The organism is Roseibium litorale, from assembly GCF_014842915.1.
Lineage (GTDB): Bacteria > Pseudomonadota > Alphaproteobacteria > Rhizobiales > Stappiaceae > Roseibium > Roseibium litorale.
In genome coordinates this window covers 229,914-284,986 of record NZ_JACYXI010000002.1, presented here as the reverse complement: position 1 = coordinate 284,986, position 55,073 = coordinate 229,914, and the positions used below count along the sequence as shown (strand labels likewise).

Sequence of the window (55,073 nt, the reverse complement as noted above, 5' to 3'; positions counted from 1 at the left end):
TGAACTGGAGCAGGAAGTCGGCTCGGACATCTTCCACGGCGCCATGCTGCAGAAGAAAAGCGCCATGATGCATATGGGCCGCTTTGTGGTGGGGCTTGCGGAAGCTGCGGCCCGCCGGGGCGCGGAAATTCACGAGACCACCCCGGTGACGGCCCGCCGCCAGACGGCCTCCGGCCATGAGCTGGAAACACCAAAGGGTGTTGTTCTGGCAGACAAGGTTGTGCTTGCGACCGGCGCTTATACGCCCAAAACCTTCGGCTATTTCCGCCGCCGGATCGTGCCTGTTGGCAGTTTCGTGATTGCGACCCGGCCTTTGAGTGCCGAGGAGGCTGCGTCCGTTATGCCAGGCAACCGGACCTGTGTCACATCCTTGAATGTCGGCAACTACTTCCGCCTGGCGCCGGACAACCGGCTGATTTTTGGAGGCCGGGCGCGCTTTTCCGCCATTTCTGACCAGACGTCGGATCAAAAGAGCGGCAGCATCCTGAAGGCTGCCATGACCGGGATCTTCCCGCAGCTCTCTGGCGTCGAGGTCGATTATTGCTGGGGCGGGCTTGTGGATCTGACGCGGGACCGGTTTCCCAGAGCGGGCGAGGCGGATGGCGTTCATTTTGCCATGGGCTATTCCGGTCATGGTGCCCAGATCGCCACACATATGGGCGAATTCCTGGCCGGTAAGATCCTCGGCAAACCCACTGAAACGCCTTGGGCAAACCTGCCCTGGCCCGCTATCCCCGGCCACATCGGCCAGCCCTGGTTCCTGCCGTTCGTCGGGGCATATTACCGGGCGAAGGATCTGGTGAGCTGACGGGGAAATGGCTCCAGCTGGATTAATCTGGCGAAAAAGGGCAGGCTCGAAACCTGCCCTTTCAGACTGCTGACAAAGGTAAAAACCTATCGATGTCATCCCGGTTTGGCGTGTGAGCGCCAAGACCGGGATCCAGTATCCTGTGGCTCATGTTCTCGGGAAAAGGAAGCTATCTCAATTGGTTACTGGATCCCCGCCTTTGCGGGGATGACAGCCGTTTACTCCCATGATCATAGAGGTCTTCGGGGAGGTCTTAGGGTTTGGGAGGCTTTGTCAACAAGCACAAAGGGCAGGCTCAACACTTGGCCTTTGTCCTTGGCAACCTTTCAATTCGTCCTCCCGCCCCGGACTGCCGACAAATCCCGCCTCCGCGCTGTCCCGGTCGCAGCGGAGTGGAGGTCCGGGATCTCTCGTCTATTTTCTCTCTTAAAAACAATATGTTTTAGACAGGTCCCGGATCAAGGCCGGGGCAGCGCAGAGAAAACCCGCGAAGCTTCTGGTTTGTCATCAGCCTTGGGCGGAAGTTTTCTCCCGCCCGCATTTTCTCAGAGACCGGCCATGTGGAAGGCTTTGGTCTCCAGATACTCCTCGATGCCGTCGCGGGCGCCTTCACGGCCAAGGCCGGATTGCTTGACGCCGCCGAAGGGGGAGACGGCCATGGAGATGGCGCCGGTGTTGAGGCCGACCATGCCTGACTCCAGCGCATCGCCCACCCGCCAGGCGCGGGCCATGTCGCGGGTGTAGAAATAGGCGGCAAGGCCGAAGGGGGTGTCGTTGGCGATCTGCACCGCTTCTTCTTCCGTCTCGAAGCGGAAGAGCGGGGCGACGGGGCCGAAGGTTTCCTCGCTCGCCAGCTGCATGTCCGTGGTGCAACCGGTCAGCACCACCGGAGCGGCGAACTGGCTGCCTTCCGGCGTTGCGGCCCTGGCGGCGACCTTCGCGCCCTTGGCCACGGCGTCGGACACATGCCGCTCGATCTTGTCCACCGCAGCGCGGTTGATCATCGGGCCGATAGCGACGCCCGCCTCAAGGCCTGCACCCACCTTCATCGCAGCCACCCGCTCGCCGAGCTTTGATGCAAAGGCATCGTAGATGCCTGACTGGACGAGGATGCGGTTGGAGCAGACGCAGGTCTGGCCGCCGTTGCGGAACTTGGAGGCGATGGCGCCTTCCACGGCTGTATCGAGATCTGCATCGTCAAAAACGAGGAAGGGTGCATTGCCGCCAAGTTCAAGGCTGAGGCGCTTCACCGTCGGGGCGCACTGGGCCATCAGCAGGGAGCCGACGCGGGTGGAGCCGGTGAAGGACAGCTTGCGCACCACCGGGTTTGAGGTCAGCTCCGCGCCGATTTCTGTTGGCTGGCCGGTGATGATGTTGATGACACCAGCCGGAATGCCGGCCCGCTCTGCCAGAACGGCCAATGCCAGCGCCGAATAGGGCGTGAAGTCGGAGGGCTTGATCACCACGGTGCAGCCAGCGGCCAGTGCCGGGCCGACCTTGCGGGTGATCATGGCATTGGGGAAGTTCCACGGCGTGATGATGGCCGAAACGCCAACTGGCTCCTTCAGCGCGAGGATCTTCCGGTCATTCGAGGGAGAGGGGATGATGCCGCCCTCGATACGCCGGGCTTCCTCGGCGAACCACTTCACGAAGGAGGCGCCATAGGTGATTTCGCCGCGTGCTTCTGCGAGGGGCTTGCCCTGTTCCAGCGTCAGGATGAGTGCGAGGTCGTCCGCATGCTCTTCCATCAAGGTGAACCAGCGTTCCAGCTTTGCGGCGCGCTCGGCGTTGGGCACCTTGCGCCATGCGCGGAAGGCGGTGTCCGCTGCCTCGATGGCGCGGCGGGTGTCTTCGGCGGACATGTCCGGCACGGTGCCGACGGCCTTGCCGGTGGCCGGGTTGGTGACCTCGATGGTCTTGCCCGTGGAGGCGTCACACCAGACGCCGCCGATCACGCTCTGCTGGCGGAACAGGCCTGCATCCTTGAGGCCGGGCAGAAGGTCAGAGATTGCAATCGTCATGGCTTTATCCTCAATCCAGCGCCGCAATGACGGCCTGGGTGATTTCATCCGTCTTGTTCTGTCCCGGCACTGTGCCGATGCCGCGTGCGGTGGCCTGTTCCATGGCGGTCATGATGCGGGTGGCAGCTTCTGCCTCGCCCAGATGCTCCAGCATCATGGCGGCGGACCAGATGGCGGCCAGCGGGTTGGCGATGCCCAGATGCGCGATATCGGGCGCAGAGCCATGCACCGGCTCGAACATGGACGGGGCAGAACGGTCCGGGTTGATGTTGGCGGAGGCGGCGAAGCCGAGGCCGCCCTGAATGGCAGCGCCCAGATCGGTGAGAATGTCGCCGAAGAGGTTTGAGGCGACCACCACGTCGAGGCTTTCGGGCGCCATCACCATGCGGGCGGCGATGGCATCGATGTGGTAATGGCTGACGGCAACGTCCGGATATTCGGCGGCCAGTTCCTTCGTCACCTCATCCCAGAACACCATGGAATATTTCTGCGCGTTGGATTTGGTGACCGAGGCTAGGCGCTTGCTGCGCTTGCGGGCCTGCTCGAAGCCGAAGCGCAGGATGCGCTCGACCCCGGCGCGGGTGAAGATTGCCGTCTCCACCGCAACCTCATCCTTTGTGCCTTGGTGAACGCGTCCGCCTGCACCGGAGTATTCGCCTTCGGTGTTCTCGCGGATGCACAGGATGTCGAAGCCGCCCTTGCGCAGCGGGCCTTCGACGCCAGCCAGCACGCGGTGCGGGCGGATGTTGGCATATTGCACGAAGGCCTTGCGGATCGGCAGCAGCAGGCCATGCAGTGACACCGAATCCGGCACCTTCTGCGGCCAGCCGACGGCGCCCAGGTAGATGGCATCAAAGCCGCGCAGGGTCTCGATGCCGTCTTCCGGCATCATCCGGCCCGTCTGCAGATAATAGTCGCAGGACCAGGGGAAGGTGACTGTGTCCAGCTTGCCGGGCAGGGCCTTGGCGGCTACGGCGAGTGCAGCTTCCGTAACGGGAATGCCGATGCCGTCGCCGGGAATGACTGCAATGCGATAAGGGGCCATGTGTTCTCTCACAGGTCGATGAGCACGCTCTTGGAGCGGCGGTTGGCGTGATAGGCGTCGCGGCCAAGATCCTTGCCGATGCCGGAGGATTTATATCCTCCTGTCGGCAGAATGTGGTCGCGCGACCGGCCATAACGGTTGATCCAGATCGTGCCGGCAGCGATGGATTTGATGCTGCGCAGCGCCCTGGAAACGTCGCGGCTATAGACCCCGGCCGCAAGGCCATAGGTTGGGTGATCCGCCAGTGCGAAGGCCTCTTCGTCACTCTCGAAGGTTTGCAGTGTCAGCACAGGGCCGAAGACTTCCTCGCGCACGGCGATGTTGTCCTGTGAGACATTGGTGAGCAGCGTCGGCTCATAGAAATAGCCCGGATGATCCATCTCCCGCGCCCCGGCCAGCACTTCAGCGCCTTCGCTGATGGCGGCCTGCACAAGGCCGTGGACGCGGGCGCGCTGGCGGGCGGAAATGCAGGGGGAATAGGTTGTGGCCTCGTCCCAGCCGGGGCCGGGCTTTTGGCCGCTCATCAGCGTGGTTAGCCGCTCTGCCAGTTCACCCGCGATGCTGGCATGGGCAATCACTCTGCTTCCGGCAACGCACGCCTGTCCGCCATTGAAGAGGATGGACCGGGCGATGCAATCGGCGGCGAGTGCAATATCCGCATCGGCAAAGACGATCTGCGGGCTCTTGCCACCCAGTTCCAGTGTCATGGGCTTAATGCCCGTGCGTGCCACATTGGCCATGATCGCGGAGCCCGCGCCGGTGGAGCCGGTGAAGCTGACCTTGGCGATGTCCGGGTGGCCGGTGAGCGCATTGCCGGTGACCGGGCCATCGCCCAGCACGATGTTGACGAGACCGGCTGGAATGCCCGCCTCCACCGAAAGCTCCGCCATGCGGAGAGTGGAAAAGGGAGTCATCTCGGACGGTTTCAGAACTACGGCATTTCCTGCCGCCAGCGCAGGCCCCATTTTCCAGCCTGCCATCGAGATGGGGAAGTTCCAGGGCGTAATGGCGCCGACGACGCCATAGGGTTCCGTCACGATCATGCCGAAAGATCCGCTGTCGGTCGGCACAACATCGCCGCCTTCCTTGTCAGCCAGTTCAGCAAAGAAGCGGATTTGCTCCGCAGTCACTGCAATGTCCCCGGCAATAAGCTGATTGATGAGGCGGGTGGAGGGAACACATTCCAGCCGCGCCAGCTCTTCAGCGTTTTTGTCGATCAAATCGGCCCAGCGAAGCATGGCGTTGGTGCGTTCACGCGGGCGGCAGGTCGACCAGCCGCTGGACTTGAGCGCGTCTTTTGCGGCTATGACGGCCTGGTCCACAATCGCTTCACCGGCAACCGGGCACCCCGCGAATTCAGCGCCATCAGACGGGCGGTGCATGGCAAGCTCCGGCGCACCGGCAACAAATTCCCCACCAATGAAATGGCCGGACCGGAACTCCGGCTTCGCCGGATCGAAACTGAGGGTCATAGTCGAGGCTGCTCCCGTGATCATGCTCAGACCATAGAGGGAGCAGCGCGCAAGCTTGCGCCATTTGTCACCGGCTCACGGATGATTGCACTGTTGGGCAGCGTGGCTGCGCAATTCTCTGCGGCTCCGGAGAATACTGCTCTCTGAGTACATGCTCCCAGCCCTCTGATCCGGCAGGAAATCCCGTCCTGACGCGGAAGTTCGGCACAACCTTCGCCGGAAAGGCGGGATGATGACCGGAACCGGAGGCCGATTATGACTGCAGTTTCATCCGTTGAAGAGATCCTCACCACCCTCGTCGGTTTCGACTGCCTGCCTGGCAGGCCGAACGGTGAGATTGCCGGGTATGTCCAAGGCTATCTCGCAACACAGGGGGTAGACTGCGCTGTTCTGCCGGGACCTGAAGGCGGCCGGGTCAATCTCTTTGCGACAATCGGGCCCAAGGATGTGCCCGGCTATATTCTCTCCGGCCATATGGATGTGGTGCCGGTGGAGGGGCAGGTCTGGACCTCCGATCCCTTCCGCCTGACGGACCAGGCCGGGCGGCTGACCGGGCGCGGGGCCACGGACATGAAGGGCTTTCTCGCCTGCGTGCTGGCGGCGGTGCCCCTGTTCAAGGCCGCAAACCTGAAGCGTCCGGTGCATATCGCCTTTTCCTATGATGAGGAAATCGGCTGCCGGGGCGTGCCGCATCTGATTGCGAGGCTGCCGGAGCTGTGCGCCCTGCCGACGGGCTGCATCGTCGGCGAGCCCTCGGACATGCGGCCCGTGCTCTCCCACAAGGGTAAACAGGCGGTGGAAATCACCTTCACCGGCAAGGCCGCGCACAGCTCCCAGCCGGCGCTGGGGGAGAATGCGCTTTATCCGGCGGCGGAACTGCTGCTGTTCGTCCGCGATCTCTCGGCAAAAATGGAGGCGGAAGGGCCGTTTGATGCGCGCTTCTCGCCGCCGTCCTCAACGGTGGTGGCGGGGATTGTGTCCGGCGGCAGCGCCGTCAACATCATTCCGGATCTATGCCGTTTGGCCTTTGAGGTCCGATCTGTGCCCGGTGCCGCACCGCAGGATGTGAGTGCAAAGGTGCTGGCAAAGCTTGATGCTCTTCTGGCTGCGGCAAAGACGGAAGGGCGTGCGCTGTCGGCAAGCTGGCAGGAACTTGCCAGTTATCCTGCACTGGCCCCAACGCGGGAGGCAGGTTTCGTCGCGCTGATGGAGCGGCTGTCGGGCGGGGAGGCCATCCAGTCCGTGAGCTACGGCACGGAGGCGGGGCTGTTTCAGGCAGCGGGTGTGCCCTCAATCATCTGCGGCCCAGGCTCCATCTCCCGCGCTCACCGGCCCGATGAATATATCCTGCGCGAGGAACTGGCGGCCTGTATGGCCATGCTGGAACGGCTGGCGGGAGAACTGGCGGGGTAGGGGGCGTTGGAAGCCCTCCCACTCCGGTCCCGGATCTTCGCTTCGCTGCGCCCCGTATGATGATGGAGGGCTTTACGGCCAAGGTCCCGGCACAAGGCCGGGACGGCGCGGTGGTGAGTGTTTGCGTGTAGAGAACGGCTCAGTAGCAAACCACGTAGATCTTGCGCACGGTCTCGATGGTGTGCCAGGTGCCCACGAAGCCGGGCTTCATGACGAAGCTGTCGCCCGCCTTGTAGGTGTAGGTCTCGCCGCCGTCCTCGGTGATCTCTACCAGGCCTTCGAGGATATGGCAGAATTCGAAGGTTTCTCCCTTGATAGAGCGGGTCAGGCCAGGGGTTGCCTGCCAGATTCCGGATTTGATCTTGCCTTCCCGGGACTCGTCCATGGCCCAGGTGTCGAACTCCGGGCTGCCGGAAATGAGACGCTCTGGCGCGGGCAACGCGTGAACAGGTGTAAAATCCGGATTGTGGTCGAGGGTCTTGATGAGGCTCATGACAGATCTCCTTGATGATGCGCCATTTAAGACGCTGAGGATCCGTCTGTTCTGCTGTCCGCATGCGGCAGGAAAGCTGTTCGTGCCGAAGTCGTATGGTCCGCCGTCAGATCCTGCGGCGGGGCATCACTTGCGCGGCATCACGTCCCTGCCTGCGGCTTCATTCAGCCAAAGCGCGCATGTCAGGCGTTACGCAGAGCGCGGCGCCATCGACCAGCCTGGGCGGACGGCTCCACAGCAGGCTATGGACATGCCAGTCCCGGTCGTTGACGATCTCGAAAGACTGGCCTGGCAGGAGCGCCTCGAACGCGAGCAGAACGGCGGTGCGCCGCGACGCGCAAGGCATTCCACTCACATTCAGAACATGGGTGTAAGGTGCTGGTTCGCTTGCCATTCTTGCCGGAAAGACCTCCTGCGCTGAGGCCGGACAGGCTATCCAGATTGGCGGGAGGAATGCCAATCGAGCAGGCACCTGCCTTTGGACCCCGGAAAAAGGCTGTCATCACTGTGCAGTGGCTGCGTTCGGCAATCCTGACGCCGCAGTTCTCGGTGGTGACAGGGGCCTCACCGGTTCTGGTGTGATGGCGGACCCGGCCAGTTTCACTGGATCTACAAGGTTCCAGGACCCGAGGACTGGGTGATCGAGGTCATCTGCACTGACGAGAATACGCCCCCCATGGCGGAAGCCTCCCATCCGGATGGCTGCACCTGCGGCTCGAACGGCCTGCAAGGCTGCGGCTGAAATGCTAGCGGCGCCCGAAGACATGCGGGTGCCGTCAGCTTTTCCCGGGCAAGTCCTTAATTACTGCTTGAGCGGCCCCGTCGGTGGTGCATGCCGCAGCGCCGGGGGAAGAGGATGGTCGCCGAAGTTGATTCTTGAGCTTTTCACCACCGCGCCGGATTGGTCCAGGATCAGGGTAAGTCTCGCGTTGCGGTGAAAGAGGACATAGGCGAAAGAACCTGCATCCTCGTCCTGCCCCACATAAAGTTTGCCCGTCATCCCGCCGGACCGCATGAGCTGCCGGACCTCATCGGACGGGATACCGAAGCCGGCGGCGATGGCTTCAGCGTCGACCTCGGGAGCGTCAGGTAGCGTTTTGTCTGTCATGAGCGCTCTCCAGGGCTTTCTATCCTGTCTCAGGCCGCGGTTCCCAGGGCAGCCGCATTCAGCTCATCTATAGGACCTCCCGCAAGGGAACTCCATGTTCCTGGCAGGCTTCGCGAAGGTCACGAAGCCTGCCAGCGGGCATCCGTTACATAGCATCTTGCGATGAATAAAGAGCGGAATCGTTGCCTTTTAAGGCCACCCATCTCCCTCATCCTGAGAAGCCAAGCGGACGCCAGGCGTCGCGAAGGATGAGCCGCATGCAATCAGGTCATTTATACCAGATCCTGCAGATCATGTCCGGCCTGACCAGCTGATCCCGTTCGGTCCGCCCAGGAAGCCGTTGCAGAAGGCGGCACCTGGGGCCAGGGGAAGCGCGCGGGCGCTTAGCTCATCCGCATCAATGCGCCCGCAGACCAGATCATGGAAAAGGGCGATGATGTTGAAAAAGCCGGTGTGTTGGGGCGACAGTCGCAGGCTGGCGACACCGGCAGCCTCCAGGGCGGTCAGGTCATGGGACATGTTTGCACAAGGATCCGACAGGGTCTGCACACCATTGATAGCCAGAAACGTCTGATCGTCCAGAGTGTCCACCGCGAACCCGTCCGGGTCATTGGCGCAGACGAACTGGCACTGATCCTTGGCCCGGTCATGATAGCGGGCGTGATAGCACCGGCCGGAGATCGCAAGTGGCAGACGGCCCCAGCCCCAAACCTCCACCGGTGTTGTGCCTGCCTTGGCAGCAAGGCGGGAAACCGAGGCCAGAGGCAGCTCCGGCGGAAGGCAAAAGCTGCGTGCTCCACGCTGTTTCAGATAGGAGAGCGTTCCTTCGTTATAAACATTGACCAGAGGTCCAACGGAGAAGGGAGCGTGCTCGGGAATATGCGCTAGTGCGGTCAGGTCGTTGACCTCAACTTCCAGACCGGTGCCCGCAAGCTCCGCCGTCATCTTGCGCTCGCGCTTCAAGGTGACCAGAGCCAGACTTGTGACCGCAACGTGCTTGCCGCCAGTCTGAAGGCGCTCAATGGCTTCAGGCATACGCGTCTGGTAAAATGGCAGGCGTTTGGAGCAGACCAGTTCGCCAAGAACGACTTTGGTCACGCCCGGCGTTTCGGCCAGCCGGGCATAGAAGTCGCTCCAGTGACCAGCGTCCCAGAAGCCTTGAATAGGTCCGATTGTCAGCTCCATGGGCTTATCTCCAGATCTTGTTATAGGCGCCAGCGGTGGCGCTCTGGCCTTCCGTCAGCTGGGCAAGCATTCCGGCAGGTACCGGGCGGCCTTCCTCCAGCGCCTCGACGGCCGCCCGGAAATTGCGGACCACCTGCGCCACATAGGCCCGGGACCGCTGGCGCCCTTCGATCTTCAGCGCTGTAACGCCTGCCTTTGCTAGGGCGGGCAACAGCTCGGAGGCATCTAGGCTGGCCGGATCCTCGAACACATAGCCGGTGCGGCTGCCCACCTTGAAACAGCCCTTGCACAGGGTCGGGTAGGGCGCGGGTGTGCCCTTGGACGCCCGGTGGATCGTGTACCCGCCAAGCTTTGCGGCGAGTTCCTGACCTTCTTCGGTATAGGTGACGTGGCTCGCCGGAGAACAGACGCCGTTCATATTGGGTGAGCGGCCCGTGATGAAAGACGAGAGCGAACAGCGTCCCTCGGCCATGACGCAGAGACCACCGAAGACGAAGACCTCTGTTTCCGTGTCTATCTCCCGGTTGATTGCGGCGATCTCCTGAACGCTCAAGACCCGGGGCAGCACCACCCGCTTCACATCGAAGGTTTCCGCATAGAAGTTGATGATGTCGGGATTGGCCGCTGCCGCCTGAACGGACAGATGACGGCGCAGGCCCGGATGCTTTTCAGCCGCATAGGCGATCAGGCCGAGGTCGGCGAGGATGACCGCATGGGCGCCAGCGGTTTCTGCATCTGCTACCGCCCGGTGCCAAAGGGCTTCGTTTCCAGCCTCCGGAAAGGTGTTGATCGCAACCAGCACCTTCGAGCCCCTGGCTTTGGCATAGGCGACGCCTGCGGCCAGTTCCGCGCGCGAGAAATTGAGGCCCGGGAAATTGCGGGCGTTGGTGTCGTCGGCAAAGCCGCAATAGACCGAATGCGCACCGGCATCGACGGCCGCGCGCAGGGAGGCCGGGGTTCCGGCGGGGCAGACTAGTTCCATCATCTTATGGCTCCGGACCGGGTAAAGGGAACGCCGGTGAGGCTTTCGGCCAGGGAAATGATCCGGGCTGCCGGGTTTGAGAAAGGGCCGGTGAGGGCGGCGATTTCCGCGCCAAGATCCAGCTCCGCATCATCAATCGCATTGCGCAAGGCAAGGGCTGCTGATGTGTCGCCCTCCACCGTCAGATCCCGCGAGAAGAACAGCGCATCCCCGTCCCAGACCCCATGCACCAGACCGATGAGCGCTGCCAGTTTGCCCGTGATCCGGGCGTCGGCTTCAGGCGGGTTCGTGTGAACCGTGATCACCAGCGGATCCTTGCCTAGATCCAGACAGAAGGACATGGGCACATCGCTGGCGCTGAGCGCGAAGCGGCAATGGCGGTACGGCCCCAGTCTGGCGAGAAGCCCTGAGTGTTTGGCAAGGATGCTCCGCGCCATATGTGTGAGTAGATGCTCTGCGGGCGCAGCCGGGGCGAGGCGCAGGCCGAACGCGAGCACCGGTGGCATCTGCGGTATGGCCTTTTCCGCTGCCGTCAGAAAGGCAGGTGCTGTCATCAGGATCTCCGGGAAAGAAAACGGACGGGCAGCACCTTAAGAGGGCAAGTTGATTCCGTTGTTGATCCGCATCAACTTTGCGAGCGGCTTTACGGTTTCGGGATCATTGATCACCGGCGAAAAATCATGTGTTTGACGAGGGTGGTCTGATAGCTTGAACTGGATTTCTGTCCCGAAACCGGAAAGTCTCACGATCTCGCCAGAGGTCTTACCCTGCCAGAAAGCCTATCGTTCCAATGCGCTCCCACCACCCTTTTCCCGTTGCCGTCCTGTGTCTTGCTGTGGTGACGGCCGTTGCGTCTCTGGCAGTCTCCTACCTGGATGATGGCAATGCTCTGAGCACAGTACAGATTTCGGCCTTGAGACGTTTTGGCGGCACGACCTTCGAAGACCTTGCGAACCTTGAGATTTGGCGGCTGGTGAGTGCACAGCTCATACACGCCAAGAACGAGCACATGATGTACAACGCCGTGTGCCTTTTGCTTGTCGGGGGACTGCTGGAAAGCAGGATCGGCGCCTTGAGGGTGCTTGTGATCTGGCTGGTCGCTGGAGGCCTCGCCACATTGATAAGCCCCATCCTGATTCCAGCCCCCTGGAATGTTGGCACTGGCGCCTCGCAGGGCGTCTTTGCTCTGTCTGCGAGCGCTGCCGTTCTTGTGATGTCTGGCGAAATCAGTGGGAAATTCGGTTGGCCGTTTATTGCCTTCGCGCTCGTGCCCGCCCAGGCTCTGGACCTTCTGTCCGCCGGCTATCCCAAGCCCGGCCATGTCAGTGCCCTCTTTCTGGGGCTGATGTTCGGCCTGCTGTTCAAAAACAGATCCACGCTTCCGTCTGACACCGCGTAAGCCGGTGCTTTCCACACCCTGGACCCGCAGGGTATTTTCGCCCCTGCTGACCAACCTTAAGCCGTGAAATGATGGAGTTCGCGAATGAGTGATAGTGCTGCATGGGCTGAATTTGCGCTGGCTTTTGGCGTGTTTCTGGGCGCTCACAGAGTTCCGGTTCTGCCGTCTGTGCGCGAGAATCTCACCAAGGCTCTGGGCAAGACCGGGTTCACCGTCGCCTATTCAGTGCTGTCGCTTGTCCTTCTGGGCTGGCTGATCGAGGCCGCCGCCGAGGCACCCTATGTCTCCTTGTGGGAGCCGGCGGTGCCTCTGGTTCACACCACGTTTCTTCTGATGGGCTTTGCCTTCCTGCTCTTTGGTCTGGCCATTGCCAGGCCCAATCCCTTCTCCTTCGGCGGGCTCAATAACGAGGCCTTTGATCCGGCCCGGCCCGGCATCATCCGCTGGCTGAGGCATCCAATGCTCGCTGCTCTGGCGCTCTGGGCCTTCGGGCATCTGATCTCCAACGGAGATCTTGCTCATGTGATTCTGTTCGGCAGCCTTGGTGTTTTCGCGCTGCTGGGCATGAAGCTGATCGACCGGCGCAAGAAGCGTGTGATGGGCGCTGAGTGGGACCGATTGCTCAAGGACATCCGGGCGCAATCGTGGAATCGTGGCTTTGTGCCTTTTCCTGCCTTTGTGATCCGGCTGCTCTTCGGCCTCGGCGCAATGGGGGGCATGCTCCTTCTGCACCCGCTGCTTCTAGGCGTCGATCCGCTTGTCTATTTTGGTGGTTAGCCAGCGGACTCGCGATCGCTTGACCTCTTTGCGCAAATGCGTCCGATAGTTTTGCGTGCGCTCCCATTATAGACAGACCAGACCGGCTCTCTTTCAGCTGGTGGTGCTGCAGACACAAAAACGGGCAGCAGAAAGCCGCCCGTCTTTTGGTATCCGCCTGATGTCCGGATCAGATGTCGAACTTGACGCCCTGTGCCAGTGGCAGAGAGGCGGAGTAGTTGACCGTGGAGGTCTGGCGGCGCATGTAGCCCTTCCAGGCATCCGAGCCGCTTTCACGTCCGCCACCGGTTTCCTTTTCCCCGCCAAAGGCGCCGCCGATTTCCGCACCGGACGGGCCGATGTTAACATTGGCAATGCCGCAATCGGAACCGGAGGCTGACAGGAAGGTTTCCGCTTCCCGGATGTTCAGCGTGAAGATGCAGGAAGAAAGTCCCTGCGGTACATCGTTCTGCAGCTCGATCGCCTCGTCCAGAGTGTCATACTCCATGACATAGAGGATAGGCGCGAAGGTTTCGGTCTTCACGGTCGCCGTCTGACCCGGCATTTCGACAAGGGCCGGGGTCACGTAGGCGCCACCAGGAACCCTGCCGGTGACGACTTCGCCGCCATGAACCACGCCGCCTTCGGCCTTGGCTTTCGAAAGGGCCGTCTGCATGGCCTTGAGCGAGCCCTGATCCACGAGCGGGCCAACCAGCGTTCCGGACTTGCGCGGGTCACCGACCGACAGAGAGGCATAGGCCTTGGTGAGCTTGGCGACCAGCTCCGCCTTGACCGACTTGTGCGCGATCAGGCGGCGCAGGGTGGTGCAGCGCTGGCCGGCCGTGCCAACGGCGGAAAAGACGATAGCCCGGACGGCCATTTCGAGATCGGCGGAGGGGGCTACGATCATCGCGTTGTTGCCGCCAAGCTCCAGGATCGGACGGCCCCAGCGGGCAGCGACCTTCGGGCCAACGATCTGGCCCATGCGGGTGGAGCCGGTAGCCGACAGGATCGGCACATGCTTGCTTTCCACCAGCGCATTGCCGATCTCAGCGCCGCCGATTACCACCTGAGACAGGCCTTCCGGCGCGTCCGCGCCAAAGCGGGCAACCGCCTTGTCGAAGATTTTCTGACAGGCAAGGGCGGTCAGCGGGGTCTTTTCGGACGGCTTCCAGATCACGGGGTTGCCGCAGACCAGCGCGAGGGCTGCGTTCCAGGACCACACCGCAACCGGAAAGTTGAAGGCGGAAATGATGCCGCAAGGGCCCATCGGATGCCAGGTTTCAGACATCTTGTGACCCGGACGCTCGGAGGCAATGGTCAGGCCGTAAAGCTGACGGGACAGACCAACCGCGAAATCGCAAATGTCGATCATTTCCTGGACTTCGCCAAGACCTTCAGAGGTGATCTTGCCAGCTTCCAGCGTTACCAGCGCGCCGAGTTCATTCTTGGCAGCGCGCAGCTCCTCGCCCAAGAGACGGACGAGTTCACCACGGCGCGGCGCTGGTACGGTACGCCAGGCCTTGAAGGCGGCCTGCGAGCGGACGATCACGGCATCCATTTCGGCAGCTCTTGTCTCGGCAATGCGGGCGACTTCCGCGCCATCCACTGGCGAATGAACCGCAAGGGTGCCGCCGGAAAGTTCGCTGGCGGCAAAGCCATTGGCCTTGAGAACGTCCTGATGATCCATATTGAAATCTCCTCATGGGTCGGGCCGCCGGCAGCCGCAAAGCGGTCGGGGCTAATTTTCCGGGTCAGAGTATCCGGTTTTCACTTGAAGAAAATGCGAGGAATCGGATTAATTGCATGAGTAATAATCATGGATAGTTTCTCGTGTCCCTGCCTGCAAAATCCGGCGATCTGCCAAGCCTTGCGATTCTCAGATGTTTTGAGGCGGCTGCCCGCCATCAGAGCTTTACGGCTGCAGCTGAAGACCTGAGTCTCACTCAGGGCGCTGTCAGCCGCCATGTGCGTGAGCTGGAGGACCATGTGGGCGCTGCCCTGTTCCGGCGCGAAGGGCGGGGCGTGCGGCTGACGGAGGCAGGCAGGGTTCTGGCTGAGAATCTGGCGGGAGATTTGGAACGCTTGCGTCGAACGATCTCACATGCGGTGGCCGCCGGAGAGACAAGGCAGGCCCTCAGTATCGCGACCTTGCCGACTTTCGGGACGCGCTGGCTCGTACCAAGACTCAGAAGTCTCAGAGCCTTGTCTCCAGATGTTGAACTGGTTCTTTATAGCCGAGGGGAGCCGTTTGACCTTGCGGGGAGCGGCATCGATGCAGCCATTCACTTCGGCAGCGCGGACTGGCCGGGGGCGCAGCTGACACCGCTTTGCCCGGAGGGACTGGTCGCGGTTGCTGCGCCATCTCTGGCGGAGGAATATGGGCTGAAAGGGCCTGCAGACCTGCTCGCCATGCCGCTGCTGCATATTTCCTCGCGTCCCTATCTCTGGGACCAGTTCGGCCAGTCTCTGACTGATGCAGCGCGGCCGGCCCGAAGAGGAAGTTCCTTCGACCAGTTTTCGCTGGTCATCGCGGCCGCCATCGCCGGTCTCGGCGCTGCGATCATTCCGCGCTACCTCATCGAAGCGGAAATCACCTCTGGTGCCCTGATCGAAGTCGCACAAGTGCCGCCAGCCACCGGCAAGGCCTATTTCATCGCGACACCGTCCGGCGTGCGCAATCCATTGGCGGCGCAATTCATCAGCTGGATAAAGGGTCAGGTGTCTACACGGGCGAAGATGCCAGAGCGGCGGTAACCGCATGGCATTCGTTACGTCTCTGGACCTTCCGAATGCCGCAGCACTTTGCCTGAGACATTATACGTTCTGGCAGTGAGTGGGCCCCGGCTCTTCGGCTACGCCTGCGGCCGGGGTGACGTCTGAGAGTTGGGATCCGCGGTCACCCCGGGCGAGCAACGCGAGACCCGGGGTCCACTCATTCGCAGAGTCTTTCTGGCTTGGGCAGACGTGCCTTCTCAGACACTCCTGATCATGAGCATCTGCATGGGCTCCTTTTGAGCCCGGGCGCTTCCAAACAAGTACCGCCCGGAGCAAAGCCCGGGCGGTGAACATTCGTTGACGCTCAGACGTCGGCCAGCTTCCAGATGTCGTCTCTCGCTCCGGGCGCGGCGGCGATGACGGGAGCGCCCTTGGTGATGCCGACCCGGTCACCCGGGAAGGGCAGGCAGTGCCCGCCAGCTTCCTTGACGAGACAATAACCGGCCATGCAGTCCCAGGCATGCATATAGGGCTCGTAATAGCCGACGAGTTTGCCAGCGGCGACATAGGCCAGCATGAGGGCGCCGGAGCCGTTGCGGATCAGGTTGCCGCCATTGGCCATCAGGGCCGTCACGATGGCGCCCACCTTTTCCGGCGTGACATGGCTGTTGCTGCCAATGCCAGTCAGGCCGTTCTGCATGGTCCGGGACGGATCGAGCGTCAGGACCTTGCCGTTGAGCGTTGCGCCGAGGCCCTCGGCGGCTGCGTAAATCTCGTCAAGGCAGGGCACGATGATAACGCCGACCACCGGCTCGCCATCCCGGGCGACGGCGATGGACACACACCATGTCGGCATGCCATTGACGAAAGGCGCTGTGCCGTCGATGGGGTCAACGATCCAGGTATAGGGGGAAGCCCCTTCGGTCTGGCCATATTCCTCACCCAGAAAGCCATCTTCCGGGAAGGTTTCTGCGACCTTGGCGCGCAGCATTTCTTCCACACTGCGGTCTGCGATGGAAACAACATCCTGAAGGTTCTTCTTGGTCTCGATCACCAGCGTCTCGCGCCGGTTGAAGAAGTCGAGCGCCATGGCCCCGGCCTCATCCGCAAGTTTGCGGGCGAAAGCGAGGCGGTCTTGGATTGAGCCGGTTTGGGCAGCTTCGGTCATGTTCTTGTCGGATCCGTATGACGATGGGACGAAAATCAGGCTGCGATCAGCGCGATGCCTCTGGGGCGCAGGTTGATCGAAACCTCAGTCTGCGAGGGCAAAGGAGTTGTGACAGTGTGGTCTGTCACAAACAAGGTGCCTGCCGCGGTCTCGACTTCATACTCCACATGATCGCCAAGATAAGCGGAGGTCAGGACCTTGCCGGGAAGACCGGAGCCGTCCCTTTCGCTGACTCCGACCGCGCCCGGCCGGATGGCAAGCTTGGCGGCACCCGGCCGGGCGCCGGCGCTTGGAACCTTGTGCTGCAGTGCGCCGACCTGAACCACGGCCACGCCGCCTTCCACTGACACCACATCGCAAGGCACAACATTGGCCTCGCCCATGAAGTCGGCAATGAAGCTGCTGGCGGGAAACTCATAGAGATCCCGTGGCGCACCGGACTGGGCAATATGCCCGTCCTTCATCACAACAATCGTGTCGGAGACGGCCAGCGCCTCGTCCTGGTCGTGGGTCACGTAGACAGCGGTGAAGCCCAGGCGCTGCTGCAACTCCCGGATTTCCGTCCGCACCCGGCGGCGCAACCGCGCATCGAGATTGGAAAGCGGCTCATCCAGCAGGAGAACCTGAGGCTCCAGAACCAGCGCACGGGCAACAGCAACGCGCTGCTGCTGCCCGCCGGAGAGTTCCGCCGGAAGCCGGTGCCCCATGCCGGCAAGGCCGACCTGGGCAAGGCCATCTTCTGCCTTCTCCTTGGCTTCCTTGCCCTTGAAGCCGGAGGATTCCAGGCCATAGGCGACATTTTCCAGCGCGCTCATGTGGGGAAAGAGCGCATAGGACTGGAACACCATCGACACATCGCGGGAATGGGCCGGGAGCATGGTCACATCCTTGCCGCCGATCAAAATCCGCCCCGAGGTCGGATGCTCGAGGCCTGCCAGCATGCGCAGGGTCGTGGTCTTGCCACAGCCCGACGGGCCGAGCAGCGTGACGAGGGTTCCCGGCTCGATGGTGAGCGACAGGTCCGGAATGGCGGTGAAACTGCCGAAGTCCTTGCGCACATGCTCGAAGACAACGGAGCCTGGCTTGAAGGTGGTCATGCGGTTTTCTCCTGAACGGACGGGCCTTGCGCCACGGATTTGGACTGGGGGGCCGGGGCTGCGCCCGCAACGCGGTTCTCCCGGCGCAGGCGGCGTTCGCCGACAAGCATCTGGAACCCGGCAATAATTGTGATCATCACGAAGATCAGCATGGAGGAGTAGGCGATGGCGACACCGTATTCGCCGTTCTCGACGAGGCCGACAATGTAAGACGTTGCCATGTTGTACTCGGCGCTGACCAGGAAGATGACCGCGCTGATGGAAGTGATCGCCCGGACGAAGGAATAGACCAGAGCCGCGGTGATCGCGGGCCGGAGTAAAGGCAGGATCACCTTGCGCATGGTCCGGGCACTGTTGGCCCGGAGCGTCAGAGAGGCCTCGTCCAGGCTCTTGTCGAGCTGGCTCATGGCCGCGATGCCGCCACGCACGCCGACCGGCATGTTGCGGAACACAAAGCAGGCAATCAGGATCAGGGCCGAACCGGTCATTTCCAGCGGCGGCAGGTTGAAGGCCAGGATATAGCTGATGCCGATGACCGTGCCGGGAATGGCAAAGCTCATCATCAGGGCAAATTCAAAGGCATTCTGTCCCGCGAACTTCTGGCGCACGATGATATAGGCGGTGAGCAGACCGACCGCTGCCGTTAGCGGAGCGGAGATCAGAGCGATTTCCATGGTCGTCCAGAAGGAGTTCCAGGCAACACCCGTCCAGGCGATCGCGCCATCGGCAAAGCTGATGGAGAAGGCCTTGGCATAATGCTCGATCGTGAGGGAGTGATCGAGGCCCCAGGTCTTCACGAAGCCGCCGAAGATGATCATGCCATAGACAACAATGGTGAAGATCATCCAGGGCACGACAATGCCGTGAACACCCCGGTTGAGACCACGCGGCAGGGCAATATGAGCCCCGCTGTCGCCCTTGCCGGTTACGGTCGCGAAATTCTTGCCCTTGAGCCAGAAGCGCTGTGCCACGAAGGCGGTGAGGGTGAAGGTCAGCAGGATCATCGCCAGAACCGCTGCGCGGGATGGATCATTCTGGGAGCCGACGACGGCAAAGAAGATTTCGGTTGAGAGCACGCCGTGGCTGCCGCCAAGCACCAGTGGGTTGCCGAAGTCGGCCATGCTCTCAATGAAGCCGATCAGGAAGGCATTGGCGAGACCGGGCTTCATCAGGGGCAGGGACACTCTGAGAAAGGTCTTCCAGCGTCCTGCACGCAGGGTCTGCGAGGCCTCTTCCAGGGACGGGCTGACCCCTTCCACGACGCCGATCAGGACAAGGAAGGAAATAGGCGTGAAGGAGAGAACCTGCGCGATCCAGATGCCGGTCAGGCCATAGAGCCACCGGCCGGGCTCAATGCCGAAGAGCGCGGACAGGGCTTCGGTGATCACTCCGGAGCGTCCAAACAGCAGCGTCAGCGCGAGACCGATCACGAAGGGCGGGGTGATGATCGGCAGAACCGTCAGGAGCCGCAGGCCCTTCTTGAATGGAAACTGCGTGCGGGTCGCAACCAAGGCAAAGGCAAGGCCCATGATGGTTGAGCCCAGACCAGTCATGACGGCCAGCCAGAGGGTGCGCCATGCCACTCCGCAGCGGCCGTCGCCGGTCACGCAACCAAGGCTCCAGATGCCCGGGTCCTGCATGTTGCGGATCAGCCCGTCCGGGCGGAAGGAACCGTCGAAATCCTGCACGGAACCGGCGAACATGCTGCCGATCGGGTAGAAGACAAATACAGCGACCAGGAAGATCAGAAGCGAAATCGAACCAGTGATGAAGGCATCACCCTTCATGGCGCCGCGTTCGGCAAGGCCGAAGGCGAAGAGCAAGACGAAGACAATCGACAGCGTGACCGCCCCGGCACCCATGGAGGGCTGCCCCTGGGAGAGAGGTCCAAAGAGGGTTTCACTAATGGTCCATGCCCAGCCGGTGAAGCTGATGGCAAGGCCTTGCGCTGCCATGAAAAGCACCCCGGCACCGCCTGCGGCCGCCATCAGCAAGCCGCGGCGCGGGGCATTCGTCATGAGCCGCGCAGACGCAGCCGCCAAGAACAGGAGAAGCGCAATCGCAATCCAGGGCCGGTCATGACTCACAATCTGAAGGAAACCTGGAGCTGTGTCCGCGGTGAAGGGAAAATCCGGTATCCAGCCAAGGCCGAAAAAGCCCCGGTCGATCCGGTACCAGGGCACCAGCAAAAACGCTGCTGCCCCCAGGAGGATGAGAACATCCAGTCTTCGATTGCCATTTTGCATGGCTGTACCTGCCCGTTCTGTCTGCGGGAAAAAGGGGCCCGGTCCGGCGAGGCCGGAGGGGCGAGTGAGGGCATTTCTTCCCGCGCTGTCCCGGACGCAGCGTAGCGGAGATCCGGGACCTGACCTGCTGTGCTGTCTGCCTGGAGCGTGTACAACAGGCGAAACGGCCCCGGCTCAAGGCCGGGGCGGCGCGGGAGGATGCCTGCCTGTCAGCACCCGGAAGTCCCGGATGCTGACGAAGCGGGAAGAAATGCCTCAGTTGGCGATGGCGCCGACTTCGCGGTCCCAGCGCTCAAGCAGGGCCTTGCGCGTGTCCGGGTTGCCGTAGGTGGTGAAGTCGTAGTCGATCAGCTTGATGTTCTCGAAGCGCGGCGCTTCCTTCGGGATCTCGGCGCTCTTGTTGGACGGCAGCTGGAAGGACTTGGCATCCTTCATGCGGGACTGGACGTCCGGCTGCAGGGCCCAGTCGTACCAGACCTTGGCATTGTCCATGTTGCGGGCGCCCTTGATGATCGACATGGAGCCGATTTCATAGCCGGTGCCTTCGCACGGAGCTTCAACCTTCACCGGGAAGCCTTCGGCAACCTGAGACACTGCATCATGCATGAAAACGATGCCGAGACCGGTTTCACCGCGCGCCGCAGCCTTGACTGGAGCAGAGCCGGATTTGGTGTACTGGGATACGTTGTCGTTCAGCTTTTTCAGATAGTCGAAGGCTTCGTCTTCACCCATGATCTGCACCAGGGTCGCCAAGGCGGTATAGGCGGTGCCGGAAGAATTCGGGTTGGCGATCTGGATTTCGCCCTTCAACTCCGGCTTCAGGAGATCGGCCCAGCACTTCGGCTCGGACAGGTTCTTCTTTGCGGCAATGTCGGTGTTGTAGCCCCAGCCGAGCGCTCCGGCGTAGACGCCGACGGTGCGGAAGCCGGAGCTTTCGGCCTGGCGCTGAGCCCAGTCGTGCAGCTCACCAAGCTTTTCCGACCTGTATTCCGCTGTCAGACCTTCGGAAGCGGCCTGAAGATGGGGATCGCCGGTACCTGCCCACCAGATGTCGGTCTTGGGATTGCGGGATTCCGCGCGGATCTTGGCATAGGTTTCGCCGGATGACAGGCGCACCATGTTGACCTGAATGTCATGGGATTTTTCGAAGTCACCCTTCATCTGCTCACAGATCACAACGTCAGCAGAGCAGATCAAGTTCAGTTCGCCCGCAGCCAGAGCTGCGTTGGTGCCAAGCGCGGTTCCTGCTGCCAGGGTCAGCATGGCAAGTGTCTTTTTCGTCATGGTATTTCCTCCTCTTGAAGACCGCTGTCATCCAGATCATCCGGATGCGGCGTGTCCTTGGTTGTTCGGCGGTGCCGGAAGGCAAAGCTCCTCCGTCCGGCGCCGCGAAATGCAGCCCGATGGGCATGGTCTGTGGTGTGATGGAACGATCCGGGCCCGGTCAGTTGGTGAGGGCAACCTCCTTTTCAAACCGGTCCAGAATCCTGCGCCTCTGGTCTGGTGACCCGAAAGTCGCGAAATCGTAATCCACCATCCGGATCAATGAGATGTCCGGAGCCGCTGTCGGTAAAAGCGCTTTGGCGTTCGACGGCACCTGGTTCTGGCCTGAGGCCGCACCCGTTGCCTGTCCCTCAGCGCTCAAGGTAAAATCCACGAAGCTCTGCGCGAGTGCCTTGAGCTTGGTGCCGCGGACAATGCTGACCGCGCCGATCTCGTAGCCTGTCCCCTCGCACGGGGCGACGATCACCAGTGGCGCGCCGCTGCTTTTCTGGGTCACCGCGTCATGGATAAAGGAAATGCCGATCATCGTTTCACCGCGGGCGGCTGCCTTGACGGGCGCAGATCCCGAGGTCGTGAACTTTGCCACATTGGCGCTCAGGTCCCGAAAATAGGTGAAGGCCTCATCTTCGCCGAAGAGCTGGATCAGCGTAGCAAGTGCCGTATAGGCGGTGCCGGAGGTTTCCGGATTGGCGATCTGAACCAGCCCCCGGTAAGCAGGTGACGTCAGGTCGTTCCAGCAAGTGGGGGCAGGGAGGTTCTTGGCCTCAAGCACCTCTGAATTATAGGCAAAACCGAGAGCGCCAGCGTAAACACCTGATGCTTGGCCGTCCGACATGTCGTGAAAATTCCGGGCCCAGGGCAGAAGACCGGCTTCCGCGGGTGAGGTGTAAGGCTCCAGCAGGCCTTCTGCCGCAGCCTGAAGATGGGTGTCGCCAGTTCCGCCCCACCAGACGTCAACGGAGGGTGCGTCCCGGCCAGCACGGATCTCATCCAGAATCTCACCGGTGCTCTTGCGGGTCATGACAATGTCGAGGCCGCTGCTGCGTTCGAAAGCGGCTTCCATGGCCGCGCACCAGTCCACATCCACGCCGCACAGAACGTTCAACCGTTCTCCGGCATGTGATGGAACTGCGCTGCATGCCCAAAGAGCAAGCCCTGCGCTGATCGCAAGCTTCGCTTTCACCTTGATCCTCCCAGCCCCGGTTCCTCTTCCCCGAGCTGTTGCAAGCATGGGCAGGGGAAGGCCTCCGTGCAACAACAGAATGGTTACTGTTGTTGCACGGAAACCGTAAAATGGTTTCAGCTCTTGCAATTGTTACAATTGTTACAAACCCAAGGAAAATCAGGACTTTGAACTTCCCAGCGCGTGCTTCTATGATGCGTGCGGGAGGACTGAAGCGTGCTGAGTCAAAAGGTTCGAATCCTGATCGTTGAGGACGATCCGGACATGTCGGAGCTCATCTGCGATCTAATAGAAGCAGAAGGCTGGGATCCGGTCTGTGCCGGGTCGGCAGAGGAGGCCGCGGCCGTTCTCGCGCAGCAGGATGTCAGTCTCGTTCTGGTCGATCACAACCTGCCCGGCACATCGGGGCGCACCTTTGCCCAGAGGCTCCGGAGCGAACGGGACGTAGGCATCGTCATGGTGACGGCTGCAGGCAGTGCCGCGGACCGTGTCTTGGGCCTGGAAACGGCTGCCGATGACTATGTCGTCAAACCCTTCGAACCGATTGAACTGACAGCGCGCATCAAGGCCGTTCTGCGCCGGACCAATCCGTCCATCCGCACGGAGCAGCCCGTGCCTGAACCTGTTTCCGTCACCGGATGCGGTCATCTGATCCTGGGCGACTGGTCCGTGGACCTCGCCAACCGCCGGGCCACCTGCAACAGCGACCCAAGCCGCACGCTCACGTCCGCCGAATTCTCGCTGCTGGAAATCCTGGCTTCGACACCGGACAAACCGGTCAGCCGTGCGCAGATCCTGGAACAGCTCGGTGCAGAGACAGACCGTCATGTCGACCGCAATGTGGACGTTCTGGTGCTGCGGCTGCGGCGGAAGATCGAGCCCAATCCGGATCTGCCCCGGCACATCCGCACAAGGCGCGGCAAAGGCTATATCCTGCATCTCGACGGGGGCGGGCCTCAGGTTCCGTGATCAGCCGCCCGTTTCTAGCCTCCATAGCCTTCCGTCTGCCCTTTGCCATCGGGCTGATCTGCGCGCTGGTGATCTGTCTGTCCGCAATTGCCATCTATGGCCTTGCCAAGGCGCGGGACGAGATGACCGCCTACAGGCTGGATGCCTATTCCAGCCTTGCCAAGGCCTCTCTTGTCTCGCGGCAGGTGTCGGACCTTGTGTCCAGTGCACCGTTCCTGATCAACGCCACATCTCCCTATCGGGTGTCTGCCAAGAGCCGGGCCCTGGTGGAACAGGCGGATACGCTGCTGGCGGCCGTTCAACGCCAGCCCTCCGGCGGGTCCGTTTATGGCGCGGCGGAAGAGCGGATCATCTCCCTGCTGCAGGCCATCCGCGAGCAGACGCTGCTTCTGGCGGCCAATGCGGAAGCCGCCCAGCAGCACAAGGCAAAGGCAGCCACAGCTTTAGGCGAAATCGCTGTTGGCAGCGATATTTCCAACAAGGACCTGAGACGCCGCTTAAACTCCATCGTGCAACTCGTCTCCACCGCGGACAGCCTGTTTCAGCTCGGAGAACTGCGCCGGAGATATGTTCAGGAGACGATGCCGGTCGACACGATTGCCGGACCGCCGCCTTTGCCTGCGGATATGCTCGTTCCTTATGACAAGGTGTTCGACGCCCAGACCCAGTATCTTCTGGAAATGTATGCCATCCGCTCGTCGGTGGTGCGGCTGAACCAGGTGGCGAGAGACCTCTCGGAAGCCACCGAGACCCAGTCCGGGATCGTCACCCGCACGCTGGACTCAAACATCCAGTCCGCCTCCCAGAGCCTGAGCCGGTTTCTGACGGCCACAGCCCTTGTGGCGCTGCTGGTGATGATCGCGGCAATCCTTTCCATCCGCACCGTGATGCGCGTGTCCCGGGGGATCGTCGAGCTGGCGCAGGGCATGAACGGGCTGGCCAAGGGACGCAAGGATGTAGGGCCGCCCGACTATGAGGGCGACGAGAGCGAGCTGTTGCAGCTTCGCGATGCCTTTCGCGCCTTCCGGGAAAGTGTTGAGCGTGTCACCCGTTTGCGGCGGACCGCAGAAGCGGCGGCCCGCACCATCCGCTCCACCTTCCGCAGCATGAATGAAGGGATTGCGCTGTTCGATCCTGCCGGTCAGCCGATTACCATGAACCGGCGTGTGATCCAGCTGATGGGCCGGAACGGTTCTGCCCGCAAGATGGCCTTGCGCCGTTTTGTCGAGTCCATTCCGGAGATTGATCCGGATCTCTTGCCGGGAGAAGGTTCCCCTGGCACTCTGGCCGGCTCCGCCTCCGTCCGGCACCGGGACATCAGCGGCAGCGTCACGGAAATCTCCCTGTCGAGACAGGCAGATGGCGGCGTCATATTGCTTGCGCGGGACATTACCCAGGCCGACCGGCAGGAAGCCGAAGCTGCCAAGGCGCAGCGGCTGGATGGTTTCATGCGCATGACCCATCAGGTGAGCCATGAAGTGGGCAACATGATCGGCATCATCACCGGCAGCCTTGGGCTTCTGGAGCGGGACGACCGGTTTGACGGCAAGCAGCGACGCCACATCGCCCGCATCCGCAAGGCGGCCGACCGTGGCCGGGCGCTGGCAAGCAGCATGTTGTCGGTGGGCAGCCAGCAGCCGATTAATCCCAGGCCTCTGAATGTTGCGGCGTTCCTGCGCGGCATGACCGATGTTCTGGAAATTGCGGTCGGGCCAGACTGCGCGGTTCGTCTGGAGACTGTGCCAGACCTCCCGACGGTTCAGATCGACCCGGCCCTGTTCGAGCAATCGATCCTGAACCTCTGCCTGAATGCCTCTGCCGCTATGCCGGGCGGCGGAACGATCACCATTGCCGCGAGCCTCTCTGGCCGTTTTCTGGAGATCAGCGTGAAAGACAGTGGCACAGGCATGTCGCCGGAGGTCGTGGACAAGGCCTTCGAGCCCTATTTCACCACACGGTCCGAGACTGGCGGTGCTGGTCTCGGACTGGCCATGGTCTATGGGTTCATGCGGCAATCCGGTGGCGATGTCCGGATTGCCTCGGTGCCGGGAGAGGGCACGGTGGTAACGCTCAGCTTTCCACTCGCGGCAGGAAGACCTGAACGGGCTGTCACCGCACCGGACGCAGAAGCCGCAAGGCATTCAGCGTGACCAGCACCGTCGCCCCGGTATCCGCCAGAATGGCAGGCCAAAGCCCCGTGATCCCGGCGATGGTGGTCACCAGGAAAACAGCTTTCAACCCGAGCGCGATGGTGATGTTCTGGAAGATGTTGCGCATGGTCCGTTGCGACAGGCGGATCATGGCAGCCACATCGGACACCCGGCCATGAAGGACGGCGGCATCAGCGGTTTCCAGAGCCACATCCGTGCCGCCGCCCATGGCAATGCCAATGTCAGCGGCAGCAAGGGCAGGGGCGTCGTTGATACCGTCACCGACCTTGCCGACCACGAAGCCTTGCCCCTTCAGCTCTGTCACGATGCGCTGCTTGTCCTCTGGCAAAAGGTCCGCACGCATTTCGATGCCGAGCCTTTCGCTGACCGCCTTGGCCGTGCGGGCATTGTCGCCGGTCAGCATGAGAGTGCGGATACCGGCGGAGGTGAGCAGCTGGAGACCCTGGATTGAATCGTCCCGCGGCTCGTCGCGCATGGCGATGGCGCCCGCGGGCCTGCCGCCTGCAATGAGCACGGACACGGTCTGCCCCTGATCATGCAAAGCCGTGATCGCGTTCAACTGCTCAACCGGGAGATCAGCCAGTTCCCCGGCGGCCTTGACGGAGCCCAGGAAGATCTCTTCGCCATTGACCAGACCGCGAACGCCCTTGCCTCCGAGAGCCGAATTGGTCTCAGACGCAGGGATGGAAAGACCATCTGCCTTTGCTTTGGTCAGAATTGCCTCAGCCAGCGGATGGCTGGAGCCGGTTTCAAGCGCGGCTGCCAGGCTCAGGACCTCGGCCTCCGGCCTTTCAAAGGCCAGGACACGGGTCACCTGAGGCTTGCCTTCGGTCAGGGTGCCCGTCTTGTCGAAAGCAATGGCGGTGAGACGGCCGAGTTGCTCCAGAACCGCGCCGCCTTTCATCAGGAGACCGCGGCGCGCCCCGGCAGACAGGGAAGCCGCGATCGCCGCAGGGGTCGAGATCACCAAGGCGCAGGGACATCCGATCAGAAGGATGGCGAGACCCTTATAGACCCACTCATCCCACGCTCCACCGGCCAGAAGCGGCGGCAGGAAAGCCACAAGCGCTGCCATGGCCACCACACCCGGCGTGTAATAGCGGGAAAACCGGTCGATAAACCGTTCTGTCGGCGCTTTGGTTTCCTGGGCTTCCTCCACCAGCTTGACCACACGGGCAATCGTATTGTCTTGAGCGGCAGCCGTGACTTGAACCTTCAAGGCCCCATCGCCATTGACGGTTCCCGCCAGCACAGGCTCTCCGGTCTGTTTGTGAACCGGGACACTTTCCCCGGTCACAGGCGCTTCGTTCAAAGAGCTGCTTCCGGAGACGATTGTGCCATCCGCCGGAACCCGGTCGCCTGGCCGGACCAGGATGAGGGCGCCAACCTGAAGGCTGTCGGCAGGCACTTCCTCAATCCCCTTGCCCGTTTCCACAAAGGCCGTCCTGGGCACCAGGGCGCTAAGCGCCGTAATACCATCCCGGGCCTTTCTGGCGGCAACGCCTTCCAAAAGCTCGCCGATCAGGAACAGGAACACGACCATCGCCGCTTCTTCTGTTGCCTGGAGGACAACCGCGCCAGTGGCAGCAACGGTCATGAGCATTTCAATGGAAAAAGGCGTGCCCGCCTTGGCCGCCATGAAGGCACGCCGGGCGATCGGAACCAGACCAAACAGCATGGCCAGGGTGAAGGCATTGGGCTCCAGGGCAGGTACCGCCAAGGTGACACAATAAGCAAGGACCAGCGCGGCGCCAGTCAGAAGGGTCTGCTTTCCCTTCTTGCTCTTCCACCAGGCCCCCTCCACCGGTTCGTGGTGGTGCCCATGATTCTGACCATGATCGTCATCGTCATGATGTTCCTGTTTGCCGCTTTTGGAATCCCTGTGAGAATGAGGCTCATCATCACTTCCATGGGGATGACCGCAGCCGCAGGCTTCTGCGTGAGGGTGAGCCGCAGCCGGAGCAGACCTGCCGGAGGGGGAGGGCGCGGGAAGGGGGACCAGATCATAGCCCAGCCCCTCGATCTTGCGGCTGAGCCCCTGGAGATCTGCTTCGCGCGAATGCGTGAGTGTCAACGTGGCCGCTGCAACGGAGACTGCGGCGTCTTCAATACCGGGATACCGGCGGGCCGCCGTGCCGATCTTGGCGGCGCAGCTTGCGCAATCCATACCGGACACCCTGAAACGGGTCTGCATGGGACTGGTCATGGGGCAATCCTTTCCTGATTGACCCATGTGTAGGACCTCTAGCCACTATAGCTTCAAGAGGGAGGGAGCATTTTTTAAAGACTGGTTGTCACGGAAGCTTACGGGCGGCAGGATCTCGGCGTGCGACCATAAATTGCTGTAAGGGTTGATTGCAACGATAGAAGCCGTGATTTACAAATAGGCTGAAGGTGGATTTGGAGAGGAGCGGGAGCTTCTGTGAGGTTATCTCCTGCTCAATCCAGATAACGTTTGCCGGTTTTGAAGAAGGTGATTTCATGCGGACTCTCGAGCAATTGACCATTGATGATTTCAAGCCTGTAGAAGGCGAGGTCTTTTCCGTTTCCGCCGGAAACGAGGCGGTTGATCTGATGCTAGTGGAAGTCAAGGCCATGGGATCGGGCCTTCGGGAAGGCGGTGCCTTCTCCTTGCTCTGGCAAGGGCCGAGCGATCCGTTCCTGCCGCAATCGATTTATCGTTTTGGCCATGACGGCCTGGGGCAGCACGACTTCTTTGTCGTTCCAGTCGCCGAGAAGAACGTGGGTTTTCAGTACGAAGTGATTTTCACCTGAGAGGCAAGCAGGAGCGCCGATTCCTTTCAGGAAACTGGCTCCCATCTCAAAAGGTCGTAAACCCCTTTGTCCTCCACCGTCTCGAAGCCGAGGCGGCGGTAGAGTGACATGGCCGGGTTCATTTTCTCAACGTGAATTCCGACGGCTTTTCCGTCTTCACTGGCTTCCTCGATCAGGTCTCCCAGTAAGGCGCTTCCGATACCGCTGCCGCGCATGTCCGGCATGAGGGCAATATCAATAATGCGATGCTCGGATTGCCAGCGCTCAAGATACAGCCGGCCGATGGGCAAGCCGGACTGTTCGATGATGAGCCAAAGCGCATCTGGATAATGCTGCTGGTAATGCGCATGTTGCGCATTGAATTGCATGTCGATGAAAGCCTGCTTCTCCGGTTCGCTCCAGGGCACGCGGGCAAGCTCTGCCTCCCGCGTGCTTCTGTAGAGCCGCCGCAGGAACGGCATATCGTCCTGCGTCAGAGATCTGTAGGAAACCTGATGCCGGGCGGCCCGTTTCAAAAGGGGCCAATGCTTTGTCATGCGGCCGGACCTCTGTCTGCTTCACGCGCTCGACCCCTCACCGGATCAGGGGTTCGGCGTCACGTCACTCGTCAGCGCAAAGCCAGTCAGAGCCGCGCCAATTGGCTGCCAGGTTGCCGACCAGCGGTCTGAAACGAGCTGGGTGATGCAGAAAAGGGTGCTGCTTGCGCTCTGAAGCGCAAAGAGGCTGAGCTGACCGTCGGCATTCGGCCACAGACTCAACGTGCAGTTCCCGTCCATATGGGCAATGATAGCAGGTTGGGTCCAGCTGCCGCTGCCATCCATGATCTCATTGCAGCCGTAGATCGCGCTGCCAACCTGGGCTGCCAGATAGAGACCGGTGTTCCGGGCAGGTCCGAGGGTGAGGGTAGATACCGTATCGGGGAATGAGGAGAACAGAACCCAGTCGGTAAACTCAGATCCATCCACCTCGGTTTGGACGCGCTGATAGATCTTCGAGCCGATCCGGGCAAAGATATGCGCGATGGCGTTGCCGGAAATCGCTGCCGTAATTTGTTCGAAGCCTGTCAGGCCGCCGGAGATATTCTCCCATCCCGCCCAATGCTCAGGAAGCTGCGGATGATCACTGGTCTGCATGTTCAGGTACGGAACCTGCGACGCATTCAGACCAACCAGACAGATCCGTCCGTCGGCATTGTGAAAGGCGCTTAGGGACACAAGGGCCCCTGGCAACTGCTGCCAGTCCGACCAGGCCTGATCGGGCGGCACTCGCACCGGAACGGTCACTTCAATCGGAGTCTCGGTTCCAGGAGGCGTGGTCGTGATCGTTTCTTCGCGGACGGAATAAGAGTTCGCATACTTCCACCAGATCGTTTGATCGGCGCAGACAGCGAAGACATTGATCATTCCATCAATGCCGCGGATCATGGCGGTCGACTTGCAAGGTCCAGCAGCAGGCAGCCCGAGATCGAGCGGCACTTCAAACCGGTCCGTGCCTTCCGGTTCCTCCCGGATAAAGCTCAGGTGTCCGGTCGCATTGTCTTCTGCCAGAAGGGCGACATAGCCGTTCGTCGTCGTCCCAGCCCGGAGGGTAGCTGGCACGTAGGCGTCGCCCGTCAGGGGGGTGAAGCTGCCCGAATAGGGCCCGTTCTCGGAGGTCTGGTCAAAATAGCCGAGCGTTCCGGAGGTGTTTACCGCCGCGACAAAGATCCGGAAATAAGCTGCGGCGCCCGCGGCCTCCTGCGGCAGCCCGTCAGAAGTGATTTCATCAGTTTGCATATCGGTCGTCCTTGTTTCTGGACTTCGGCAGATCCCAAAAATGCGCACGTCTATCCAGGCGCAGAAACCTGCCGGACTAAATTAAGGGGCCGTCGGCCAGAAGCGCCGGCGGTCCAAAAACAGTTCGCTTCAAAAACCTAAAAGCCGAGAGCACTCTTGCGAATCCCCGTAACTCAAGCCCTTCCGTCAGGAGCGGGAAGGGTAGAGGCCCACGAGCGCGATGATGAAATTCAGCACCAGATATGGCTGCTCGTTTTCATGCGACTGCCCCCCGCCGGTGGCAGACAAGGTTTCGTAGGACATATAGGTTGACGAGGTGTCCGAGGAGCTGTACGCGGCAACCGGAAAGGTGGCCGCCAGCGACGTGGTGTTTTCCGGATTTTCCTGTGTTCCCCGGGTGCCGGAGGCGCGCAGACTATGCGTATGAGACGGCATCTGAGCTTCTGTCAGCGTGACGACTTCCGTGCCGAGGCGCTGGCCGAGACGCCGTCCGGTCAACCCTGGCCCCTGGCCAGGGTGCATGGGCGCTCGGCCTTCCATGTTGGGCAACGCCGTCGTCGAGCGGCCATCGCCGCCATAGGTGGTCCCGATCAGGGAAAAAAGTGCGGTGTTATTTGAGATCGGCAGCAGTTGCCCGTCGCAAAAAGCCCAGCCTCTGGGCGCAAAGTTTCCGGCAAAGATCCGGATTTCCGCAATAAACGGTTCAGACATTGCCTTCTCCTAGTGCCTGCTGGGGTAAATTCCGACCAATGCCATGATGAAACTCACGCAAATGCTCGGCATCATATTGGTATGGCTGCGGCTGCCGCCGATGTTCTCGATACTTGCCGTATTCAGGGACGTCGTCTGGGTGTCCTTATTGTAGAGGTTGTAGCCGGAAACTCTTGCGAGAACGCGGTCCGCCGGGCTGTCCTCTTCAGCCAGCGCCGTGCTGGCAGAGAAATCGTGACTGTGGCTGGGAAGCTGGTTGACTGTCAGGGTTACCGTTTCAGAGCCCGACTTGCTGCCCAGGCGCCTGGGGCTCAGGCCGGGTCCTGTTCCTTGATGAATGGGAATTCGACCGCGCATATCTGGTAGGCCGAAAGTCGTCCGGCCATCGCCGCCATAGACCGTTCCAAGCAGAGAAAACAAGGCATCGTTTTGCGACACAGCAAGCAACTGGCCGTCGCAAAAAGCCCAGCCGCGCGGCGCAAAATTGCCGGCGAACATACGAATCTCGCCCACAAAGGGTTCAGACATGAAAATTCCTCCCTGAATTGAGGGCCTAATTGCGGGATGGGAAAAGCCCCTGAAGAGCAATGCAGAAGCTCACGGCGATGTATGGCTGCATGTTGTCATGGGGCTGACTGCCGCCGGTGTTCGCGATCGTTCCGCTTTTCAAAACGACTGCATTCATGCTGGTGTAATCCGCATAGGTTGAAAACCCGACAATCGATGGCGCGCTGAGATAATGGTTCTCGGGGTTGCGCTGGTTGCCCGTTGACAACTGCGCTATCGCATAGTGCATGTGATAAGGCATTTCCGCCACGGTCAAGGTGACCGTTTCGGCCCCGCTCTTTTGACCGAGCGTTTGCCCTTCCCCCCGATGTACGGGCGTTCGACCGCGAAGGTCAGGCAAGGCGAAGGTGGTTCTTCCATCTCCACCATAGGTGGTTCCCAACAGGGAATACAGTGATTGGTTCTGGTTGATGGGAAGGATCTGGCCGTCGGTGAAACTCCAGCCGCGTGGCGGGAAGTCAAACCCGACCATCCGGATTTCTGCAAGAAAGGGTTCGGACATGTCGTCTCCCAAAATTAAAAAATACGACTCGCGGGCTGGTCAATTTCCTCCCTTATCAGTCAGCTTTGCGCCTTCTGATGCCCTAGAGTAATCGCAACCGTATAGAGACATTATCAAAAGCGCAACCAAAATGGATCTGACAAGTTGCAGCCTGGGCACCTACGTGAACCGGCGCAAATGGCTTTAGATGATTCATAAATTGCGTGAATGATTTATCTCAACTTAATATTGAAAAACTTCAACAAAACAATATCTTATCATCGGTGAAATGCCATTGGAGGACAGCGGACTTCAACGTGAGAAAAAAGAGCGATAGTTTATATTCTCTATTAAAAACAGAAACTTATGCGAAATACACAATGACTTCCTGTTCAAGCAGGTCTCCCGTTCGTTCTGAGTTGCAAAAACTCAACACTACCCGCACCTAATAAGTGCATCTCCTGAAGCGGGACACTTTTTCGATTGCAATCGTTTCCTCATGTGTCACAACAATGGCATTGGCATGACGCAGTTGCCATACGTTTTCCGCCTCTTGACGAGTGGATTTCAATTTGGGGCTTTAATGGAGGCTGACGCCACTTCCGTAGAGTTATAACGATGGAACTCAGAAGTTTCGGGAGAGGAAAGTCGCGCTCAATAATGTCTTTGGTTGTCGGCAGCACCGCTTTCGATGGGTTTGGAAAAGCGAATTCGGGAGCGCTTTCAGGTGCGGTTTATTTCTAAATTTTTTTCAGCGTCTTTTTTCTTGGTTGCATTGGGGTTTGCACACGAAGCCAGTGCAGCCACCTATAGCTGTAGCCCGTCCTCATTTGGTACGGGCGATTTTCTTTCAATGAAACTAGGCGGCTCGCCTTCTTGCGATCAAGTTTACACGGGGTCGGAAGAAATAGTCGTTATTTCAGAAGTATATAATTCCACTAATATTAAGTACAACATAACACTTGGATCTGGTGTTACAGTAAGCTTTTCAGGAAACGGTAGCGAAGTTACGCCTACAGACTACAGTTGCCCGACGGCATCAAGTTGCAGTGTAACCGTCAGCGGGACCGCCAATTCGCAAACCTACAGTTTTACCATTACCCGACCGGCAGGCAGCACGAACAGTACCATTGCGAGTGTTGAATATGGGGCGGCCAATGCGGCGCCGGTTGCGGATGCGGGCACGGATCAGGCCGTGACCTCGGGCACGCAGGTGACGCTCGACGGCTCGGGCAGTTCCGACAGCGATGGCACCATTGTGAGCTATGCCTGGACGCGCACCGGCGGGACGGGAACCGCAGGTAATGCAGTGTTGAGCAGTGCCTCCGCCGCCAGCCCGACCTTCACCGACAGCTCTCTGACGTCGAATGATACGGCCGTGACCCATATCTTCAGTCTGGTCGTCACCGATGATGACGGGGCCGCCTCGACCGCCGACACGGTCACGATCACAATCAATCCGCCCGCCAATGCGGCGCCGGTTGCGGATGCGGGCACGGATCAGGCCGTGACCTCGGGCACGCAGGTGACGCTCGACGGCTCGGGCAGTTCCGACAGCGATGGCACCATTGCGAGCTATGCCTGGACGCGCACCGGCGGGACGGGAACCGCAGGTAATGCAGTGTTGAGCAGTGCCTCCGCCGCCAGCCCGACCTTCACCGACAGCTCTCTGACGTCGAATGATACGGCCGTGACCCATATCTTCAGTCTGGTCGTCACCGATGATGACGGGGCCGCCTCGACCGCCGACACGGTCACGATCACAATCAATCCGCCCGCCAGTCTGGCTCCTGAAATTGCGGTCTCTGCTTCAATTGGCGGCGCTGTCACGGATGGCGGAACCAATGCCCAGGGGACACAAACCGCGGGCACTGCCGTAACTGTCACATACACAGTGACCAATTCGGGCACCGGCGCTTTGACGCTGGGGACCGCCAGCGTCACCGGAACGCCGTCGAATGTGTCTGTCGGCACGATTGGGGCCCCTGCATCAACGACGGTTGCGGCCGGTGGCGGGACGACGACATTCACGGTCCAGTATACGCCAACAATCGCGGGCGCTTTCTCCTTTGACCTGTCCTTTACCAACAACGATAGCGACGAGAACCCGTTCAACTTCACGGTCTCGGGAACCGCGTCGGGTGCACCGGAGATCGAGGTCTCCTCGTCGGAAGGCGGAGCCGTCTCCGATGGCGGGACCAACGCGCTCTCTGGAACGAAGACCGCAAGCACGCCTGCCACGGTCACCTATACGATCACCAACTCGGGTCTTGGCGATCTGACCATCACGACACCGACGGTCGCGTCGAACATCAGCGGCCAGTCCAATGTGACGGTCAACAGCCTCACGCTTGGTGCGGCCACCGTTGCCGCCAATGGCGGAACGACCACCTTGACCGTGGCCTACACCCCAACAATCGCAGGCGCCTTCTCCTTTGACCTGAGCCTCACCAATACGGACAGTGATGAAAGCCCGTTCGATATCACGGTTTCAGGGACAGCCTCGGGCACACCGGAGATCGAGGTCTCGTCTTCGGATGGCGGTGCTGTTGCTGACGGCGGAACAAACACGCTGACGGGAACAAAGTCGGCGGGTGCGGTTTCAACCCTGACTTACACCATCACGAATACGGGAACAGATTCGCTGGTGCTGACGGCCCCAACCGTCGCGTCGAACATCAGCGGCCAGTCCAATGTCACGGTCAACAGCCTCACGCTGGATACGTCCACCGTTGCAGCAAGTGGCGGCACCGCAACGCTGACCGTCAGCTATACCCCAACGGTGTCCGGCAGTTTTTCCTTCGATCTGAGTCTCACCAACAATGACAGCGACGAAAACCCGTTTAACGTGACCGTTTCCGGCACCGCCGGTGCGCTTCCCGAGATCGGACTGTCCGGCTCGGAAGGGGGAGCTGTTGCAAGTGGCGGGACAACGGTGCTCTCCACAGCCAGAACCGCGGGAACGGCTTCCACCGTCACCTATACGGTCAGCAACACAGGCCTTGCGCCCTTGACGCTTACATCCCCGAGCGTTGCGGCCAATGTCAGCGCCCAGAGCAACGTGGCCGTGACCGGCCTGATGCTCGGTGCGGCCACTGTTACAGCGGGCGGCTCGACCACTCTGACGGTGACCTTCACACCGGAGCTGTAACGCGCAAGAGATAGTGGCGGATAGGGAAAAGCCGGGATTAGGTGGGATTGGCTAGTTTTTGGCGGAAACGCGCCGTTTTTTGAGCGGTTTGTCGGGGTGCGCCATGAAGGTGCGCGCGCAAGGTTTTTGGCGTGACCGCAGCGGATGGGCTGCCAAACGAAATTGCGCAAATCGGAAAAGCGCAATGGAATCAGTGAGAGCGGAAACTGGAACTATAAACTGAAACGACTTTTATCGACGGAGTTTACAGTTCCTCAGAGCGTATGGTTTCTGCGGTGTTTTTGAGTTCCCCCGATTGACAGTGAGTTCCGAACTGTAAACTTTTCAACTTTCTTTCCGCCGTTTCCAAAGCGTGAACTTTTCTTGACATGCAACATATTCGAATCGAGGCTGTCCTGGTTTCAGGTGCTATGCGTTTTAGCGGGTCAGAAAAATCTAGCTTTTTTGTGCCTCGAAAATTGATTGGTTGTTGCTTCGCTAACAAGCTAAACCGAGAAAAACTAAAATTCTATGGAAGAGAGATTGGAGTAGTTTATCAGATACTCAACTTAAGTTTTGTTAAATTCTTAATATAAGGCATGTATTGAATGCAAAGAAAACCAGATATTCCGAATATATACTTCCTAAATAAATCTTCCGACGATGAGGTTGTAGAGGCTAGGGTATTAAGTAGCATTGTTCTTAGAATGCATAAAGAAGTTTCTATGTTCTATTCGATCATGCATCTTGCTGATCTCTCATTCGCTCAAATGGCTAGCGTGCATAGGGATTTGCTCTCTGGTCATGAGAGTGGTCAAGCCCACAGTCCGATTGAGAGAATAGGTGTATTCGGAGATTGGGGAATAGTTGCTGCGCATGGTGTGATAGATCGTTTGTACCAGTTTGCTGAATGCTTGGATGAGGCAATGGAATGGTCAGATAGAGCGTCGTTGACCAAAAGATTTCATAGTTCTGACGTATTTCCCAAAGCGAATGAACTGTTTAATCGAAATTTCCCTAAATGGGAGCAAACCCGCCATGCGGTGGCTCACAGTGCGGAAATCATTCGGAAGGCAGACAAAAACTACCATAAAGCTCCGCTAACAAAAGGTCCTATATCAAAGGAAAAGGGAAGCAGTATCATTATGCAAAACTCTTACGATGGTAGGACTTTTATTACTACGAGGAGGGGGGAGTTGCTGCGTCTTGATATTACTTGGGATAGTTATGTTAAAATATTGGAAGTTTACGAATTTGTAATTAAGGGCGTTGGAGGAAAATAGTGGGTCGATCTAGATTTTTGCTGATTTCCGGCAATACATATTTGGCGAACACTTTCTGAACGTGGCACCCGCGAACGCTCTGAATATCGTGCATTCCGAGCCTAAATTGGCTACGTATAAATACAACCTATGGGCATGCCCTGATTACTACCCTTGTTTAGGGTTGCTGAATAGGTTGTTCTGGAGTGTATTTTATCGGGTGATTTCATGGGCTTATTAAGATTGGTGGGGCTTGCAGGGCTCTTGATGATTGCTCCAGCTTTGGCACAGGACACGGATCTGGGCGAAACGGACTTCCTGATCATGGATACGTCACGAGCAGCAAGGTCAAATCAGCTCGCGGCGGAACGTGTGCTCTACGCCACGGAACAGGCAATCGACGCAGCGTCGTTTATCGTGTCATCCGTGGGCGTTGACCGATTGATTCACGCTGAGTTGAAGCGGATCGTCACCAGGGTTCCCGGCGTCAGGGCGATAATTGTCATTGGACCAGATGGGACTTTGCTGCATGACAGCTACAAGTATCCCCCCAATGAACTGAACCTTGCCGACAGGATCTATTTCAGGCAGGCTATTTCGACGCCAGAACTGTTTATCGGAGAGCCGGTCATTGGCCGGACTTCCGGGTCCTCATTCGTGCCGGTGGTCAAGAGGATTGGCGACAACACTTTCGTTGCAGTCACGGCTCCCTATTCGCTCGTCGACCTGCAAAGCGAATGCGGTGACTGCTGGTCTCTGGCGCTCCAGCCCAGCGGGAAGATCGTGTCCATGTTTCCGCCTGAAAGCGCATTTCTGCCGGAGCTGATCAGCCGCCTATCTGGCAAGATAAATGCGAGCAAAGGGGCTGGATCAACGGTCGTTGGATACCAGCGTTCCGTCTTTTCTGTTGTCTGGAGAAAAAGCCCAGATTTCGGACTTGTTAGCGTAAGCGTTCGCGGCCTCCCGGACACTGCAACGGTCGATGTCGATGTCAATTAAGAAACGCCTGACAGTCTCCACCTGCTGCGATGGAAGCCAGCCGTCGCCATTATGAGCGACAGCCCAGAGTGTCGACGCAGGTTGGCCCGTGGAGCAGGAGGCCAACTCGGCCAGTTTGGCAAGGTCGTCGTTGGACAGACGGTCAGATGACCATGCGAAAAAGCTGGCCGCCGAACCGACTCCCATCGCGAACGCAGTGGCAATTATTACGGGCAAAGAAATGCGCTGTGTCTTGCCAATTGCGTGCTCCGTAATAATCTGTCGAAGCGCATTGTCACGCATGAATTAACTACCTCCCTGCAATCCAGACATTTGCAATTTAAGGGGGAGTTTTTATCATGTCTACAACTACATATGTGCGTCACGCCAACTGTGCTGACGTCGAAATTATTGCTCAGATCCATGTCCAGTGCTGGCGTGAGGTCTATGCATTTATGCCCGATAAGGTGCACCAGGCGCGGGACTACAATTTCCGGCTCGAACAGTGGTCAAGATGGTTCGTTGATAGTCCGGATGGCTCATCGCTTTTCACCCTCTTGGTCGGTGATGTTATCGCCGGTTTCGCTGTAGCGAAGCCCAACGGTGACTCTGCCATCAATGTGCCGGGTGAGATGCATGCGTGCTATATCTTACCGGAATTTAGAGGGGGGGAGGCCGGTCCCCTCGGGCTCATCGCGATAGCTGCCTTTCTGAAAGATCAAGGACTTTGGCCCGCCTGTCTTTGGGCCTTCAGAGGCAATCCGTTCCGGCGGATCTACCCTGTGCTCGGCTGTAAGCCGGAGGTGTTCCGGGATCGTGTAATCGCGTCATGCGCACTGCCTGAAATTGGCTATCGTGTCACTGACTTCGATACGCTTATTGAGCGTCTGAACCGGATGCGCGTTTCAGCTGTTGAGCGGAAAACTGAATTACTTCGGAAGTCGAGTTCCCATCGATGTTCTTCCGTGTGAGTAGGTGGTCAAACGTCTCTAGAAATTTGTCCGCGAAAACCTTTGGTTTTATCCTCTTGGGCGTCTGCTCCCAGTAGGTTTCGGCGATGTTCCAGATCAACCTCCGGATATCGTTGATTGATGCTTCCTCAACGTGCACCTCCGTCTTCCGCAATACGTCTCCATCGCCAACGGCAAGCCACTCAATAGAAACACCAGTCGCCTTGGCGATTTCCACCAGGGCAGACACTTTGGGTTCGGTCTTGTCTCGGGCGTAATAGAACATTGTCGTCCGCTTGATGGCTGTCGCCGTCGCGAGCGCGTCTAATCCGCCAATTTTTTCAGCTGCGTACTTAATACGCTGTCCGACTGTTTCCATGAAACAAGTGCGAAAAATTGAACAATTCAATTTTTTGAATTGACCAAGTTCAATTTTTCGCACAATCTCCCTTCTGTCGGCGCGAATGTTCGAGCCGAATAGTCACACCAAAAGTCCAAAGAAAACGGCCTGTTGCAGCAAGCCGTTTTCCTTCAGAGGGGTTCAAATGGCAAAACCCAAACACGTTCCGCCAAATGGATGGGACCGGTTTTCCATCGTCGCCGAAATTCATCGTCAATCGATGACGCTCGGCGAATTGGCAAGCCGGGCGGGCATCACGATCAAGACCTTTAGCCAGGTCTGGACACGCGCAAACCGCAAGGCCGAAACAGCTATCGCCGATTTCCTTGTCATGAAACCGGCAGAGCTTTGGCCCGAACGCTATCCGATCCGCACCACTCGTATTTTGAGTAGCACCAATGGGACGCGCCTGGAAAGGCGAAAAGCAGATCGCAGCGCAGACAGCAATTGTGATCTGGCAGACAGGGAGGCGGCATAATGTCCCTTTCCTGTCTGACACAATCCGGGCAACCGCAGACGGCCATTGCCCAAGGCTATGTGTTGACCAAGGTCAGTAAAGCCGGGGTCAAGTATGTCTTCCAGGGTGAAACCGACCCGCTGGAGACCGCCAAGGGCCACACTATCCGGGTCGCGCGGACAAGCCTGTCTTTCTGCCATGCCCGCATTTACCTGGACCTCGGTATTGCCGAGGGCGATGCGGCGTATCTCAATCTTGTTCCGGTCAGTGACGCAAGGTGGATGGTTGAGCCTCTTTCCCGCTTTGTGCTGCCGGGAGCGGGGCAATGAGCGCCTCCCTTATCGCATTAGCCGTGGTCAGTGCCGTCGCCTGTGGCGGGACCGCGCTGGTGGTGACCGCACTGGCCGATGCCAAGCGCAAGGCTGACCGGGAATTCGGTGATTGGCCGGATCAGGTTGAGCAGCGCAAGCGCTGACACCCATCCCCCCATTTGATCCTCCCCAACTTGCCGGGCGGCACCTAAGGGCCCGTACAGCCCGCCGCCCGGACCTTTTAAAGCCCGAATAAGAGGTTTGACGTGATCACGTATCAGTCCATCAAAGTTTCCCTGATCGACATTCCAGACGGGCGTATCCGTGACGTGGATCAGGAGTGGGCGGAATGCCTTGCCGCCATGTTTGGCGAGTTGGGGCAGAAAACGCCGATTGACGTTGTTGCCGCCGGTAACCGCTTCACCGTGGTTGCAGGTGCACACCGGCTGACAGCCGCCAAAATTGCGAAATGGAATGAGATTGAGGCGCGGGTGCTGACCGAAGAGGGCGGCGTTCTTGAGGCTCATGATTACCGGCTCCACGAGATCATGGAGAATTTGGCACGCAAGGATTTTACGGCGCTTGAACGCTGCGAAAGCCTTGCAGAAATGAAGCGCATCTATGAGCAGCTCCACCCCGAAACCAAGCATGGCGGTAAGCGTGGAAATCAGCATACCGGAGGCATGGATAGGCAAGTCGCAATCTTTGCGTTTTGCCAGAATGCGTCGGAAAGCACCGGTCTTTCCCGTCGCTCTGTTGAGCTGGCGGTGCAGATCTTTGAGGGGCTGTCCCCGGAAACCCGCGAACGCCTGAAGGGCACGGATTTCGCCCGCAAGCAAAGCGATCTGAAAGCCCTTGCCGGGCTGTCTGCCGAAACCCAGGCGAAGGTGCTGGGGCTGATCCTGGGCGAGAAGCCGGAAGCTGGCTCCATTGCCGAAGCTCTTGCCCTGATCGACGGACGCAAGCCGGAGAGCGACGACGAAAAGCGGCGGCAGACCGTCGCCTCCTATCTGCCCAAGCTGGGCAAGCCTTTCCGGGCCGTTCTGTTCCGGGGCTTCAAGGCTGAGATCCTTGAGCTGGTCCGCAAGGAGGGCTGGCTGGATGAGTAAGCGCACAACTCCACGGGATCACTTCACCATCGACATGTTCACCGGTTGGGTGCCGCCCAAGGTGAGCGTCGGGTTCGAACCGGGGGCGATCTCCGGTTCGCGGCTCGGATCCCGTATCAGCCGCGCCGTTGCCAAGGCGCTGAAAGAGTGCGGCAAGGACCGGGGCTCAGTGGCCGCGCAAATGAGCGAGCGCCTTGGAACGCCGGTCTCGAAAGCGATGCTGGAAGCCTATGCCTCGGAAGCGAAGGACGGGAACAACATCACGGTTGAGCGGTTTATTGCCCTCATCCACGCGACCGGCAAAACCGAGTTGCTCGGGTTTATTGCAGAAGGCTTCGACATGGCTGTGGTGCCCAAGCGCTACGAGAACGTGATCGAGCTGGCGCTGATCGAAGACCACGAGCGGATGATCGGGAACTACAAGCGCACCCTGCAACTGAAGGCACGGGGGACACGATGATGGGCACTCCAAACCTCACGATCTACGGCAGGCCGGTGCGACTCATGGATGTGCATCCCTGTTTCAGCTGCCAGCTGGCCGACTGCGACGAGGATCACAAGGGCTGCAATCTGCGGCTCGTGCGCAGGCGGTACCAGTCGGAAATCTACCGCCACCGGACCCCTGATCCCCTTCTGAAGCTGCAATACGGCATCGCGTGGCAGGAGCTTTACGCCCACACCCGCGACCGCCGGTCAGGCCAGAACACGGACGAGGAGGCCTGAGCTATGAGAATTTGGCTAAACGCTCAGGAACTCGCGGATCTTAAGCTGGACGGGTTTCCATCTTCAAAGATGGGTGTGATCAAACTGGCTGAGCGTGAAGGCTGGGCAGAGACGCGTCTTGCCCGTAGGCGTGAGGGCCGGGGCGGCGGTTTCGAGTACCACATCGACCTCCTGCCTCTGCCCCAGCGGCTGCAGTATTGCGCGGGCTTCGTGGAGCTTCGGGGCGAGGATCTGATCCTTGAGTCTTCGGACGATCTGGACAACGACCACAAGGCCGAACGGAAGCGGAATGCGAAGCTGATCGTGCTTCGGGCGGCGGACAGGTTCCGCGTCCAGAGCGGCATGCTCCAGGCTGCCGCCGATCATTGGTTTATCCAAATCTACGGCGCGAGAAAAGCGCCGGTACCCGGCTGGGTCTACCACACTCTCAAGTCTCTTTCCTTGCGCAGCCTGTCCCGGTGGAGGGCGCAGGCCTCGGAAGATCAGAACCGGCTTGCCTATCACCCGGCAGAGGCGCGCAAGGAAAGTGGCGTCCTGGACAAGGCAGAGAATGGCAAGCTGAAGTCCTACGTCATGGCGGCATTGTTTCAGCAGCCGCATTTCAAGGCCAACGTTCTTAAGGCCATGGCCGAAGAAAAATTCGGCAAGCAGATTGAGATCGTCAACCCGGAAACGGGCGAGATTTCAAAGCGGGACATGCCGCCTCTCCGGACCTTCCAGCACACGCTGGCGCGCTGGAAGTTGGAGTATGCCAGTGCGCTCAAGCGGCACACAGATCCGGATGGATGGAAGAACACAGACCGCGCCGTGATGGTTGGCGGGGCATCCGCCGGTATCGTTGAACTCAATCAACTCTGGGAGATTGACGCCTCGCCGGTTGACATGCTGACGACGGAAGGCCGGTGGAACGTCTATGCCTGTATCGACGTATGGTCGCGCCGGGCGATCTTCCTGATTTCCTGTACTCCGCGAGCCGATGCTGTTGGCCTGCTGGTCCGTGAAGCTATCATGAAATGGGGCGTTCCGGACGCGATCAAGTCGGACAACGGTTCTGATTTCAAGGCGAAGTCGACTGTCCGCCTGCTGGAAGCACTCAACATCGAGCACCTGCTGTGCCCGCCATATTCGCCAGAAAAGAAGCCCCACGTCGAACGGGTCATCAAGACCTTCCAGCATGGCTTTGTGGAGCTGCTGCCGGGTTTCGTTGGGCACAACGTCGGGGAGCGGTCGGTCATCGAAGGGCGCAAAGCTTTCGCCAAACGGCTTGGGCTCGACGAGTACGACGCTTTCGGCGTCGATGTGTCGCCGGAGGAGTTGCAGACCATGGCGAACGAGTGGGCGGAAAACGTCTACGGCAGAAACCCGCATGGCGGCCTGAAGAAAATGACGCCCGAAGCCAAGGCGGCAACGTCTGCCGCCAGGGTGCTTACGGTCGATCCGGAGGCCCTGGACGTTCTTCTGGCAGCCGTCCCCAGCAACAACGGCATACGCACGGTGACCAAGGAAGGCATCAGGGTCAACAACGAGCGATATGTGCTGACGGACTGTGCCGAGATGCCAGGAACGCAGGTGCTCTGCCGGATGGACCCGAAAGACCTTGGCCGGATCTGGCTGTTCGATGCGGAGGGCCTGACGTTCCTGGGCCACGCGATCTGCGCGGATCTGGCCGGGGCTGATCCGGTGGAGACCATCTCCAGATCAAGGGCGATACAGAAAGCCTTCCTGGACGAGCAGATGGTGCCGATCAAGCAAGCCATGAAGGAAATCGGCCCGCGTGACGCGCTCCGCGCCGTGCTGAACGAGACCCGCGCCGAGGTGGTTCCGTTCCCGGTCAAGCGGGATGAACACGCTACGCCGCAGACAAGAGCTGCCTCCGACGTTCGTAAGCGGCGTGAGCCGAAGGCCTTGAGTGAAAAAGAAGCCGCCATCATGGCGAACCTCAAGGCCCCTCAGCCTCTCCCTAAGCCCGCTGCCCAAGTTCACACGCTGTCTGACTTCCAGACACCGGAGGGCCGGTTCAAACGGGCAATGCAATTTGAGGCGCGTCTGAATGACGGGATTGCGATCCCCGACGACGATGCAATCTGGCTCGCCGGATACAAGGCGGGGTCGGAATACAGAGCATGGCGCATCCGCTTCGACGACATGCAAAAGCGCAGGAACAGCGTACAGCCCGCGTCCTAGGTCCTTTGACCTTGAGGGGCAAGAAAATGGCCCTGAAGGGGGCAACCTTCAGAGCCGGTATTTCAGAAGAATGGAGTTAAAAATGAACGACAGAATTGGATCTGTCAACGGCATGAACCAGGCATCTGGCGGCCTGATTGCCTTGAAGAATGTGGCGCGGTTCATCGGACTGATGGACCTGCTGATCAACCGCGAGCCGCATACAGATGGCATCGGCGTGTTCCACGGTTATTCCGGCTACGGCAAAACCTATGCTTCAATCTATGCAGCCAACGTCCAAACCGCGATCCGGCTGGAAGTCGGCGACAGCTGGTCGAAGCGAAAGTTCCTCGAAAACCTGCTGACTGAGCTGGAGATTAAGCCGGAGCGCAAGACAATCGCGGACATGACCCATCAGGCGATCCTTGCCCTCGGCGATGATCATACAAGGCCGCTCATAATTGATGAGGCAGACCAGCTGGCCGATAAGGGCATGCTGGAGCTGGTCCGGGAAATTTACATGCATTCGGGTGTGCCGGTACTGCTGATCGGGGAGGAAAAGCTTCCGGCAAAGCTGAAGAAGGTTGAGCGGCTTGACAACCGCGTGTTGGAATGGGTGCCCGCAGAGCCGTGCGACCACGAAGACGCAAAGGCTCTGGCCGATCTGTTCTGTCCAGGCCTGGAGCTGGCGGACAGTCTCATTGAACTGCTGGTCACCCTCTCGCAGGGGCGGGCGCGGCGTATCGTAGCGAACCTGAACAAGATGAAGGTTTATGCGCGGAACTCCCGTCAAACCGCCTTCAACGCGGGCAGCTTTGACCAGAGCTGGTTCCATACCGGCGAACCGCCGCGCCGCATCGTGCGGAGGGTTGCCTGATGCCGATCCAGCTGGAACTCCGGGTGACATCCGGAACGCCGATCTATCGGGGGCATGACCATTACTGGAGTGTGCTCCGCGACCTGGGCAAGGATGGTAGGGAGTTCACCCTTCGCGAAGTCGCCCTCAGATGCAACGACCGGCAGGACAAGTGCATCAAGGATTACATGCGCCGCCTGAAGGCCGCAGACATCCTGCAGTCGGTTAGAACCGAACCCAATGAGACCGGTACAACTCGGGACGTGTACCGGCTTCTGCGTCGGCCCGTAGCAACGCCCCAGGTAAACCGGGACGGCAGTATCGGCATCCAGGGTCTTGGCCAGCAGTATCTCTGGAATGCCATGCGGTCGTTGAGCGCGTTCGACAAGCACGAGCTGAGTGTCACGGCAACGGCTGGCGATGTAACTGTCACGGTCACGACAGCCCTGAGCTACTGCCGGGCGCTTGAGGCTGCCGGTTACCTGCAAATCGTGCGGCCTGGACGTCCTGGGCTAACCAGAATGTGGCGGTTGAAGCCGAGCATGAACACCGGCCCGCAGGCACCAAAGATCCTTACGGGCAAGATTGTCTATGACGCCAACCGGCAGATGACAATTGGCGATATGACGGTCAGCGAGGTGGCCGCATGAGCACCTTGTCCATGCGGGAAAAGACCGCCGTAGCCTGGGGGGCGGCTGTTCCAGATTGGGTCTCCGAGTTGGCGGAGATGGCGGAGCTGCAAGGGCTGAATGCCTGTGCTGCGCGGCTCGGCTATTCCCCGGCAGTTATCAGCCAAACGCTCGGAAACAAGTACCGGGGCGACATGACCAAGGTCGAGGACAAGGTGCGGGGTGCCCTGATGGGCGCGACGGTGCGTTGCCCTGTTCTCGGGGAGATCGGGCGCGATACCTGCCTGAATTGGCAGGGCAAGCCCAGGGCTGTCACCAACGCGATCCGGACGCAGGTCTATCACGCCTGCCGGAAGAACTGCCCTCACAGCCGTTTGAAAGGAAAGCCGTCATGCTGAGCGGAGATCTGAGAATGCTGCGCGAGCAGATCGCGCAGAGGAAGACGGCGGGCGGTGAGCTGCGTCTATCGGTTGCCACGGTGCAGCTGGTCGAGTTCGTCCTGGCGGACGCGGTGATCATGGCCATGGAGATGGAGGCCTGTGCCGTTGCCCAACGCAAACAGCGGGTTGTGATCGACCTGAGTTGCGAGAACGTCACCCTCTTTCCAAGAGCCAAGCGACCGGTGCCCCCCGCAGATCCCGAGGTGGTTTTCGTTGGCATTGACTGGGGCCGTCCGGACGATGGCGGGGATGCGGCTTGAACACGTTCAAGGGAGCGGCAGAGGCCGCCAGAAGGGGAAAGACATGACTGATAGTGTTTTGCCGGAAGGTTATTGGATGGATGGAAAAGGGTCGCTGATCCCTATCGCCAAGATCAAGCAGGAACATCAGCTGGAAGATGCGCTGGTCAAAGATCTTGCAGCAGAAGCGGATGAAATACACCGGCGCCTTGCAGCATTCAAGGAGCGCGCATTCGGCGAGATCGAAGCGTTGCGCGACCTCCTTGCCGAGAAGTATGGCGCTAAGCGTGGCGGGCGGAAGGGCAATATCACCTTCACCAGTTTCGATGGAACTCAGCAAGTGGTCGTTGCTGTTGCCGAACACATCACCTTCGGCCCCGAGCTGGAAGCGGCCAAGTCTCTGATTGACGAGTGCTTCCACAGTTGGCTGAGCGATGCAAATGCGAACCTGAAGGTCGTCGTGGACGATGCGTTCCAGGTGGACAAGAAGGGCAAGATCTCAACAAGCCGGGTCCTCGGTCTGCGCCGTCACGCCATCGAAGACGAAAAATGGCTCAGGGCGATGGACGCCATTGCCGACGCTGTAAGGGTGACCGGCACCAAGGCCTATGTCCGCGTCTACCGGCGCGATCCTGCGACCGAGGACCGAGAACCGGTCTCGCTCGACATCGCGAGCGTGTGAGGCCTGACCCATGGGCCGCGCCGGAACCACTCTCGATGATCTGAGACAGGAACGGGCGCGGCTCCTGGCCGAGGCCGATAGACACAGGTTCCGGCTGCTGAGGCTGCCGGAGCTCGTCCGGCGGATCAACGCCGTGACAACCGAAATTCTAAAGCGGGAGGCGGAAGCGGCCCGCGACACTCAACCCGAAATTCATCCCCTCGGCGACGTGCGGCCCTGCCAGCACCGCCTGCCATACGCGGAGTGATCACATGAGTGCTCTTGCAATGATCCATGTCCTGAAGAAGAACGCCGGTCTCGATGACGAGACCTACCGGGACTTGATGGACAGGGAGACAGGGAAAAGGTCCGCCAAGGATCTGACGGCCTCGGAAAAGCGGTCCTTTATCGTGGTTTTAAACGGCCTTTCAGGGGAGAAAAAACCAGCCGCCAAAAGCGGCAGCAAGTATGAGGCAAAACTGCAGGCGCTCTGGATTGCGGCCTATAACCTCGGCGTCGTTGGTCAGCGCTCCAACGACGCGATGCTGACCTTTCTCAGGCGGCAGACCGGGCTGGATCACAGCCGGTTCCTCCTAATTGAGACGGATGCGCTCAAGGCGATTGAGGGCCTCAAGATCTGGATACGCCGGGCGACCGGGAACGACGAATTGTTCCGCACGGACGCAACCCTTCCCAGGCTATACAACGATCCGAGGTTTCAGGTGTGCATTCACATTTGGTCCGAGCTGGTGAAGCTGGATCGGCTGCCTGCGTCTGCATCAACTCTTACCGTCTATCTGCATCTGGAGACCGGTCAGGAGTGGCCGGAGCATATCGAACCGGCGCAATGGATCGAGGTACAGAACAAGCTCGGTCAGCTGCTCAGGAAGGCCAAGAAATGAAGCCGTATCTGCCCGGTATCCTGATGGAGATTGCCGAGATCGTCGGAGAGGGCAACGCGCTCGCTATCGCCAAGGAAAAGGGCGGTGGCCGGTGCCATTTTCCGGCAGCCCCTGCACCGGACCACTGGCTGTCAATGCTGATCGGTCATTCGAGTGCTTGCAAGCTGTGTCAGGAGCTTGCCATCGGCACCGCGAGCGGCAACAGACTGAGGGGAATTTACGTGGATGTTCCCCTGGGTCCGTCTGGAAGCCGGGCCGAAACGCACAGACAGATTGACAAGTTGCACCGTTCTGGCAAGTCTCAGGAACAAATCGCGCGTGAGTGCGGCGTTTCCCGCCGCACAGTGCAGCGCAGGCTTGGCGACCATATGTCCGATGATCCGGATCGCCGCCAGCCAAGCCTTTTCGACCTGCCCAAAGCCGGGTGAAAGCCGCCGCCGGTGACATGTGTCGCCGGTTGGAGCACCGAAGCACCTGCCTAGATTGACCACATCGAAACCGAGGTGGTCAACATGTCCCTTACCAAGTCGAGCTTGAAGCGCCTGGAAGGCGTTCACCCGGATCTCGTTGCCGTGGTTATGCGGGCAGTCGAGATCACTGATCAGCCGTTCCAGGTGTCCGAGGGTCTGCGCACCCTGGCCCGTCAGCGGCAGCTGGTTGCCCGTGGCGCTTCCAAGACCCTGAACTCCCGCCATCTGACCGGTCATGCGGTCGATCTTGTCGCCATGCTTGGCGGGCGGATCTCCTGGGAAGTTCCCCTCTATCACACGATTTCCGACGCGATGAAACAGGCGGCACGGGAGCTGAACATTCCGCTGGAATGGGGCGGCGACTGGCGGAGCTTTTTCGACGGGCCGCATTTCCAGCTGCCGCGTTCCTCCTATCCCCAGAACGTCAATCCGGCTCGCACCGCAAAGGTGCCAGAGGTCTCGGATCGTACCGAGGCGCAAGCGGCAAAGACCCTTGCTGCCGGTGACAAGGGTGAAGCGGTCAAGGACCTTCAGCAGACACTCCAAAAGCTTGGTTACGTGCTGGCCTGTGATGGCGACTTCGGCCCGGTCACACGGGGCATCGTTCGTCAGTTCCAGAACACAGCCGGTCTCAAGGCTGACGGCATCGTTGGCTCCAAGACCCGGCGAGCCCTTAAGGCCGCACTCTCCAAGAAGCGGTAAGCCGCAACAGAAAGGGAAGTCCCATGAACGAAGCAAAATCCATTCTCCAGTCCAGGACCATTTGGGGGGCCGTGATCGCAGCCCTTGCGATTGTGGCCGGTTGGTTCGGCTATGATGTAAGCGCCGTCAGTCAGGCGGGCCTTGTCGATGACCTGATCGCGGCAAGCGACAAGATCGTTGCACTCGTTGGGCTTGCGGTCGTGATCTATGGCCGTCTCTCGGCCACGAAGAAGCTCCGCTGACAACCCGATGACCTGGCTGGCCATTCTTCGCGCCCTGGTGGGGCTCCTTTCGGAGATCACCGCCTCGGCGCGGGAGAGGCGGCTCCTGGAGGCGGGACGCGCCGAGGCGATTGCCGCAGCCCTGACGGAGGCAACCGATGTTCTTCAAAAAGCCCGCATCGCTGAAGCTGCCGCTCGTGCTGAGTTGCATGCTCATCCTGAGCGCCTGCGCGACGACGACGGATACCGGCGGGACTGAGCAGGAAGGCGCTGGCGGAACCGAAGGGGGGGTGACTGTCCTCTCCAAAAGCGACCGGCAACCCATCGCCTTGTGCGGCGCGACTGGTCCTTTGAGCTGGTCACTTGCCGACACGGATAAGACGATTGCCGGGATCAAGATCGCCAACGCCAGATGGACTGCGCTCTGCGGTTCCCGAAAGGGCGGTGCATGATCGACATCAAGACAATCGAAGCCACCATGTCGGCGCTCGGAATGATCTTCGGAGCTGTCGCCCTGGCTGTCACCTGGTTGACGCGTGGATCACGAACCAATGCGCGCAAGATCGCCCGTCTTGAGGGGGCAAATGCGGATCTGGCGGATCGGGTCGCGGACATGGAGATGCGGCTGAGCAACCTCCCAACCAAGGACGACTTTCACCAGCTCGATCTGCAACTCCGTGAGGTTGGCGGGCGGATCGAAACCGTCTCCACCCGGCTGGAAGGCGTGGACCGGGTCGCCCGCCGGATCGACGATTTTCTGCTGAACAGGGGGACCAAATGAGCTTTTTGAGCCTTTCCGACGAATACCGCAAGGAAGCGGATGCCAACTGCCGGCTGGTGATCCTGCGAGCCTTGGCAGACGAAGCCGATCTCACCCTAAACGAGACGCTGATCGAAAGCGTCTTACGCACGTTCGGTCACACACGGTCTCGTGACTACATCCGCGCTCAGATCCGCAAGCTTGAGGAGTTGGGTGCGGTGCGGGTGGTGGAGGCGGGTTCGGTTCTTGTGGTCCAACTGCGCCAGCCAGGTCTCGATCACGTGGAGCGGCGGGCTTTTCTGGAGGGCGTAGGCCGTCCGGGTCTTGGGGGCTGACATGAGCACCCGCCGCACAGGCCGTGGGCAACTGTCCTCTATCGAGCGTCTGCCTTCCGCCTGCGACGAGATCATCGTGTGGGCCGCCAACGAGTTGCGCTTGAGGGAACGGACGCAGAAAGAAATTTACGAAGACTTCTACGCCAAGCTGGAAGACCTGAAGCGGGACTTCCACGGCGAGCTGGATTTCACGATCCCCTCGCTCTCTTCATTCAACCGCTACTCCCTCAATCAGGCCCGTCTTACCCGGCGCCTGGAAGATACGCGGGCGATTGCTGCCTCCATCTCCGACCGCTTCGATGCTGAGGCATCGGACGACCTGACGCTGATCGCGGCGGAAGCCATCAAAGCCCTTGTGTTCGAGCATTTGACAGACGCGGGCGAAGGCGGTCTGGCCCCAAAATCCGCCATGGATCTGGCAAACGCGCTCCGGTCTGCGGTCGCAGCGCAAGGGATTTCAACCAAGCGCCGTGCCCAGGTGGAGGCGGATTTCGCCAAGAAGACCGATGCGGCCCTGGAAAAGGTTGCCGGAGCGGCGGGCCTCACATCTGACACCATAGCCAAGCTTCGCCGCGAGTTCCTCGGCCTTCGGGAGTAGGCCGCCCATGCAGCAACCCCAAACCCCCATCTTGTCCCGTAAACCGGACGACCTGCCACCGGACCTGTTGCGCGGTGCCGACATCCCTCCGGATCTCGACCCGCTCGCTGCTGGCATTCTGATGGACCATCAGAAGAAGTGGCTGGAAGACAAATCGGATCTGAAGCTCTGCGAAAAGGGACGGCGCACCGGCATCACTTTTGCGGAGGCCTTGGACGATACCCTAATCGCCGCGTCGAGCCGCGAGGCTGGCGGTGACAACATCTTTTACATCGGGGACACCAAGGACAAGGGCCGGGAGTTCATTGGCTATGTGGCCCACTTCGCCAAGGTCGTTGTCAAGCAGCTGGCCGAGGTCGAGGAGTTTCTGTTTGAGGACCAGCGCGAGGACGGATCGACAAATCTGATTTCCGCCTTCCGGATCCGCTTTGCCTCGGGCTTCCGGGTTGAGGCCCTGTCGTCCAGGCCAGAGAATATTCGCGGCCTTCAAGGCGTCGTGGTGATCGATGAGGCTGCGTTTCACAAGGATGTGCGCGCGGTTCTCGATAGTGTCAACGCGCTTCTGATCTGGGGCGGCAAGATCCGCATCATTTCGACCCACAATGGCGTCCTCAGCCCGTTCAATGAGCTGATCCGCGAGGTGCGTTCTACTGGAATGCCGCCTTACCAGATCCATCCGATCCCGTTCCAGGCCGCCGTGGAAAACGGCCTCTTTAAGCGGGTTTGCATGCGAACCGGCGAAACCTACACGAAAGAGGGGGAAGCCGCTTGGGAAGCCAAGATCCGGGGCGCATATGGTCCGCGTAAAGCGGCTATGCGCCAGGAGCTGGACGCCATTCCGTCCGACGCGGAGGGCTCGGCGCTCACCCGCGTCCAGATCGAAGCCTGTATGAAACAGGGCATCCCCATCATCCGCTGGAGCTGCGACGACGATTTCAAGAACGCGCCAGAGCATATCCGCAAGGCTGAGCAGGTGGACTGGTGCGTGGCCAACCTGGTTCCCGTTCTCAAGACGCTGGACCCGTCGCGCCCTCATTGCTTCGGGGTGGACTTCGCACGATCCGGCGACCTGACGGTCATGCTTTTTCTTGAACTTGGGCGCGACCTGATCAGGCGCACGAAGCTGGCGATAGAGCTGCGCAACGTCCCGTTCGATCAACAGCGCGACGTGCTCTATTACGCCGGGGACCGGCTGCCCAGGCTCTATGCCGGTGCGCTGGATGCCACCGGCAACGGCCAGTATCTGGCGGAAAAAGCTGCCCAGAAATGGGGCGAGATGATCCAGGAAGTCCATCTGACCGCCAGCTGGTATCAGGCAAACAGCCCAGTCTATATCGAGGCGTTTTCGGACGGGACCATTGTGCTCCCGATGGACGAGGACTTCCTTCGCGACCATCAGGCGCTTGCCTATGTCAATGGCATCATCCGCGTACCGGAAGACATGCGTTTCAAGGGCGCTGATGGTCAGGACCGGCACGGGGACAGCGCACCGGCAGGCATCCTCGCCTACTACGCCAGCCGTCGGGACCCGGTCTCAATTGATTACACGGCGGTCACCGAGAGCGCCGCCTGGGGCGAGCGACCGGGGGATGATGACGGCAACGGCAGCATGTATTTCGACCGCAGTGAAGGGCTTTGGTGATGGCAGAACACGTCTTCTACGACCGCCATGGTCTTCCCATGAAAACCAGCGCCAAGACGCTGGCTTCTGAAACCGACTTCACCAGCGTCGGCAGGTTCAGCCGCAGCTTCGATGAGAGTGTGGCGTCCGGCCTCAGGCCAAAGGCGGTGCCCGGAATCTTGAAGGCGGCTGCGGAAGGAGACATGTTCGACTTCCTGACCATCGCCGAAGAAATGGAAGAGCGGGAGCCGCACTACGGCTCTGTTCTTGGCACACGCAAGCGCGCCGTCTCGTCGATCGATATGACCATTGAGGCGGCAAGTACAAACGACAAGGACCAGACGATTGCCAAGGCCTGCGCGGAACTGATCAACCAGCCCGATTTTATCGACATGCTAGATGATGCTCTCGACGGTCTCGGCAAGGGCTACGCAGCGGTCGAAATGATGTGGGACACGAAGTCTCCAATCTGGATGCCCCGCGACTTTGTCTGGCAGGACCCGCGTCTATTCCAGTTCGACAAGGACCATCGGCGGAAGCTGAAGATCCGGGAGGAAGGCAACCCCGTTGGCCTGCCGCTCAGCCCCGGTAAATTTGTCACGCATATGCCGAAACTGAAGAGCGGAAAACCGGTGCGCTCGGGGCTTGCCCGTGTCGCCATCTGGTCGTTCATTCTGAAGTCCTACACCATCAAGGACTGGGCTCAGTTCTGCGAAGTGTTCGGCATGCCGCTTCGTGTCGGCAAGTATCACCCCAACGCCTCCGAGGACGAGAAACGCAAGCTGATGCGGGCGGTCCTTCAGATTGCTTCGGACGCTGCCGGGATCGTGCCGCAGGGGATGGATATCGAATTCATCGAGACCAGCGCACGCGGCGGCGATGCGGTGTTTGGCCATTTCGCGAAGTATCTGGACGAGCAGGTTTCCAAGATCGTGCTTGGGCAAACCATGACTACGGACAGCGGGTCATCGCGTGCCCAGGCGGAAGTCCACAACGAGGTGCGCCTGGACATCAAAGCGGCGGACGCGCGCCAGCTTGAGGCCACGCTGAACAAGGACATCATTCGTCCCTTTGTCGATGTGAATTTTGGGCGGCAGGAGCGCTATCCAACCGTCAAGCTGCCAGTCCAGGAGCCGGAAGACCTGGAGCGGCTGGCGAATGTTCTGGAGCGTCTTGTACCGCTGGGGCTCACGGTGGCCGTGGCGGATGTTCGCGACCGCGTCGGCTTTTCCGATCCGCCCGAGGGGGCGGAAGTGCTGCAAGCGCCCGCCGCAAGCCGTCCGGCGGCCAACCGTAGGAAGGCGGTCAACACCACGGAGACGGCAGACGATCTTCTTGATGAGATCGGCCAGGATGAACTGGCCCAATGGGAGCGGCAGATGGACCCCATCGTCAAGCCGATCCGCGACCTGGTCAACGGCGCCGGTTCGTTGGGCGAGATCCTGGAGGGGTTGAACCAGCTGGCCGGAAACATGGACGAGAGTGAACTGGCGCGGGGGATCAACCGGGCGCGGCTCAAGGCGCGCGGTGTGGGTGACGTGAAAGGCTGATATGCCCTACGAGTTCACAACCAAGCCCGCACCTGAGATCACTGCCTTCTTCGAGGGCAAGGCGTTGAAGCCTGCGTTCCACTACCGGGATGTTCTGCCGGAAGAACATGCCTTCGCCTTCACCGTCGCCAAGGCTGTCAAGACGGAAGTCCTCACGGAGATCCGCGACGCGGTGTCCACGGCGATCCGTGAAGGCAAGACCTTGAAAGCGTTTCAACAGGAGCTTGAACCGGCTTTAAAGACCCTTGGATGGTGGGGCCGCAAGTCGATGGTTGACCCGAAAACCGGGGAGACTGTTTCGGCGCAGCTGGGTTCCCCGCGCCGCCTCAAGACGATCTATTGGGCGAACACCCGCACCGCCCGCGCGGCGGGGCTTTGGGAGCGGGCGCAGCGGACAAAGCGCGTCCTGCCGTATTTCATTTACCGCTTAGGCCCGAGCGAACACCACCGTCCTCAGCATGAGGCCCGCAGCGGCACCATTCTTCCGGTTGACGATCCTGTCTGGGATGAATGGTTTCCGCCCAACGGCTGGGGCTGCAAGTGCTGGATCCGGCAGATCGGGGTAGAGGAAGCAGACAGGCTCGGCGGTATCAGCGAAGCGCCGGTGATCGACTATGTGGAAGTGCTCAACAAACGGACAGGCAAAACCGAGTGGGTGCCTGAGGGGATCGATCCGGGCTGGAACTCAAATCCCGGCAGAGCCCGCGCCCGGAACCTGATCAACCATTTCAATGCCAGGATCGAGGACGCCGGAGCCGGTGCGCCGGAGGCCGCAAAAAAGGTCATCAGTGAATTCTGGTCGTCCCGCGCGCCGGAGGCCTACGCGAAGATGAAAGAACGGGTGCATATGCCGGCTGCTTTCGCTCCGGACATTGCCAAGCGCCTGAACGCGCCTTCGGCCCTGGTTGTCGTCTCCAGCGACACGGTCGCCATGAAAGCGGGGAAGCATGGGGCCGTCGAGGTTGCCGCCTTCGGTCAGCTCCAAAAGATCCTGGAGAAGGGCACGGCCATTGACCGGCGCAAGGATGGCAAGGGCGTCAACTTCTGGCTGGACGCGGACGGCTACCTTTGGAGGGCTGCATTGCGTCAATCCGCAGACGGGTTCCTCTACATCGGCACGATGTTCGTATCGAGCGCCAACCTCATGAAGGCGCATCTGGCAAAGTTCGGAGAGTGGAAATAGGCCGTGGGAAGGACAGCTACATCTTCCGCAGGTTCGCGCCTGCCACTGATTTGCGCGGCCACCCTGACTATAGCAGTTCCTGCTCTGAAAACAAACCGCGTGAAAAATCGCCTCAGAAGCCTCAGGACGCGCTCGACGCATCATCGGCCCTGAAAATCGCCCGCGCGCTTCTAGCCCTGTTTAACCCCTGTTTAACGGCGAACTTAGAAGCAGGGTGGCGCTGCCACTTGCGCAAGGACGCGGTTTGATGACACAAATGGTCCTGCTTTCCCCCAAATTGACCTCCAAGTGATCCTGCCCGGCGGCATTTGTCGCCGGTTTTTGTTCGGGCGGCTGTTGTCATGGTCTGCCCATGAAGACCACCCGACCCATCGCTGCTATCGCCAAAGGGCTGAACGCCGAAGACGGAAGCCTGCCGGACTGGATTGAACTCCTGCCCGCAGGCGAACGGATCACCGGCTACGATGGCCGTTCCTGGCTGAACGACCGGCCCCAGGATCTCTTGAGCCGGTTTGAGCGCAGGCCGTCGCCGCTGCCCATCGATTTCGAGCATGGCACGGAAGCTGAGCCGGACGGCAAGGCCAAGGACATTGCCG

59 protein-coding genes (2 of these 59 cut by a window edge) are annotated in these 55,073 nt (G+C 60.0%); 37 read left to right on the top strand and 22 right to left on the bottom strand.

All coding sequences use genetic code 11. The features are described 5' to 3' along the window. Positions 1 to 808, top strand: partial view of an NAD(P)/FAD-dependent oxidoreductase gene (locus IG616_RS05360; RefSeq protein ID WP_192147098.1) — the 3' portion only. It extends 470 nt beyond the left edge of the window; only the last 808 of its 1,278 coding nucleotides appear in the window; its start codon lies beyond the left edge, outside the window; its stop codon occupies positions 806 to 808. Between the two features lie 545 nt (positions 809 to 1,353). On the opposite strand, the gene IG616_RS05355 is transcribed toward IG616_RS05360, so the two are convergent. Genes IG616_RS05355 through IG616_RS05345 form a run of 3 tightly spaced genes read right to left on the bottom strand, consistent with a single transcriptional unit; the run spans position 1,354 to position 5,346 of the window. Continuing rightward, on the bottom strand, positions 1,354 to 2,829 hold the full coding sequence (locus IG616_RS05355) for an NAD-dependent succinate-semialdehyde dehydrogenase (protein ID WP_192147097.1): 1,476 nt from the start codon (positions 2,827 to 2,829) through the stop codon (positions 1,354 to 1,356). Between the two features lie 10 nt (positions 2,830 to 2,839). After that, entirely contained in the window at positions 2,840 to 3,874 is a 1,035-nt protein-coding gene (locus IG616_RS05350) for a tartrate dehydrogenase (protein WP_192147096.1), read from the bottom strand. 8 nt (positions 3,875 to 3,882) lie between these two features. Next, positions 3,883 to 5,346 (bottom strand): aldehyde dehydrogenase family protein, encoded by a 1,464-nt coding sequence (locus IG616_RS05345; RefSeq protein WP_192147095.1) that lies wholly within the window; start codon positions 5,344 to 5,346, stop codon positions 3,883 to 3,885. 255 nt (positions 5,347 to 5,601) lie between these two features. On the opposite strand from IG616_RS05345, the gene argE reads away from it, so the two are divergent. Then, positions 5,602 to 6,759 (top strand): acetylornithine deacetylase, encoded by a 1,158-nt coding sequence (gene argE / locus IG616_RS05340; RefSeq protein WP_192147094.1) that lies wholly within the window; start codon positions 5,602 to 5,604, stop codon positions 6,757 to 6,759. Positions 6,760 to 6,898: 139 nt separating this feature from the next. On the opposite strand, the gene IG616_RS05335 is transcribed toward argE, so the two are convergent. Further along, positions 6,899 to 7,252 (bottom strand): cupin domain-containing protein, encoded by a 354-nt coding sequence (locus IG616_RS05335; protein WP_192147093.1) that lies wholly within the window; start codon positions 7,250 to 7,252, stop codon positions 6,899 to 6,901. Positions 7,253 to 7,412: 160 nt separating this feature from the next. Further along, entirely contained in the window at positions 7,413 to 7,646 is a 234-nt protein-coding gene (locus tag IG616_RS05330; RefSeq protein WP_192147092.1) for a DUF2249 domain-containing protein, read from the bottom strand. A 59-nt stretch (positions 7,647 to 7,705) separates the two neighbouring features. On the opposite strand from IG616_RS05330, the gene IG616_RS23255 reads away from it, so the two are divergent. Then, positions 7,706 to 7,834, top strand: coding sequence for a hypothetical protein (locus IG616_RS23255; RefSeq protein WP_281392999.1), 129 nt, complete (start codon positions 7,706 to 7,708; stop codon positions 7,832 to 7,834). A gap of 220 nt (positions 7,835 to 8,054) precedes the next feature. On the opposite strand, the gene IG616_RS05325 is transcribed toward IG616_RS23255, so the two are convergent. The 4 genes from IG616_RS05325 to ubiT all read right to left on the bottom strand — a co-directional run bounded on the left by IG616_RS05325 (position 8,055) and on the right by ubiT (position 11,081). Continuing rightward, complete coding sequence (locus tag IG616_RS05325; protein ID WP_192147091.1) at positions 8,055 to 8,360, bottom strand: DUF6522 family protein; 306 nt, start codon at positions 8,358 to 8,360, stop codon at positions 8,055 to 8,057. 291 nt (positions 8,361 to 8,651) lie between these two features. Further along, entirely contained in the window at positions 8,652 to 9,545 is an 894-nt protein-coding gene (gene ubiV, locus IG616_RS05320; protein ID WP_192147090.1) for a ubiquinone anaerobic biosynthesis protein UbiV, read from the bottom strand. A 4-nt stretch (positions 9,546 to 9,549) separates the two neighbouring features. Then, positions 9,550 to 10,527: a ubiquinone anaerobic biosynthesis protein UbiU gene (gene ubiU, locus IG616_RS05315; RefSeq protein WP_192147247.1), complete on the bottom strand. Its 978-nt coding sequence runs from the start codon at positions 10,525 to 10,527 to the stop codon at positions 9,550 to 9,552. Continuing rightward, positions 10,527 to 11,081 carry a ubiquinone anaerobic biosynthesis accessory factor UbiT gene (ubiT, locus tag IG616_RS05310; RefSeq protein ID WP_209007296.1) on the bottom strand — a complete coding sequence of 185 codons (555 nt, stop codon included), beginning with the start codon at positions 11,079 to 11,081 and terminating at the stop codon, positions 10,527 to 10,529. Before ubiT ends, ubiU begins: the two co-directional genes overlap by 1 nt. A gap of 236 nt (positions 11,082 to 11,317) precedes the next feature. Here ubiT and IG616_RS05305 point away from each other — a divergent pair, with 236 nt between their 5' ends. After that, on the top strand, positions 11,318 to 11,926 hold the full coding sequence (locus IG616_RS05305; protein ID WP_192147089.1) for a rhomboid family intramembrane serine protease: 609 nt from the start codon (positions 11,318 to 11,320) through the stop codon (positions 11,924 to 11,926). 84 nt (positions 11,927 to 12,010) lie between these two features. Then, positions 12,011 to 12,703: an NnrU family protein gene (locus IG616_RS05300; RefSeq protein WP_192147088.1), complete on the top strand. Its 693-nt coding sequence runs from the start codon at positions 12,011 to 12,013 to the stop codon at positions 12,701 to 12,703. A gap of 169 nt (positions 12,704 to 12,872) precedes the next feature. On the opposite strand, the gene amaB is transcribed toward IG616_RS05300, so the two are convergent. Next, positions 12,873 to 14,372 (bottom strand): L-piperidine-6-carboxylate dehydrogenase, encoded by a 1,500-nt coding sequence (gene amaB / locus IG616_RS05295; protein ID WP_192147087.1) that lies wholly within the window; start codon positions 14,370 to 14,372, stop codon positions 12,873 to 12,875. 143 nt (positions 14,373 to 14,515) lie between these two features. On the opposite strand from amaB, the gene IG616_RS05290 reads away from it, so the two are divergent. After that, positions 14,516 to 15,439: a LysR substrate-binding domain-containing protein gene (locus IG616_RS05290; protein WP_343072347.1), complete on the top strand. Its 924-nt coding sequence runs from the start codon at positions 14,516 to 14,518 to the stop codon at positions 15,437 to 15,439. Positions 15,440 to 15,764: 325 nt separating this feature from the next. Here IG616_RS05290 and IG616_RS05285 read toward each other — a convergent pair whose 3' ends face one another. The 5 genes from IG616_RS05285 to IG616_RS05265 form a co-directional block, all read right to left on the bottom strand. Next, positions 15,765 to 16,568, bottom strand: a complete 804-nt coding sequence (locus IG616_RS05285) for an inositol monophosphatase family protein (protein ID WP_192147086.1) — start codon at positions 16,566 to 16,568, stop codon at positions 15,765 to 15,767. A gap of 35 nt (positions 16,569 to 16,603) precedes the next feature. Next, positions 16,604 to 17,665, bottom strand: coding sequence for an ABC transporter ATP-binding protein (locus IG616_RS05280; protein WP_192147085.1), 1,062 nt, complete (start codon positions 17,663 to 17,665; stop codon positions 16,604 to 16,606). Continuing rightward, positions 17,662 to 19,911 carry an ABC transporter permease gene (locus IG616_RS05275; RefSeq protein ID WP_192147084.1) on the bottom strand — a complete coding sequence of 750 codons (2,250 nt, stop codon included), beginning with the start codon at positions 19,909 to 19,911 and terminating at the stop codon, positions 17,662 to 17,664. The genes IG616_RS05280 and IG616_RS05275 overlap by 4 nt, the downstream gene beginning before the upstream one ends. Positions 19,912 to 20,166: 255 nt before the next feature. Next, complete coding sequence (locus IG616_RS05270) at positions 20,167 to 21,195, bottom strand: ABC transporter substrate-binding protein (protein ID WP_192147083.1); 1,029 nt, start codon at positions 21,193 to 21,195, stop codon at positions 20,167 to 20,169. A gap of 160 nt (positions 21,196 to 21,355) precedes the next feature. Then, complete coding sequence (locus IG616_RS05265) at positions 21,356 to 22,378, bottom strand: ABC transporter substrate-binding protein (RefSeq protein ID WP_343072346.1); 1,023 nt, start codon at positions 22,376 to 22,378, stop codon at positions 21,356 to 21,358. Between the two features lie 216 nt (positions 22,379 to 22,594). On the opposite strand from IG616_RS05265, the gene IG616_RS05260 reads away from it, so the two are divergent. Then, entirely contained in the window at positions 22,595 to 23,347 is a 753-nt protein-coding gene (locus tag IG616_RS05260) for a response regulator (RefSeq protein WP_192147081.1), read from the top strand. Further along, entirely contained in the window at positions 23,344 to 25,497 is a 2,154-nt protein-coding gene (locus IG616_RS05255) for an ATP-binding protein (RefSeq protein WP_192147080.1), read from the top strand. The genes IG616_RS05260 and IG616_RS05255 overlap by 4 nt, the downstream gene beginning before the upstream one ends. Here IG616_RS05255 and IG616_RS05250 read toward each other — a convergent pair. Continuing rightward, positions 25,457 to 27,724: a heavy metal translocating P-type ATPase gene (locus IG616_RS05250; protein ID WP_192147079.1), complete on the bottom strand. Its 2,268-nt coding sequence runs from the start codon at positions 27,722 to 27,724 to the stop codon at positions 25,457 to 25,459. The two genes, IG616_RS05255 and IG616_RS05250, sit on opposite strands and share 41 nt — an antisense overlap. 275 nt (positions 27,725 to 27,999) lie before the next feature. On the opposite strand from IG616_RS05250, the gene IG616_RS05245 reads away from it, so the two are divergent. Beyond that, positions 28,000 to 28,293: a DUF6916 family protein gene (locus tag IG616_RS05245; RefSeq protein ID WP_192147078.1), complete on the top strand. Its 294-nt coding sequence runs from the start codon at positions 28,000 to 28,002 to the stop codon at positions 28,291 to 28,293. A gap of 26 nt (positions 28,294 to 28,319) precedes the next feature. Here the strand turns inward: IG616_RS05245 and IG616_RS05240 are convergent, their stop codons facing one another. The 5 genes from IG616_RS05240 to IG616_RS05220 all read right to left on the bottom strand — a co-directional run bounded on the left by IG616_RS05240 (position 28,320) and on the right by IG616_RS05220 (position 31,848). After that, on the bottom strand, positions 28,320 to 28,829 hold the full coding sequence (locus IG616_RS05240) for a GNAT family N-acetyltransferase (protein ID WP_192147077.1): 510 nt from the start codon (positions 28,827 to 28,829) through the stop codon (positions 28,320 to 28,322). A gap of 45 nt (positions 28,830 to 28,874) precedes the next feature. After that, positions 28,875 to 30,068 (bottom strand): DUF8189 domain-containing protein, encoded by a 1,194-nt coding sequence (locus IG616_RS05235; RefSeq protein WP_192147076.1) that lies wholly within the window; start codon positions 30,066 to 30,068, stop codon positions 28,875 to 28,877. A 186-nt stretch (positions 30,069 to 30,254) separates the two neighbouring features. Further along, on the bottom strand, positions 30,255 to 30,779 hold the full coding sequence (locus tag IG616_RS05230) for a phage tail protein (RefSeq protein WP_192147075.1): 525 nt from the start codon (positions 30,777 to 30,779) through the stop codon (positions 30,255 to 30,257). Positions 30,780 to 30,788: 9 nt separating this feature from the next. Next, positions 30,789 to 31,307 (bottom strand): phage tail protein, encoded by a 519-nt coding sequence (locus IG616_RS05225; protein ID WP_192147074.1) that lies wholly within the window; start codon positions 31,305 to 31,307, stop codon positions 30,789 to 30,791. 25 nt (positions 31,308 to 31,332) lie between these two features. Continuing rightward, positions 31,333 to 31,848, bottom strand: coding sequence for a phage tail protein (locus IG616_RS05220; protein WP_192147073.1), 516 nt, complete (start codon positions 31,846 to 31,848; stop codon positions 31,333 to 31,335). A gap of 670 nt (positions 31,849 to 32,518) precedes the next feature. Here IG616_RS05220 and IG616_RS05215 point away from each other — a divergent pair. The 3 genes from IG616_RS05215 (at position 32,519) to IG616_RS05205 (ending at position 37,218) form a co-directional block, all read left to right on the top strand. Further along, complete coding sequence (locus tag IG616_RS05215; protein ID WP_343072345.1) at positions 32,519 to 34,978, top strand: beta strand repeat-containing protein; 2,460 nt, start codon at positions 32,519 to 32,521, stop codon at positions 34,976 to 34,978. A gap of 587 nt (positions 34,979 to 35,565) precedes the next feature. Beyond that, entirely contained in the window at positions 35,566 to 36,240 is a 675-nt protein-coding gene (locus IG616_RS05210; protein WP_192147071.1) for a hypothetical protein, read from the top strand. A gap of 246 nt (positions 36,241 to 36,486) precedes the next feature. After that, positions 36,487 to 37,218: a PDC sensor domain-containing protein gene (locus tag IG616_RS05205; RefSeq protein WP_209007295.1), complete on the top strand. Its 732-nt coding sequence runs from the start codon at positions 36,487 to 36,489 to the stop codon at positions 37,216 to 37,218. Positions 37,219 to 38,073: 855 nt separating this feature from the next. Here IG616_RS05205 and IG616_RS05200 read toward each other — a convergent pair. Further along, positions 38,074 to 38,589, bottom strand: a complete 516-nt coding sequence (locus IG616_RS05200; protein ID WP_192147070.1) for a helix-turn-helix domain-containing protein — start codon at positions 38,587 to 38,589, stop codon at positions 38,074 to 38,076. Positions 38,590 to 38,692: 103 nt separating this feature from the next. Here IG616_RS05200 and IG616_RS05195 point away from each other — a divergent pair, with 103 nt between their 5' ends. The 25 genes from IG616_RS05195 to IG616_RS05075 form a co-directional block, all read left to right on the top strand. Further along, on the top strand, positions 38,693 to 39,025 hold the full coding sequence (locus IG616_RS05195) for a helix-turn-helix domain-containing protein (RefSeq protein WP_192147069.1): 333 nt from the start codon (positions 38,693 to 38,695) through the stop codon (positions 39,023 to 39,025). Then, positions 39,025 to 39,333, top strand: a complete 309-nt coding sequence (locus tag IG616_RS05190) for a hypothetical protein (RefSeq protein ID WP_192147068.1) — start codon at positions 39,025 to 39,027, stop codon at positions 39,331 to 39,333. The genes IG616_RS05195 and IG616_RS05190 overlap by 1 nt, the downstream gene beginning before the upstream one ends. Next, positions 39,330 to 39,479: a hypothetical protein gene (locus tag IG616_RS05185; protein WP_192147067.1), complete on the top strand. Its 150-nt coding sequence runs from the start codon at positions 39,330 to 39,332 to the stop codon at positions 39,477 to 39,479. The genes IG616_RS05190 and IG616_RS05185 overlap by 4 nt, the downstream gene beginning before the upstream one ends. A gap of 102 nt (positions 39,480 to 39,581) precedes the next feature. Continuing rightward, positions 39,582 to 40,424, top strand: coding sequence for a ParB/RepB/Spo0J family partition protein (locus IG616_RS05180; RefSeq protein ID WP_209007294.1), 843 nt, complete (start codon positions 39,582 to 39,584; stop codon positions 40,422 to 40,424). After that, entirely contained in the window at positions 40,417 to 40,884 is a 468-nt protein-coding gene (locus IG616_RS05175; RefSeq protein WP_209007293.1) for an adenine nucleotide alpha hydrolase family protein, read from the top strand. The genes IG616_RS05180 and IG616_RS05175 overlap by 8 nt, the downstream gene beginning before the upstream one ends. Beyond that, entirely contained in the window at positions 40,881 to 41,147 is a 267-nt protein-coding gene (locus IG616_RS05170) for a hypothetical protein (RefSeq protein WP_192147066.1), read from the top strand. The genes IG616_RS05175 and IG616_RS05170 overlap by 4 nt, the downstream gene beginning before the upstream one ends. A gap of 3 nt (positions 41,148 to 41,150) precedes the next feature. Continuing rightward, positions 41,151 to 43,331 carry a DDE-type integrase/transposase/recombinase gene (locus IG616_RS05165; RefSeq protein WP_192147065.1) on the top strand — a complete coding sequence of 727 codons (2,181 nt, stop codon included), beginning with the start codon at positions 41,151 to 41,153 and terminating at the stop codon, positions 43,329 to 43,331. 82 nt (positions 43,332 to 43,413) lie between these two features. Further along, a complete protein-coding gene (locus tag IG616_RS05160; RefSeq protein WP_209007292.1) occupies positions 43,414 to 44,187 on the top strand; it encodes an AAA family ATPase in 774 nt (257 codons plus the stop codon). Further along, positions 44,187 to 44,816 (top strand): hypothetical protein, encoded by a 630-nt coding sequence (locus IG616_RS05155; RefSeq protein ID WP_192147064.1) that lies wholly within the window; start codon positions 44,187 to 44,189, stop codon positions 44,814 to 44,816. Before IG616_RS05160 ends, IG616_RS05155 begins: the two co-directional genes overlap by 1 nt. Further along, positions 44,813 to 45,193 (top strand): transcriptional regulator, encoded by a 381-nt coding sequence (locus IG616_RS05150; RefSeq protein WP_192147063.1) that lies wholly within the window; start codon positions 44,813 to 44,815, stop codon positions 45,191 to 45,193. The genes IG616_RS05155 and IG616_RS05150 overlap by 4 nt, the downstream gene beginning before the upstream one ends. Further along, positions 45,187 to 45,495, top strand: a complete 309-nt coding sequence (locus tag IG616_RS05145) for a hypothetical protein (RefSeq protein ID WP_192147062.1) — start codon at positions 45,187 to 45,189, stop codon at positions 45,493 to 45,495. The genes IG616_RS05150 and IG616_RS05145 overlap by 7 nt, the downstream gene beginning before the upstream one ends. 43 nt (positions 45,496 to 45,538) lie before the next feature. Then, the gene (locus tag IG616_RS05140) at positions 45,539 to 46,156 is read left to right on the top strand and encodes a DUF3164 family protein (protein ID WP_192147061.1); all 618 of its coding nucleotides are present in this window, start codon (positions 45,539 to 45,541) and stop codon (positions 46,154 to 46,156) included. Positions 46,157 to 46,166: 10 nt separating this feature from the next. Next, complete coding sequence (locus IG616_RS05135) at positions 46,167 to 46,403, top strand: hypothetical protein (protein ID WP_192147060.1); 237 nt, start codon at positions 46,167 to 46,169, stop codon at positions 46,401 to 46,403. Positions 46,404 to 46,407: 4 nt separating this feature from the next. Then, entirely contained in the window at positions 46,408 to 47,037 is a 630-nt protein-coding gene (locus IG616_RS05130; protein ID WP_192147059.1) for a regulatory protein GemA, read from the top strand. After that, entirely contained in the window at positions 47,034 to 47,465 is a 432-nt protein-coding gene (locus IG616_RS05125) for a helix-turn-helix domain-containing protein (RefSeq protein WP_192147058.1), read from the top strand. Before IG616_RS05130 ends, IG616_RS05125 begins: the two co-directional genes overlap by 4 nt. Before the next feature lie 84 nt (positions 47,466 to 47,549). Continuing rightward, the gene (locus IG616_RS23005) at positions 47,550 to 48,209 is read left to right on the top strand and encodes a peptidoglycan-binding protein (protein ID WP_192147057.1); all 660 of its coding nucleotides are present in this window, start codon (positions 47,550 to 47,552) and stop codon (positions 48,207 to 48,209) included. 23 nt (positions 48,210 to 48,232) lie between these two features. Beyond that, on the top strand, positions 48,233 to 48,451 hold the full coding sequence (locus IG616_RS05115) for a hypothetical protein (protein WP_192147056.1): 219 nt from the start codon (positions 48,233 to 48,235) through the stop codon (positions 48,449 to 48,451). A 137-nt stretch (positions 48,452 to 48,588) separates the two neighbouring features. After that, positions 48,589 to 48,882, top strand: a complete 294-nt coding sequence (locus IG616_RS05110) for a hypothetical protein (RefSeq protein WP_192147055.1) — start codon at positions 48,589 to 48,591, stop codon at positions 48,880 to 48,882. Then, a complete protein-coding gene (locus IG616_RS05105) occupies positions 48,879 to 49,211 on the top strand; it encodes a DUF2730 family protein (RefSeq protein ID WP_192147054.1) in 333 nt (110 codons plus the stop codon). Before IG616_RS05110 ends, IG616_RS05105 begins: the two co-directional genes overlap by 4 nt. Continuing rightward, complete coding sequence (locus tag IG616_RS05100; RefSeq protein ID WP_192147053.1) at positions 49,208 to 49,525, top strand: VpaChn25_0724 family phage protein; 318 nt, start codon at positions 49,208 to 49,210, stop codon at positions 49,523 to 49,525. The genes IG616_RS05105 and IG616_RS05100 overlap by 4 nt, the downstream gene beginning before the upstream one ends. 1 nt (position 49,526) lies before the next feature. Then, positions 49,527 to 50,123 carry a DUF3486 family protein gene (locus IG616_RS05095; protein WP_192147052.1) on the top strand — a complete coding sequence of 199 codons (597 nt, stop codon included), beginning with the start codon at positions 49,527 to 49,529 and terminating at the stop codon, positions 50,121 to 50,123. A gap of 7 nt (positions 50,124 to 50,130) precedes the next feature. Then, positions 50,131 to 51,765: a hypothetical protein gene (locus IG616_RS05090; protein ID WP_209007291.1), complete on the top strand. Its 1,635-nt coding sequence runs from the start codon at positions 50,131 to 50,133 to the stop codon at positions 51,763 to 51,765. Next, positions 51,765 to 53,294, top strand: coding sequence for a DUF935 domain-containing protein (locus IG616_RS05085; RefSeq protein ID WP_192147051.1), 1,530 nt, complete (start codon positions 51,765 to 51,767; stop codon positions 53,292 to 53,294). The genes IG616_RS05090 and IG616_RS05085 overlap by 1 nt, the downstream gene beginning before the upstream one ends. 1 nt (position 53,295) lies before the next feature. Then, complete coding sequence (locus IG616_RS05080) at positions 53,296 to 54,477, top strand: phage head morphogenesis protein (RefSeq protein ID WP_192147050.1); 1,182 nt, start codon at positions 53,296 to 53,298, stop codon at positions 54,475 to 54,477. Between the two features lie 352 nt (positions 54,478 to 54,829). Next, a protein-coding gene (locus tag IG616_RS05075; protein WP_192147049.1) for a phage protease crosses the window boundary here: on the top strand, positions 54,830 to 55,073 show its start. 770 nt of this gene lie beyond the right edge of the window; 244 of the gene's 1,014 nt are visible here — the first part of the coding sequence; the start codon lies at positions 54,830 to 54,832; the stop codon falls past the right edge of the window.

What these genes read in the sequence shown, in the direction of transcription:
- IG616_RS05355 (WP_192147097.1), bottom strand. Translation starts at nt 2,829, where the DNA reads ATGACGATTGCAATCTCTGACCTTCTGCCCGGCCTCAAGGATGCAGGC.
- IG616_RS05350 (WP_192147096.1), bottom strand. Translation starts at nt 3,874, where the DNA reads ATGGCCCCTTATCGCATTGCAGTCATTCCCGGCGACGGCATCGGCATT.
- IG616_RS05345 (WP_192147095.1), bottom strand. Translation starts at nt 5,346, where the DNA reads ATGACCCTCAGTTTCGATCCGGCGAAGCCGGAGTTCCGGTCCGGCCAT.
- argE (WP_192147094.1), top strand. Translation starts at nt 5,602, where the DNA reads ATGACTGCAGTTTCATCCGTTGAAGAGATCCTCACCACCCTCGTCGGT.
- IG616_RS05335 (WP_192147093.1), bottom strand. Translation starts at nt 7,252, where the DNA reads ATGAGCCTCATCAAGACCCTCGACCACAATCCGGATTTTACACCTGTT.
- IG616_RS05330 (WP_192147092.1), bottom strand. Translation starts at nt 7,646, where the DNA reads ATGGCAAGCGAACCAGCACCTTACACCCATGTTCTGAATGTGAGTGGA.
- IG616_RS23255 (WP_281392999.1), top strand. Translation starts at nt 7,706, where the DNA reads ATGCCAATCGAGCAGGCACCTGCCTTTGGACCCCGGAAAAAGGCTGTC.
- IG616_RS05325 (WP_192147091.1), bottom strand. Translation starts at nt 8,360, where the DNA reads ATGACAGACAAAACGCTACCTGACGCTCCCGAGGTCGACGCTGAAGCC.
- ubiV (WP_192147090.1), bottom strand. Translation starts at nt 9,545, where the DNA reads ATGGAGCTGACAATCGGACCTATTCAAGGCTTCTGGGACGCTGGTCAC.
- ubiU (WP_192147247.1), bottom strand. Translation starts at nt 10,527, where the DNA reads ATGGAACTAGTCTGCCCCGCCGGAACCCCGGCCTCCCTGCGCGCGGCC.
- ubiT (WP_209007296.1), bottom strand. Translation starts at nt 11,081, where the DNA reads ATGACAGCACCTGCCTTTCTGACGGCAGCGGAAAAGGCCATACCGCAG.
- IG616_RS05305 (WP_192147089.1), top strand. Translation starts at nt 11,318, where the DNA reads ATGCGCTCCCACCACCCTTTTCCCGTTGCCGTCCTGTGTCTTGCTGTG.
- IG616_RS05300 (WP_192147088.1), top strand. Translation starts at nt 12,011, where the DNA reads ATGAGTGATAGTGCTGCATGGGCTGAATTTGCGCTGGCTTTTGGCGTG.
- amaB (WP_192147087.1), bottom strand. Translation starts at nt 14,372, where the DNA reads ATGGATCATCAGGACGTTCTCAAGGCCAATGGCTTTGCCGCCAGCGAA.
- IG616_RS05285 (WP_192147086.1), bottom strand. Translation starts at nt 16,568, where the DNA reads ATGACCGAAGCTGCCCAAACCGGCTCAATCCAAGACCGCCTCGCTTTC.
- IG616_RS05280 (WP_192147085.1), bottom strand. Translation starts at nt 17,665, where the DNA reads ATGACCACCTTCAAGCCAGGCTCCGTTGTCTTCGAGCATGTGCGCAAG.
- IG616_RS05275 (WP_192147084.1), bottom strand. Translation starts at nt 19,911, where the DNA reads ATGCAAAATGGCAATCGAAGACTGGATGTTCTCATCCTCCTGGGGGCA.
- IG616_RS05270 (WP_192147083.1), bottom strand. Translation starts at nt 21,195, where the DNA reads ATGACGAAAAAGACACTTGCCATGCTGACCCTGGCAGCAGGAACCGCG.
- IG616_RS05250 (WP_192147079.1), bottom strand. Translation starts at nt 27,724, where the DNA reads ATGACCAGTCCCATGCAGACCCGTTTCAGGGTGTCCGGTATGGATTGC.
- IG616_RS05245 (WP_192147078.1), top strand. Translation starts at nt 28,000, where the DNA reads ATGCGGACTCTCGAGCAATTGACCATTGATGATTTCAAGCCTGTAGAA.
- IG616_RS05240 (WP_192147077.1), bottom strand. Translation starts at nt 28,829, where the DNA reads ATGACAAAGCATTGGCCCCTTTTGAAACGGGCCGCCCGGCATCAGGTT.
- IG616_RS05235 (WP_192147076.1), bottom strand. Translation starts at nt 30,068, where the DNA reads ATGCAAACTGATGAAATCACTTCTGACGGGCTGCCGCAGGAGGCCGCG.
- IG616_RS05230 (WP_192147075.1), bottom strand. Translation starts at nt 30,779, where the DNA reads ATGTCTGAACCGTTTATTGCGGAAATCCGGATCTTTGCCGGAAACTTT.
- IG616_RS05225 (WP_192147074.1), bottom strand. Translation starts at nt 31,307, where the DNA reads ATGTCTGAACCCTTTGTGGGCGAGATTCGTATGTTCGCCGGCAATTTT.
- IG616_RS05220 (WP_192147073.1), bottom strand. Translation starts at nt 31,848, where the DNA reads ATGTCCGAACCCTTTCTTGCAGAAATCCGGATGGTCGGGTTTGACTTC.
- IG616_RS05215 (WP_343072345.1), top strand. Translation starts at nt 32,519, where the DNA reads ATGGGTTTGGAAAAGCGAATTCGGGAGCGCTTTCAGGTGCGGTTTATT.
- IG616_RS05210 (WP_192147071.1), top strand. Translation starts at nt 35,566, where the DNA reads ATGCAAAGAAAACCAGATATTCCGAATATATACTTCCTAAATAAATCT.
- IG616_RS05205 (WP_209007295.1), top strand. Translation starts at nt 36,487, where the DNA reads ATGATTGCTCCAGCTTTGGCACAGGACACGGATCTGGGCGAAACGGAC.
- IG616_RS05195 (WP_192147069.1), top strand. Translation starts at nt 38,693, where the DNA reads ATGGCAAAACCCAAACACGTTCCGCCAAATGGATGGGACCGGTTTTCC.
- IG616_RS05190 (WP_192147068.1), top strand. Translation starts at nt 39,025, where the DNA reads ATGTCCCTTTCCTGTCTGACACAATCCGGGCAACCGCAGACGGCCATT.
- IG616_RS05185 (WP_192147067.1), top strand. Translation starts at nt 39,330, where the DNA reads ATGAGCGCCTCCCTTATCGCATTAGCCGTGGTCAGTGCCGTCGCCTGT.
- IG616_RS05175 (WP_209007293.1), top strand. Translation starts at nt 40,417, where the DNA reads ATGAGTAAGCGCACAACTCCACGGGATCACTTCACCATCGACATGTTC.
- IG616_RS05170 (WP_192147066.1), top strand. Translation starts at nt 40,881, where the DNA reads ATGATGGGCACTCCAAACCTCACGATCTACGGCAGGCCGGTGCGACTC.
- IG616_RS05165 (WP_192147065.1), top strand. Translation starts at nt 41,151, where the DNA reads ATGAGAATTTGGCTAAACGCTCAGGAACTCGCGGATCTTAAGCTGGAC.
- IG616_RS05160 (WP_209007292.1), top strand. Translation starts at nt 43,414, where the DNA reads ATGAACGACAGAATTGGATCTGTCAACGGCATGAACCAGGCATCTGGC.
- IG616_RS05155 (WP_192147064.1), top strand. Translation starts at nt 44,187, where the DNA reads ATGCCGATCCAGCTGGAACTCCGGGTGACATCCGGAACGCCGATCTAT.
- IG616_RS05150 (WP_192147063.1), top strand. Translation starts at nt 44,813, where the DNA reads ATGAGCACCTTGTCCATGCGGGAAAAGACCGCCGTAGCCTGGGGGGCG.
- IG616_RS05145 (WP_192147062.1), top strand. Translation starts at nt 45,187, where the DNA reads ATGCTGAGCGGAGATCTGAGAATGCTGCGCGAGCAGATCGCGCAGAGG.
- IG616_RS05140 (WP_192147061.1), top strand. Translation starts at nt 45,539, where the DNA reads ATGACTGATAGTGTTTTGCCGGAAGGTTATTGGATGGATGGAAAAGGG.
- IG616_RS05135 (WP_192147060.1), top strand. Translation starts at nt 46,167, where the DNA reads ATGGGCCGCGCCGGAACCACTCTCGATGATCTGAGACAGGAACGGGCG.
- IG616_RS05130 (WP_192147059.1), top strand. Translation starts at nt 46,408, where the DNA reads ATGAGTGCTCTTGCAATGATCCATGTCCTGAAGAAGAACGCCGGTCTC.
- IG616_RS05125 (WP_192147058.1), top strand. Translation starts at nt 47,034, where the DNA reads ATGAAGCCGTATCTGCCCGGTATCCTGATGGAGATTGCCGAGATCGTC.
- IG616_RS23005 (WP_192147057.1), top strand. Translation starts at nt 47,550, where the DNA reads ATGTCCCTTACCAAGTCGAGCTTGAAGCGCCTGGAAGGCGTTCACCCG.
- IG616_RS05115 (WP_192147056.1), top strand. Translation starts at nt 48,233, where the DNA reads ATGAACGAAGCAAAATCCATTCTCCAGTCCAGGACCATTTGGGGGGCC.
- IG616_RS05110 (WP_192147055.1), top strand. Translation starts at nt 48,589, where the DNA reads ATGTTCTTCAAAAAGCCCGCATCGCTGAAGCTGCCGCTCGTGCTGAGT.
- IG616_RS05105 (WP_192147054.1), top strand. Translation starts at nt 48,879, where the DNA reads ATGATCGACATCAAGACAATCGAAGCCACCATGTCGGCGCTCGGAATG.
- IG616_RS05100 (WP_192147053.1), top strand. Translation starts at nt 49,208, where the DNA reads ATGAGCTTTTTGAGCCTTTCCGACGAATACCGCAAGGAAGCGGATGCC.
- IG616_RS05095 (WP_192147052.1), top strand. Translation starts at nt 49,527, where the DNA reads ATGAGCACCCGCCGCACAGGCCGTGGGCAACTGTCCTCTATCGAGCGT.
- IG616_RS05090 (WP_209007291.1), top strand. Translation starts at nt 50,131, where the DNA reads ATGCAGCAACCCCAAACCCCCATCTTGTCCCGTAAACCGGACGACCTG.
- IG616_RS05085 (WP_192147051.1), top strand. Translation starts at nt 51,765, where the DNA reads ATGGCAGAACACGTCTTCTACGACCGCCATGGTCTTCCCATGAAAACC.
- IG616_RS05080 (WP_192147050.1), top strand. Translation starts at nt 53,296, where the DNA reads ATGCCCTACGAGTTCACAACCAAGCCCGCACCTGAGATCACTGCCTTC.